The following is a 56,000-nucleotide window of genomic DNA, read 5'->3' as shown; positions in this document are numbered from 1 at the left end:
AAATCAAATGGCAGAAGACTTTTATCGGTTAGCTGCCTAGAATCTCCCAAGTGAAAGTCTCCTGCTAATTCAGCACACATCATGTTGACCTAAAACATTCCATGTTGCATTAGATTGTTGAAGTTTTCCGAGTAGCCAATCCCGTTGGGTATATCCCATTAAAGTACGTGCAGGGTTGGTTAAGTCCGCTTGGAATTTTGCAGCATTCAAACCATTTGCGGTCATATAATCTACATAATCTAATTGCTGATCACGCGCGATAATACGTGTATCCAACATAGTAAGCTGAACGAGATTACCAAAATCAAACTGTCGATAAATCTTGATATGCTGATCATCAATTGGACGAATCGGCATCCATTCAAAATAAGCTTGCAATGCTGCTAATTTTCTTTCAGAGAATTTACCTTCATTCTTTGCATTTGCTGTTTCTTCAGTATGATTTTCAGCACCTTCTCGCCATGCATCATTTGCTAATTCATGATCATCCCAAATCACAATAAAAGGATGGCGATGATGTAAAGCTTGTAAGTCTTTATCTTTACGATATAAGGCATAGCGTTTGCGATAGTCATCCAGTTTAATAATTTCTTTGTTGTTGTCAGCCGCCAGTGTTCTTCCTAATTTGACTGCCTCTTCTGTAGCGTAACCATCCGCACCATATTCATAAATATAATCGCCTAGATGAATCACGACATCTACATTCTGTTTTGCCATTTCCCGATAGACATAGAAATAACCTGCTGGATAATTAGAACACGAGCACACAGCAAAACTAACCTTTGATGTACTGGTCGGCAAGGTTTTAGTCTGACCTACTGGCGAAATTTTATCACCGAAAACAAAACGATAAAAATAGCTTTGATTTGGTTTTAATCCAATTGCATCTACCTTTACAGTAAAGTCCTGTGCAGCAGCGGTAGTGACTTTATCGGTTTTAATAATTTGCTTGAATTGCTGATCTAACGCAATTTCCCAAGTGACTTGCAACCGTGCACTGCTATCACTTGGTGTTAAGCGTGTCCACAAAATCACGCGATCCTGTAGTGGATCACCGCTGGCAACGCCATGTTCAAAATTAACTTGTAATGTCGCTGTTTCTTGATCTGAACTGTCATTACATCCTGTAAATCCCGCAGATAAAGACAATGCCCCAAATCCGAATAAACTTTTTTGAATGAGTTCCCGTCGTGAAATTTTTGCTGTCATTTGGATAGCTACCTTAATTTTATTACTTTAAATAATTAAAACTAAGTTGCTTAAATGAAAGTTTGATCTCAGTTTGATGAAATAATCATGAAAATTATATGACAATGCTTAATTTTTATCTGATAAACACATGAATTGATTGAAAAGAAAGCAATTAATACTTTTTACTCTTGCCAAGTTTTAAAGTCTCCTCTATTATTGCCCACATGCCCGAGTGGTGAAATCGGTAGACACAGGGGATTTAAAATCCCCCGCCCACAAAGCGTGCCAGTTCGAGTCTGGCCTCGGGCACCATTTTTCAACTAATGAACTATGGTGCAAATAAAAATCCAGCGTAAGCTGGTTTTTTTATGTCTAAAATTTAAGACAAGCATAAAAAAATGCCTTAATTAAAATTAAGGCATTTATACTTCTCAATCGAATAAATTTTATTCAACCCTAATAATCTTACCATTTTCATCATGATGCAGCGTGGTTACTTTTTGTTGGCGACCAGCTTGAATTTCTTGTTCAGGCAACTCAAAATAACGTGCATAATCAGGTAGTGCTTTTTCAATTGCATGTTTTTTATGTACGCATTTTGAAGGTAAAAGCCCCCATAATAATAATGCTACCGCACACATGAAAAGTGCTGTAATTCCGTGCTCAAGACCTTGACTGAATGCAGCCATTAAACGTTGTGCAAGATGCGTTTTTTGCAGTTCAATTAACACCCAAACCAAAATAAATGGTCGCCATAATAGCAGCCAACCTGCCCACATCATTGCTGTTGTGGTCGTAGAAAAATAACGCTTATGCCATGGGAGTTGGCGACGTACATCGATAATCAAACTATTTGCTTTCATTTCTAGTCTCAGCAAAATGAATCTTGCGACTCAACGAATTCCACGATCTGGGCTAATCCAACGGGCGCGTTTTTCATCACCACGCAACAGTACCTTTGGAAAGGCGACGATTGTAGCAGTAATCGTAATTAACCAAAACACAAATGGGTACCAAATCATCCAATAATAATTTTTCCCTAGGCTTGGCTCATAACGACTATCCATCCATTTGCTTAAAGCAAACTGAATTAAACAGGTCGCACCTAATAAAATTCCACTACCGTATGGTAAAAATGGTGAACTAACGATAGCAAGGGCTGGGATTGTAAATACAAAATGTAACAACCACATGACAGCCATAATCAACATCAAATATGACCATACTAATGTTAAGCAAAGCTCCAACATTAAAGGCCAGAGAAAATTAAGTTTTGGTTTAAAGAATACATCAATATTCTTAATCAGAACTTGTGCCCCACCCATCGCCCAACGCAAACGTTGCTTCCATAAACCATTAAAAGTCTCTGGCATCAAAATCCAAACCAAAGCATTTGGTTCAAAACGAACATCCCAACCTGCGCGTTGTAATTTCCAAGTGATATCAATATCTTCAGTCAACATATTTGGAGACCAATAATCAACTTGATGTACGGCACTTTTACGGAACGCTGTAATCACACCTGAGACTGTGAATAAACGGCCAAAAGTACGTTGTGCACGTTTAATCATGCCAACAATTGAAGAAAACTCACCGACCTGTATACGTCCCAATAAAGTTGAACGTGTACGAATACGTGGATTACCTGTGACTGCTGCAACTGTTGAGTCTTCTAGAAAATGACGCATCATCCATTTAGCAGCATGAGGATCTAGTAAGGCATCACCATCAATACCAATCAAGAACTCAGCATCAGTCATTAAACTGCCTGCTTGTAGTCCCATCGCTTTACCTTGGTTTTGAGCAAGATGTACCACACGTAATTTTTCATGCTGCATCGCGAGACGATCCAGCACTTCGCCCGTGTTATCAGAACTACCATCATTAATCGCAATCACTTCAAAGTTTGGATAATCTAATTGCAAAGCATGACTAATGGTTTCTTCTGCGTTATCCCCCTCGTTAAAACAAGGAACGAGTACAGCAACTTTAGGATATTCAGGCAAAGTTGCTGGCTGCTGATATGGAGGATCTTGGCGCTCTTTCCAATAAAAAATAATTGCCCCAACCATCCATAAATACGACATAAATAATGGATAATAGAAAACAAACTTAATGGCATAAGCCCATAATAAAGCAATTATACTCATCGACACATTACTCCGTTATGGTACTAATTGTGATGATTTTAAAGCAAATGCCTTACGCATCGTTTCCACATCTGGGTGTTCTTTAATCGGATCGTCTGGATAATATGCAATGTGCATCGCACCTTGTTGGTAAAGTGACTTAATTGTTGCTGCCATTTCTTCAGAAGGAATCTTCTGATCATTACGCCAGTTAATGGCTTGTAACTCCATCACTGTCTTTTTAATCCCGTTTGGATATTGTTTCACCCGATTCATAATATCCGTATAAAATTTTTCGGGATGATCCGATTGCTCCATATACGGCATTGCCATTATTGCAGTGAAATCATAACGTCTTAATGACTCTTCTAAAGACTGTGCATACCAATTTTCGGCGTACGGGTTAAGGGCAACTTGCGCATACAAATTACGTGCAGTCATCAAATAAGGCTGATATTGACGCACCTCACCTGCGAGCTCCATTGCAAAATCATCTAGGGTACGCGTTTTATAAGCAGTCCATTTCTGTAACTTGTCGTCATTATTTCGTATTTTAGCCAGATCCGTTGGCAAACCTTGTTTCGCATAGGCTGCTAGTGCTTGAGGGCTTGCATCTTCATAATCAGATAATGTCACATCATCATGAAATAACAGGCCATCAAATGGCGTTGATTTTGCAAGATCTTGATAAATCTCTTTAATGGTTTGTCTTGCTTTTGGTGAATATGGGCTTAAGCGGATATACCCCATATTCAAATGCTCGCCTGCTTTTGCTTGTTGCGTGACAACTAAATCCTTTGACACTGGGTCTGATTTAGGTAATTCCCATGCAAGTAAAGGCATCCAAGCATACAAACGCTGTACTGGCGTACGTGTTTGAATTTGCCAAGCTACTCGGTTAAATAAATCCGCACGCATTGGAATATGACGATTTGGGAAATACACCATATCAGCAGAACCATTTGCATCAGGATCAGAAAATGCTTGTAAATAAACAGTCTTGACTCCCATTGCATTGATACGATCTAACAGATTACCTAAATTGCGTTCCTGTTGTTGTGGGTCTGGATCATAGATATAATCTAAATCCACATGCATGATCTTTTGCGGACGATTATTATCATTCAAATTCAGTTCGCGGTTCTTAATTTCTTGTGCCAAGGCATTGGTTGACATATTTCCTTGAATTAAAATACGCCCCATATTTTGGATCGATTGTTTGGCATGATCAGCGCCATCATCCAAAGTAATGGTAATCGGCATACCCAATTGTTTAGAAATTTGAACTAATTGCATATTGTAGCGACCATAAGGCCAGACCATGACACGTGGTGAACGTAAACCATGTGCCTGCAATAATTCATTATTTTTCTTTAAATCTTGATAAACACGTGCTTGATAATTTGCATCGCTTTCATAGGTTTTCGTATTTGAATCATAGATTCGAGTAATCGCTGCTGGTTCTGAATTACCTTGAGGGTTTGCGTTTACTCCTCGATGCAAATGATAGCTATGACTTGCGATCTCAACTAAGCCACTATTTTGCATTTCTTTGAGTTCATTCCAACTCAAAATTTTATTGCGCGTAATCTCTTCCCCACCAAAGTCCACTTTTTGACTAGCTTTTGGCTCTAACCAAGAACCGACAACTGCTAATACAACTGGAATTTTTTTCGCACGTACAATTGGATAAGCATTTTGATAAAAAGATTGATAACCATCATCTACTGTCAATAACACAGGTTTAGTGGGTAAAGTATATTTGCCCTGATGTGCTTTAATCAGTTGATCGACATTGATAAAGTGATAGCCATTATTTTGTAACCAATCGATGTGCTCGCTGAATTGTTGTGCTGTTACTGCATAACTTGGGATGAGTGCATCTTTATGGTCGGTAATTTCATGATAACCAATGACGGTTAACGTTGTCGCATCAATTTTGGAATTTTCTGCAAAAGTTGCTGTATTCGCAACTAAACCAATCATTAGACCTAAAAATGTTTTTAAGGTCGGAGACACTAAACGTGTTGTCATAGAGATATCTTCTCAATATTCGAAAATGGCTGAGCGCGAATCATGCATGAATCATCTTACAATTTGTGGACAAATAAGATTTTTAGCGAGTCAGCTGGGAGCAAGGATTGTATTTATAATTTTAAAAACTGAAAATAATCTTAAAAAAATATTTTATAAATTTTATCGCAATATACATCAATATTTTAGCAATATGTAATTAGGTTCCTAACACGATACGTATTAAGAACCTAGTGAGCTAAATATGAAAGCTTAATATTGAATGAGCTGAAAATTTGGATGCTCAGAAAGTTGTTGTAAATAATAACGTTCTTTTTGATAAAAATATTTATATAAGCGATTTACCCATTCACCACGGCGGAATGTCTGAATCTTTTTATTCACGCCATCATATTGTAGCAAGAGGACATTCCCTTCTAATGGAGATAATAAGGTAATCTGATAGTCAGGATGTGAATGCTGATGTGAAGGACTCAGCTCTCGTATAATCTCGACCTTGTTCTCTCCATCCATCCAATAATGTTTATCAATCAATGCTTTTTCATTGACCCAAAAACCATTTTCAGCGCCATTATAAGTATTAATCAAGAAAAAATTATGTAATTCTTTTAATAGCTCAGAAGCGGTAATATCCAAATAATCATTCATAGCTGCCTCACTCACTCAATTTTTTGGTGCTCGTTAACACAAGCATAGATTTTTTATAATTTACCTCGCCATGTTTATGAATCTGCTGATCATGGATGGCAACATTAAAAGCAATTTTTCCAAAAGGTAAATTAACATCACATTTTTTGTAAAAACTTTGATTCAAAATGCATTGCTCTTTGTTTAAAAGATATACAGAACCTTCTATAGAATCAATAATTTTAAGCAGATTGTTAAAAACAGAAGATTTAAATAAAAATTTTTAAAATCAATATATTAAGATTAAATCATTTTTTTGATTTGTATTGTTTTTGTACTTTTTTTTTGCAAAGCATGAATGAAGCAATCAAATTAATGCCATCATGCTTTGCATCATTGAGACTAAATCACTCGTCGCGAGTTTTAACATCAAATAATTCAATTTCAAAAATCAGATTTGAATTTGCTGGAATAATTTTTCCCATTTTGCGTTCACCATAAGCTAAATGTGCAGGTACGATTAATTTACGCTTCCCACCAACGCGCATTCCCATGATACCTTGATCCCAACCTTTGATTACTCGCCCTGTACCAATCACAGTCTCAAAATAATTCCCGCGATCAATTGAAGAATCGAACTGAGTACCATCTTCCAACCACCCTGTATAGTGTGTTGTGATTAAAGCACCTTTAACAGCTTCTTTACCTTCACCTACTTTTAAATCAATAATTTGTAATTCAGCGCTCATTTTTTTCTCCCAACCTGATTTATTGCAATTGTAACCATTGAATATCGACTTGACCGTTATCGCTTAACAAAGTCCATTCTCCATCCATAATATTAAGCTGTAATTGCATCGTGCGTTCACATAAGCCTTCAAGTGCCTGTGTAGTCTGAGATGCTAATTGCCAAACTTCCACATTACTCAAAGTCTTAATCTTGGTATTTTTTTGCCACCAATCAGCAGCTTGTGAGCCGTAGGTAATCACAGCCACTTTTTTACAACGAGCACTGGCTTTTTTCACTTTATCTTCAGATGGACAACCGACTTCAATCCAGTTTTCTAAAAGCCCTGTTAAATCTTTTTGCCATAACGCAGGCTCATCCGTTTCAAACAAATCTTTGGTGAATTCTAATCGCTCATCGGCATAACGGGCGTAAGCAAGAATACGAACCATCAAACGTTCAATAGTCTCTGACGGATGTAAGGCAAGTGTTAGCTGATAATCTGCATAGATATGCTGATCCATATTGGCAATATTCAGATCTGCCTTATATATTGTTGCTTTTAGCGCCATAAAAAATACTCTTAAATACGGTGTACTCAAATTTGGCGCTAAGCATACTCTATTTTATTACAGAAAATATCGGCTTTCATCATTTTGAGCATCAGTTAGATCAAGGCGACAATTTAATAATTGTGTTTCAAACACCAACCAATCTTGTTCGGATTGGCAAATAATTTCAATTCGATTATCAATACTCTCTTCAGCAGACTTATAGTTAAATTGTTGAGGATTAAAGTTAAAACTTTTCCAACCTTGATCCGTATTAAATATCCCTTTGATACGGACCCAATTTCGTTGCGTACACAACAAATCTAACAGTTCAAAAAATTTAAATTGCCAGCGTTTAGGCAATTTCCAACCTGCAACGGTATAACCTTGGGCCGTTTCTTCATAATGATATGGAAGTTGTTTTATTTCTAACGGAGGCTCAATAGCCTGTGTTTGTTGTAACTTGAGTAAAGGTTGGATCTTACGTTGTACAGGTTGTTGCACAATATCAATCTGAGACAATTCAATTTTGCCACACTCAACTTCAATCCAATGCTGGACATAAGTGTCATATTCTTGTTTTAAAGCAGCATAGGCTTGATGATCTGCTACTGACATACAATCAATATGCGAGAGGACTACGATTTGGGCAGATTTCAGTTGATCGGTATATAAGTTCTGTTTAACCCAATCTTCATCATGTAGACGACTCCCATCTACAACAATCACCAAAGCACGCATTGCTAAACTACTTTGCCAATGTGGCTCGGTCAGTTGTTCCAATAATTGTGCAGGATGACCTAAACCCGTTGGTTCGATAAATAAACGATCAGGTTTACTTTCACTGAGTAAGCGAGCTAGTGCAATTTGCATAGGAAGTTGACTGCTACAACACAAGCATCCACCAAGTAGTTCTTTGACAGCATAGCCTTGTTGTTGGGTAATCAGTTGTTGATCAACACCTATTTGCCCAAACTCATTCATTAGAACAGCCCAAACTTCGCTTTCAGGCTTTTGAGTTAATAAATGCTGCAATAGCGTTGTTTTACCTGCACCTAAAAAACCAGAAATAATGTGAGTAGGAACAATTTTGGGAGCAATGAACTTCACGATTTACTCGCATTAAAAATTTATTTCATTCTAAAGAGAAAAATATGCGAAATGAAATAAAGAATGAAACTTATAAAACAATTCGATTAAAAATAAAAATAGAGTGAATTAAATCACAAAATTAATCTAAAAATACTATTTAAAACTAATATATAAATGTTTTATCCAATTATTAAACTATTTGCAAAAGAAAGCTCTTGTTTAAAACACGTAAAATCACAGATTATTTTTTAATCAAAAATACATATTTATATACATTTTATTGATAGGTTCAGGCATATAACTTTACAAGCGCCTCACAAAACCACGTTTTATGATGCTCTATTGTTAAGTTTTCCGTAAAAGATTGTTAAGAATATTGCTGTAAAAAACTTAGGCACTTAGCATAAATCTCATGCAGAAATTCAAGATTTGTTCTCACTCATCTCTCGAATTGAAGCTGTAATTTTTTAATTAAGTTTAAATATGGATGCCAAACATGAAACTCATTAAGACTTTAATTGCGACAACATTTGCTTTAACAGCGGCAACAACATTTGCAGCTTCGGCTCATGACAAATCACATAGCACCAAAACCACCGAAGAGAAAGTCGTGGTATCAAATCAAGAGCAACCTGAAACTCTAAATCCAGCTACGACAGACACCACAGCGAGTGATGCAGCAACATCGGCTGCTCCGACGGCTAGTAAATAATTTGATCTTCAGGTTCCTCCAGACCCTTTAGAACAACATTTGTAATGATTTGATTCATCTTTACAAATAAAAAAAGATCGAACCATGCTGCGGTTCGATCTTTTTTAGATCACTAGGAATGTGATGAATAAATCAACACTGGCTAGTTTTTTTGAAAATACTGCAAGAAGGTTGCTGTACTTCTTGTAAACGTAGGTCCTTACGCTGTTCTGCAGCTTCGAAACGACAACGCTTCCAATCCGTATCTAATTTTAATGTCGGAACAACTTTAGGTTTACGCTCCTCATCCACAGCAACCATGGTGAAATAGCAGGTATTGGTATGTCTGATTGTACGCTTTTGAATATTCTGTGCTTCTACACGAATACCGACTTCCATAGAAGTACGTCCTACATGATTAACACTCGCTAAAAATGTGACTAATTCACCAACGTAAATTGGCTCTTTAAAATTAACTTTATCAACAGACAATGTCACAACATAACTGCCTGAATAACGGCTTGCACAAGCATAAGCAACTTGGTCAAGCAGTTTTAAAATTGCTCCACCATGAACATTACCTGAAAAGTTTGCCATATCAGGTGTCATTAAAACTGACATTGTAAGCTCTGACTGATCATCAGGTGCTTGGTTCAATTGATCTAATGGATACATAGGAGAACTCATAGGAGAATACAACATGTGTATTATCGTTCATTCCTCAACGTAAAAATACGTATAAATGTATAAAACATCATCAACTATTTTTATGATAGATCGAAACATTATTTCAGTAGGATTACATATAGACCCTTTTTATTAGATTTTATCTAAAATTAACAATGTGTTATTAACAAGATAAATACTCATCATACAAAATTTTATATCTAATAATTTAATTTAAATTTGTAGCTTGAATGAGTCCCATCACGCCATTAACGATCATATCGACAGCAATTGTACCGATCAGTAAAGCAGATAAACGCCCCATAATGTCAAAGTAACGATCAATATACTTCGCATGCTTGTAGCGTAAATGATCGTGTCCGTATTTCATCGCGATAAGAATACTGCAAGTTAACGCCAATGTGAGGGCAATCACAGCAATTGCTCCTCCAAATGGAACACTCACGCCTGTGACAACCGCAGCACTAATTGTTCCTGGTCCGATCATAAAAGGCATAGCAATCGTACCTGCTAAATGCTCAGGAGCACCACGCATTTCACCGATTGTTTCTGCACCCTGGAACACATAACGATAACCAATTACAAGAAAAATTAGTCCACCAAATATTTGGAAAGATTCAAATCTTACATTTAGGTAGCGACTAAAAATATTCTCACCCCCCCATGCAAATAATGCAAAAACAGCAAAAGCAATTAAGCTCCCTTGAATCAATGCTTTATTAAATACTTTTACATCGGTATTCCGAATCATCCCGACCATGTAGACACTCATCAGGAACGGATTCAATAATGAAAAAAACAATGCAAATGCATGGATATAGGGTGAAAACATAAAACTTCCGTTATTACGATTAATACCTAAACTTCGTTCTAGTTAAAGTAAATGAGAATAGAATTTCAAAACGATTCCAACTGATTAATCAAACAAAGAATGCATATGCTGCGATTCAACACTTAAAAAACAGTATCATCGCTTGAACCCACGTATCTTAAATTAGTTAATTTAAAAAAAACTCATAAGTGATACAGGCAAAAATTGCGATCAAATAAACAGCGAAAAACTGATAAATAGTTTTTATGAACCGTAAAATCATAAAAATTAACCAGTTTGAATATGTTCGCATATTCATATTTCTTTAAATTTGTAGCGCTGTATATAACTAGTATTGAAAATGTAAAATAAGGATTTAATCAGTATATGAACTGTCTGATCAGCGTATTCTGGATCAGCAAATACAGGCACACGTACAAGCACTTGCGTCATCCCTACATGCCAATCAGCTTTCACATTTGCGTTATCGTGAAGGCAGTATCAGCTATCTGGATGTGATTGATTCGGACTGGAATCTTGCAGCAAGAGCAACTCGCTGCACAGCTTCATGGCAGTCGAATGATTGCTAGCGTAGATCTTATTCGGGCTTTAGGTGTTGGTTGGCATGAACCTAAGCTGCCGAGTCATATGCTATTGTTTTAATGAAGAGATTTAAATATATATTGCTTCTTTGAAGTTCCAATTTAACTAAACGTTAAAAAGCCAATTCTTAAAGACATGCAATTAATTTATAATTTCAATTAGATCGGTTTTTAATCACAAACCTCAAAGCCTGTAAATTTAGATTTAAATTTTCAATATTTATGCTATGATGCTCGTTCATATATGGGGATGTTATTGGCTTCGACGCTGGTGATGAAGCTCATAGATGCATGCCGAGAGCGCATTTTCTCTCGTAAATAAAATTTGCATTTTAATAGTCGCAAACGACGAAACTTACGCTCTAGCTGCCTAAGGGCAGCTTGTCCGCTTCACTGAATACTTGTGGTCAGTGAACCCGACCGAAGCGCACGCACACAAGTCCGTATAAAGTCAAGCCTCGGGGCTTTATACCAAACTTAGAGGATCGCACCTTGTACCCTGTTCGTCGGGTCGCTTGATGTTAAAACAATAGACGATATCTAAGCATGTAGTATTCTCGAGTGTAGTGCTGGCGGACGCGGGTTCAACTCCCGCCATCTCCACCAAATATCTAAATTTGTATGCTGTCACATGATGATATACAAAATTAAAAAGGCTTAAAACTGTAATGGTTTAAGCCTTTTTTATTGCAAACGAATAAGCATTTACTGCTTTTGAATTAAGTTCTGTGAATAGCTCATTAGATTAACTAGTTACTACGACAAAAGATGACGTATATTTAAAATTCATATTCTGATGTATAACTCAGTATAATTTATAATCATTTTGTTAAGTTTAGATTAGCTCCCGAAAGTCGGACACCCAATCGGATTGGCTTAACTACTTTATTGGGATGTGCGGGAGGCATGAATTGAAGCGTATTAGCGATAAGGGGAAAATACCTGAGTTTTTCAATAATAAAAGATATGACGAATATTATAAAAATTGTGGTGTGGTGAAATTAGCTCACGAAATCCAAGAACGACAAAATATCTCATTTCAAATCAACCAGATATTTGAGGATGATTACATTACTCCTATTACAGACGATGACCTTAAAGATGAGAAATTTATAACAATAAAACGCTTTAAAATTATTGATGGCAAACGCATTGAATATACCCCACCCCCAAGGACTATTGAGCAAATAATTGAAGATGACAAAAAGTTTTATTTGAGATTGATTGAGGGCTTTGCAGAGCAGACTTATGTTGAGTATCCAAAACTAGGGAAAATACCCAACAGCAAAAAACCTATGGAGATATTTCCGCGATTTTTATTTGATTGTAGACCATATATACAGCCACTAAAGGAAGCCACAGACGATATAGAAATTCGTGCTAAATATGCATTAAGGGAGAATGTGGATGATTATGATGAATACCCAGCTATTAGTATTAATTTAGATTTTTCCGATGATGCAATTATAGCGGACGTAAAAAAGCATTTAATACAATTGAGAAAGCAGCTAAAGCACAAGCCAAAACTTCTACCGCCTAAAGAGTTTATAAGAAAGTTTAAAAATTTTAGAACACTACAGGTCATTGACGTCCTTTTATGGCAGAAGCTAACAGAACAACATATTGAGTACGATACACTGGCAGAGTTTTTATTTCCTCAAGGACAATTTACTGGAAAGCAACTAAGAGAAACTATTATTCCATTTACAAAAAAACTTTTAGATTCAAAAAGTAATGAATCTGCATACATGTTTTATCTAGCAGATAAAAAGTAGTGAAAAGTAATCTAAATTCGTTTTCACAACTCTAATAATTATTAAAAAACATACTGCACCTACACAATATTTTGTCATGTAGGTGCATAAATGACTATCAAACCAATCCATATTCAATTTAAAACAGCTTGTGAACTACTGGACATAAAACAAGAAGCGTATGAAGAATTGAATCTATTCTACTTACAAGCAAAAATTCAGAAAGAAATTGGATCATTTCATGGTAAAGGCTTAAATAAGCATAAATATATAATGAAATATTTAAATCAAAAAATATCAAGATATGAAGAAGATCTACAACTAAAACTTTGGGAACATATCAATGAGCTAGATAGTAAAAACCCAAAGACGAAATAAACATTCATATCAGATTGAAATAAAAAAACTCGGATGAATAAGTCCGAGTTTTCTAAAGAAAATTTAATGATCTATCAAAATTAATGTGGCGCAGGTCCACCCGTAATTGCTTTAGGTTTTGGACTCATCCAAATCAAGGCACTGGCAAAGATAAATACAATAGCCAAAATCATAAACACATGATTAGCCGAAATCGTAATCGCTTCTTTATCAACTAAATTTGCAATCGTTGCGAGTGTTGCATCAGGTGAAAAACCATTTTGCAATAAGGTATTTTGGACTTCTTGTGGGTGCAAATTATTCACCATTTCACTACGAGCTACCTTCGTGTGATCATCCCAAATTGTCACTGCAATTGAAGCACCAATCGCCCCTGCCATTGTTCTCAAGAAATTCATTAAACCTGCGGCAGAAGCCATTTCTTGAGGTAAAACAGAGCCCATTGCAATATTCGACAGCGGAATAAAGAAAAACGGCACTGCAAAACCTTGCAAGATTTGTGGCCATGCTAATGACATAAAGTCTGCATCTGTAACCCAAAAAGCTCGCATGACCGTAACCACACCCAACAATGCTAGTCCAAAACTAGCCAATGCCCGTGGATCATATTTAGTTGATAACTTGGCAACAATTGGCGACATCGTCAAACTACCAAAACCCATAGTTGCAGTCAGATACCCTGCCCACGTGGCGGTATAACCCAAGTTAATTTGTAGCCATTGAGGAATAAGGACAATACTGCCAAAGAACGAACCAAAACCAAAAGCGAGTGCAAGCACAGAAACTGCAAAACCACGGTGTCGGAACACATACAGGTTAACCACAGGATGCTTTTCTGTGAGTTCCCAAATCATGAAAACAATAAAACCCACAACTGCCGTTAATGCCAATACAATAATACTGGTACTATTAAACCAATCTCGCTCATGCCCAAGGTCTAGCATCAATTGTAAAGCACCAATCCACAGCACTAACAAACCTAAACCGACTGCATCAATTCGTAATTTCTCAGTTTTAGTTTCTGCTACAGACAGCAAGCGAATGGCTGCCAATACACAGAAAATTCCAACAGGAATATTAATAAAGAAAATCCAATGCCAGGACAGATTATCACTAATCAGTCCGCCCAAAATCGGCCCCAAAATTGGTCCAACCACGGTGGTCATGGCCCACATTCCCATGGCTTGTGAGTGTTTTTCAGGTGGGAAAATTCGCATCAACAAGGTTTGGCTCAGTGGCATTAACGGACCACCACAAAGTCCTTGTCCAATACGGAAAAAAACCAGCATTTCCAGTGATGTCGCCAAACCACATAGGAATGAAAAGATGGTGAAACCAATTAACCCAAAGACAAAAACTCTGACTGTGCCAAAACGTCCAGCTAGCCAACCTGTAAGTGGAACACAGATGGCTTCAGCAACGGCGTAAGAGGTAATCACCCACGTTCCTTGTGAACTAGAAACAGCTAAGTTCCCTGTAATATGGGGGACTGAAACGTTGGCAATGGTGGTATCAAGCACCACCATAAAGTTGGAAAGTGCAATGACAAATGCGGCGAGCATTAACCGCCCACCGCTAAGTTCTGCAAAAGGATTCTGCGTTTTCATGGCTGATTACTTCGATGCGAGATCAATGTCCGCTTGCATCGACAACCCTACACGCAATGGATGTTCTGCAAGTTCTTTGGGATCAAGCGTAATACGTACAGGTAGACGCTGTACTACTTTAATCCAGTTTCCTGTCGCATTCTGTGCTGGAATCAAGGCAAATGCGGCACCTGTCCCACCAGAGAAGCCCTGAACTGTCCCGTGATAAACCACATCATCACCATATAGGTCTGAACGAAGCGTTACTTTCTGCCCTGCTTTCACTTTAGCAAGCTGACTTTCTTTATAGTTTGCGTCGACATAGAGCGCAGATACAGGCACCACTGACATCATCACAGTACCTGGTGCAACACGTTGCCCAATTTGAATATTCTTGCGTGTCACCACACCATCAACAGGCGCACGAATAACGGTACGCTCTAAATCAAGCGTTGCTTGCTCAACATGGGCTTTTGCAACTAAAACATCAGGTGTTGATGCTTCATTTACCCCTTGAATCAATGCTTCATTTGCAGCAAGTGTACTTTCTGCGGCTTTACGGCTTGAGGTTGCTTGGGCTAAACCCGCTTGAGCTAAATCTAAGCTTGCTTGTGCCGTCGATACTGCACTTTGCGCTTTGCTCAATTCCTCTTTAGAAATCGCTCCTGAAGCGGCAAGTTCATTACGACGCTTTAATTCTAAGTTCGCTTTATCAAAATCTGCTTGCGCTTTACTTACTTGTGCTTGTGCACTATTAATTTCATCATTGCGAACCACAACTTGAGAATTCAATGAGCTACTATTCGCTTGGCTTTGCTTGTATTGACGTTGCGCTTTTGCCAACTCAGCTTGTGCTTGTGCCAACTGGATTTTGGCATCACGCTCATCTACACGAACGAGAACATCCCCCTTTTTAACTTGTTGGGTATCTTTCACCAAAACTTCAGCGACTTGTCCACTGACCATTGAGGTGATTTGTGCCGTTTCTGCCCCAACATAGGCATTATCGGTACTGACAGCATGGTTAAAGAACAACGCCCAAATAGCATACAAAATTGCTGCAAGGATAAGAATAAGTGCGAAAAATCCTAAAAACTTTTTACGTTTTGCTTTCATTGCATCATCTGATGCCGAATTAGCAGCAATATCTTGTTGATTAGCTTGGGCGTCAGTCATATGTTATTCCTGAAAATTAAAGGGATTTTTAACTTTTGGTTTAATCAGCCGATTAGTCTAGTTTTTTTAACTTAACCAATTGTTAAAACCTAAGATCAAAATACAAACAAAAATTTAAATCGCATTTTAACGATAAAAAATCATATGGCGAGAATAAAAAAAATAACTGATGCGTTCAATTCTTATATTTTGATAATTTTTTATTTTACTTTCATGTAAACAATAAAAAAGCGTCAAAAGACGCTTTCATATTGAAAATCATCGTTAGAATGCGTAAGAAGCAATTGCCGTTGCAATTGGCTTAGCTTCATCATTGAGCATGGTCATACGCATGGTACAGCCTTTGCGTCCTAAGCGTAATGTTTCCGCACGCGCAGTAAAAAACTGACCACGACCCGGAGCAAGATAATCAACACGCATATCTACAGTTGCTAAACGCGATACTTTCTTAATCGTGTCAGGTAAATCTTCAGGGGTTGCACGGCGATAAAGTTGTTCCATTGCAACCACGCCACCAATACTATCCAGTAATGTCGCAGCAACACCACCATGCAAAATTTGGAAGGCTACATTACCGACCAAGTCAGGCTGCATCTCGATATAACCTTCAATTTGATCATCAACAACGCGCATGCTCATGCCACAATGCTTAAAAAATGGTGAAGAATTAAATGCTTTACAAAGCTGCTTTAATACCACGTCATGATCGGCTTTAGCACCTAACTGAATATTGCCTGTCCAGTTTTTCTTTACATCATTCATACGCTGTCTAAATCCAAAGGAACGATAAACATCCCATTATTTTGTACAAATCTAAAATTATGGGGCTACAATAGCGAGGATATTTAATTGAACTTAGCCGCTAAGCTCTCCCTAGCATGACTTAAATATTTCAATTATTCCTATAGTGTAATACTGAACATCGAGATTGTTATGACTTATACGTTCAATCGTCCCGCTTTTCCCGCGACTCGCATGCGCCGTATCCGTAAAAATGACCAACTTCGTGCCATGGTCAGTGAAACACAACTTACAGCTAATCATTTGATTTATCCAGTATTTGTATTACCGGGACAACAACAAACTCAAGATATTCCAAGCATGCCAAATGTGCAGCGTCTATCTGCTGATTTATTACTCAAAAAAGCAGAAACTTTGCTCGAACTCGGTGTTTCAAAGCTTGCTTTATTTCCAGTAACCCCACAAGAAGACAAAAGTTTAACGGCGGAAGCTGCATGGCATGAAGATGGTTTGGTTCAAGCCACTTGCCGCTTACTGAAAAAAGAATTACCAGAAATGGTATTGATTACCGATGGCGCACTTGATCCTTATACCACTCATGGTCAAGACGGTATTATTGATGAAACTGGCTATGTTTTAAATGATGAAACCGTTGAATGCCTAGTCAAACAAGCCCTCAGCCATGCACAAGCGGGTGCTGATGTCGTTGCACCAAGTGACATGATGGATGGACGTATTGGTGCGATTCGTCAAGCACTTGAACAAAATGGTTTTATCTATACCAATATCATGGCGTATTCAGCAAAATATGCCTCAAGCTTCTATGGCCCTTTCCGTGATGCAGTGGGTTCAGCAAGTAATTTAAAAGGTGCAAATAAATATAATTATCAAATGGATGTCGGCAATCGTGCCGAGGCATTGCATGAAATTGCACTTGATATTCAGGAAGGTGCAGATATGGTGATTGTAAAACCGGGTATGCCTTATCTGGATGTCGTTCGTGAAGTGAAAGATACCTTTGGTGTACCTACTTTTGTCTACCAAGTTAGTGGTGAATACGCCATGCTTGCAGGTGCGATTCAAAATGGCTGGTTATCTGAAAGCGTGATTTTAGAGTCATTGATGTGCTGTCGTCGTGCGGGTGCAGATGGTATTTGGACCTATTTTGCCGAAGATGCTGCACGTAAACTCAAAGAGATGAGATAGCAATCTCCCTTACTGAGCTAAAACACTCCTCACCTCTTTAATATCAAAGAGGTGAATTTTGAAATTGGTTTAATTTTTTATGCATATTGCCATTATTGGTGCGGGTATTAGCGGCTTGATGTCAGCGTTAGAACTTGCTGAACAAGGTTGCTCTGTTGATATTTTTGATCAACAACAAGCAGGTCAGGCTGCCTCATGGGCAGGCGGTGGAATTCTTTCCCCGATGTACCCGTGGCGTTATGCACCAGAAGTTAATCATCTTGCTCAATACGGTAAATCGCTGTATCAAATGTGGAATGAAAAACTTCTGCCTATCACGGAGATTGATTTTCAAATCCACAATACAGGCATGCTGATTTTCGATCAGGAAGACTTTGATATAGGACTGAATTATGCCAGTCAATATCAAGAACCCATGCAACAGTGCAATTTGTTAGAACGCAAACAACTTGAACAAATTAATCCGCATATTTCAGAAAAATTTCAACAAGCCATCCATTTTCCGCAACTGTCGAATGTACGTAATCCTCGTTTATTACAATCTCTCATCAGCTATCTTAAACAGCATCCTTTCGTTCGTTTTTTTGAGCACTGCTCAATTGATCAACTGATTGTTAAAAATAAAACGGTACACGGAATACAAACTTCAAATGGTCAAGTTTTTGATGCTGATCATGTTGTTCTGACCTCGGGCGCATGGAGTCAATATTGGGAAGAATACATACATCGACAAATTCCTGTACAGCCTATACAGGGGCAAATGCTGCTGTTCAAAACACCTGAAAACTGGTTACCTACCATGTGTATGAATCGGGTGATGTACCTGATTCCACGTCAGGATGGTCATATTGTCTGTGGTTCGAGTATGGCTGACTGTGGTTTTAGTACAGCTGTGGATGAGCAAACACAGCAGGATATTTTAACGGCGTGTCTGGAAATGGTGCCTGAGCTGCAACAGTTCCCGATTGTGCAACGCTGGGCTGGGTTACGTCCAAGTTCGCCACACGGTATTCCCTACATCGGTGCCATGCCTGAAATTGGAAACCTGTGGGCCAATTTTGGGCATTTCCGTAATGGGCTGTGTATGGGTGCGGGATCGGCACGTTTACTACGTCAGTTAATGCTGGGGCAAGAAACTCTTGTTGATCCAGTGGCCTATTCTCCAGAACGCTTAAAAAAACAGGATTTAATCTCTTCCTAGAATTTCAGTTAAGGCTGATTTCAGGTCGGGATACTGAAACTGGAAACCCTGATCCAGCAATGCTTTGGGTTTGACATACTGACCATTTAGAATCAACTGGGATTGTTCCCCCAAAGCCAGTTCAAAGACACATTTCGGCATTGGAATAAAAGGCTTACGTTTTAAAATCTGCCCTGCGACCTGTACAAATTCTTGCTGACTCAATTGTTCAGGCGCAACCAGATTATAAACCTTTTGCTTACTATTCGATTGCAGCAGAAAAACAATTGCATTAAGTACATCCTGAATATGAATCCAAACAACAGGTTGTTTGCCTGAGCCAATTTTAGCAATCATATTCAATCGAATCGGTAACAACATTTGCGGCAAGATTCCGCCATCACCAAAAACCACCCCTAAGCGAATAATTTTAGTATTTTGTTGAGTAAATTTAAGTGCTGTTTGTTCCCAAGCCTGACAAAGCTCTGACATAAAGATTACTTGTGGCGGTGTATTTTCGTCACAGATCGCCGTCCACATTTCTTCAGGATCAATCCCGTAATAGCCAATAGCTGAGCCAGAAATAATACATTGGGGGAAGATGCTTTTTTGCTGTAACCACTGATAAAGTTTCTCCGTCATGGCCAATCGGCTTTGTATCAGTTGTTTTTTTCTTTGATCAGTCCAGCGTTTTTGACCAATATTTTCACCAGCCAAATTGATGACATAGTCAATTTCAATGACTTTAATTTCATCTAAATCATTTACCCATGTTAAATCTGAATCATATGAAGCTTTATTTTTTTGTCGTGTCAGTGCAATCACTTGAAAATTATTTTTCAATAGAAAAGGTAAAAGATGAGAACCAATAAACCCACTTGCACCTGTCACCAATACCGTCATTTTTTTCATGGACTGATCTATCAAAAATGAATCGTATTAAAACTTTTAGCAGAATACAGGTGAATTACAAGTGAACTTTTTTATCCTAGTTAAACATCTTGTTTGCCATTCTTTGCGCCTGTGGACCATAGAACCAGTAGGTCATTAGAAATAGTGGAATGGCAAGCATCGCCCACATCCCTAACACCGTGATAAGGAACTGTGGCTGTTTTAGGTAGAGCAGAAAATTCTGCCAGATTTCAGGGTCTTTACGTGCAAAGATAAATAAACCAAGCAATAAACCACAAATGTTATATCCCCAAAAAATCAGGGTAAATCCCAAAGTCAGGCGTTTCTTTTCCTGCGCAGTTGGGGCACGGCGCTGTTGCTTTAAAAACCTGAATAAGACAAAAATAATCGCGATTAAATAAGGAACAGCAGTAAGCACACCACCAATACTATTAGGTAAAATTGCAGCGATGACTCCAGCGATTAGGCTAGAAATCAAGCACACAATAAAAAACCAAAGGTAGTACAAACGCAATGAAATCATGTAAATAAACCAAATCTAATCTACTTCAAAAATAATTATAAATTTTTTTCACTTTTTTTTCATTTTTTATGTCAACCAATCCTCAACTATCACCGTTATATAAGGTACAAGGTCGCAGCAACCGAATGTTCATTGCACGGCATCCGCAATATTTTTCGGTGACCTTTCATTATGACTCTCCATCTTTGACATTGGCTTTGTTAGTAGCCAAAGCCGTTGAAAAAGATTTTGACCGACGATTTATCATCACTCGAATCGTCGGTTTTTATTTTTTATAATGCTCAAAAATAAAAAATCAGAATATAAACCATGTCATATCTATTGAAATTCAATTTTCAAGTTCACAATGCGATGTACATCTGTGTTCAGTTAAGACGATTAGCAAAATAGAAAATCTTTCTATTGAATATTATCCTATTAAAACAAAAGTGTTCACGACAGCATATTGCAATGCCCGATGCCATACCATCCATTGGGTGCTGTAACTGTTGTTATTGGCAAAGCTATTTCCTGAATTTAGATCATCACGTCTTTGTTCGATATGAAATTGATGAGAATGCAAAATGACAATGCTATACTAAAATTTCATAAAATTAAGCAAGTTAAGCACTATAAAAATGAAATGTCCAAACTGTCAGGTTGACGTTGTAAATGAAAATATCAATATCCAAACGGATATGGGGAAATGCCAAGTTTGCAATCATATTTTTCGTATTTCTGAAAATTTTGATACGCCATCATATGCATTTGATATCAATCAACCCCCAAGCGGTACTTGGTATAAAAATAATATGCAAGAAATTAAACTAGGCGCAACACTGAGAAGCCCGATTGCTTTCTTTCTAGTGCCTTTTATGTTGATTTGGTCTGGTGGTTCGCTAGGCGGAATCTATGGAACTCAAATCGCAAAACAGCAATTTAGCCTCTTACAAAGTCTATTTGGTATCCCATTTCTGATTGGAACCATTATTTTTGGTTCGCTTACACTGATGATGCTATTTGGTAAAATTGAGCTCACCATTAATCAACAAGGTGGACGTGTATTTACGGGAATTGGCAGAATAGGAAAATCAAAATATTTTAATTGGAATGACGTTAGTCGAATTAGAGAAAACCGTTCAACTAACTCATCCAATAAACAACAAGCCCAAATTGTCATTGAGGCAAATCAGCCTATCACATTTGGTCTTGGACTCGCTCCAGAAAGACACCACTACTTATTTCATGCATTGAAAAGAATACAATCACAATATAAACCTGAAAGAAGGAAAATCTAAAGGACTCCGTCGATAAGCAAAATAAACTTCAGATGAACTCAAACCAACGCTTACTCACCTTTAAATTGAGGAAGACGTCTCTCAAGCATCGCACGTACACCTTCTTGAGCATCTTGCGATGCAAACAATGGCTTAAGATAACTGTCCATATTCTGAAATGCGAAAACCTCTCCCTGAGTAACCGCATCAGTTGCTGAAGCCAACAATGCTTGTAATGCAAGTGGTGCAGCAATACAGATTTCTTGGGCAATCTCGATAGCCCGATGAAGCTGTGTGCCCTTAGCAACAATCTCAGAAAGCAAATTTAGTTCATTGGCTTTTTGGGCATCAAAAGTTTTCCCTGTCAATAAATACGGCATGGCTTTTTGCCAACCTGCAGCCTGCACAAAACGCACTGTTGCTCCACCAAAAGGCATTATTCCGCGTAATACTTCAAGCTGACCAAAAATCGTGTCTTCGCTCGCGACGACAACATCTGCATTCAACATCAACTCTACCCCAGCGGTATAACAAATCCCTTGTACAGCTACAACAACAGGCTTGGTTCGATGCCGTCCTCCAACCCCCCAAGGGTTAATTTGCCCTTCTTCAAAACTAAAAATCCCTTGAGGAATTTTGGGTTGTAATTCCACCAAGTCCAGACCTGCCGTGAAATGGTCGCCATGTGCAAAAATCACGGCACAACGTAGTTTAGGATTATTTTCATATTCGGTTAAAGCCAGAGATAAATCCTCAATCATATGGCTATCAAAGGCATTTCGTTTTGCCACTCGGTCTAAGCCAATCAACATAATATGGTCCATGATTTCACGGCTTACTTTTCCTAAACTCATTCTTTTAATTCCTGTTTTTTAGTAATAATGTTGGTAACAAACTAGTTGATCATTTTCGAATGATCAAGACATATCTTGTCTATGTTATTCAACGCTACAAGGCTCTACTTTTTGGCTGAATCCGTGCTACCTTATTCAGGTTCATTTTATTTTTAGATTCATTTATGACCGTGCGTTTTTTTCATACGTCTGACTGGCATTTGGGGCAGTTTTTTTATAATCATTCCCGCCACTATGAACATGAACAATTTCTGGCATGGTTACTTGAGCAGATCAAAGCCAAACAGCCGCATGCATTACTCATTGCAGGTGATATTTTTGATGTGATTAATCCCAGCTCACAGGCACAAAAACAACTCTATCAATTCCTTGCCGATGCACATGAGCTTGCCCCACAGATGCAAACTTTGATGATTGCAGGCAATCACGACTCAGGTTATCGCATTGAACAGGTCGAGCCCTTATTAGCAAAATACAATGCTAAAACGGTTGGTGTGATTCGTTGGAATCAAGATAAAAGCCTCGATTTGGAACGTTTAATTTTGCCGATTTATGATCAACAAAGGCAGATTGTGGCATGGTGTATTGCCCTGCCATTTCTACGTTCAGCTGAAATCACAGGCTTTAATGAACACACCACCAACAGCCAAAATGCGATTGCTTATTTACACCAACAGTTAATCGAAGAAGCCAAACGCCGTAAAACCGATGATCAGGCCCTGATTCTGATGTCACATGCGCATATGCAAGGTGGTGAAACTTCGGATTCAGAGCGGCCGATTATCATTGGCAATGAAGAAGCCCTATCTACAGCTCTGTTCGACGATAGCATTGATTATGTAGCACTAGGGCATTTGCATAAACCGCAAAAAGTACAGCATCCACATATTCGTTATAGTGGTTCACCGATTCCTTTGTCATTTAGTGAAATCAACTATAAGCACCAAGTGGTTGAGGTCAGCATTGATCCTAAAAAAAATGAAGACGCGTTTAGCTTTGAAGCTCTGCCAATACCACGAAGTATTCAACTGCATAAAATTAAAGATGAACTCAGTGTAGTCATGCAACGTCTGCGCAATCTACCAAATGAACCGATCGAAAATCTCGAGCATCGTGAATATGTCGATATCGAATATCATACCTCGACACCACCACAGCCGAATCTACGACAACAATTTGAAGATGCCTTGCCCAAAGATCGTTATCGACTGGTGCGGATTTCCAGACAATATCTCTCCAATGAAAGCAATGCCGAGAGCAAGCAAACTATTAGCTTAGAACCACCGACACCCGAAAAACTATTTCAGCAAATTTGGGAGCAAAAGGGCTATCACGCCGATGACGAAGTTACCAAAGACTTTATGAGTTTGGTCGCAGAAGCGCAAAAGCAACTTGAAGATGATCAGACTGTTTAAGGACCTGCCATGAAAATTTTATCAATTCGACTGAAAAATTTGGCATCTCTGGCAGATGAGCATTTTATTGATTTTGAAACTGAGCCTTTGGCCAGTGCGGGACTGATCGCCATTGTCGGAAAAACGGGCGCGGGTAAATCCACGATTTTAGATGCCATGTGTCTGGCCTTATTTAATAAGATTCCCCGCCTCAAAGAAAGTGACGGCAAACTGTTAGATGTCGATGGTTCGGAACTACTCACCAACTCCCCTTTAACGGTTCTACGTCGCGGCACAGGACATGGTTTTGCCGAACTGTGTTTTGTAGCACAAGATCAGAAACATTATCTCGCACGTTGGGAAATTAAACGTGCCCGTGAAAATGCCAGTGGCAAACTGCAAAGTGTGCAACGCTCACTCAAATGCCTGACCGACGGTGTAGTGATTGCAGATAAAACCAAAGCGGTTGAAGCCCATATTCAACAGATTACCCAACTCAGTTTTGAGCAATTCACCCGTGCGGTACTGTTAGCGCAGTCTGAAGTCACCGCTTTTTTAAAGGCACGCGATAATGAGCGTGGTGAATTATTAGAATATCTGACCAACTCCAGTATTTTTGCCAGAATTGGACAACTGGCGTTTGAAAAAACCCGTGAAATCAGCAACCAGCGCAAACAACTGGAAAATGTTTTAGGTCATATTGAAATCCGTTCAGATGAAGAGATTGCTGAATTACAGACTCAATTTCAGCAGATACAACAACAGGTTCAACAGCTTGAAGCCGACAAAGTTCAGCTCAATCAACAGCAACAATGGTTTGAACAGCGACAGAAACTCGAAACTGAAATCACACTAAAACAGCAACAGTATGACATTCAAATTCAAGCACATCAGGCTTTAGCCGCAGATCGCAATCGACTCAGCCAACTCGAAACCTTCTCAGGTATTCGTCCTGTCGTGTTCCAACAGCAACAATTGGAAAAAGCACTGCAACAGCTTGAACCGCAGATTCAACACAAGCAGCAGCAATTTACCGCTGTAAGCACCCAATTTGAGCAAGAAAAAAAGGCTTATACGCAGGCTGAAACGGCCTTACAGCAATTTCAGAGTTTTGAACAAAAGCATCAGCATGAACTCACTCAAGTGCGTAAATATGTACAGGAACGTGAATACATTGCCGATGAATATAAAAAAACCAAAGTTCGCTTAAACCAAAACGAAGCGCAACAACAACCATTGCTTGAGCAACAGCAGCAGTTTGAACAAAGTCGCAACAACCTATCCATACAACAACAAAGCTGCTCTGAACAACTGCAACAGAGCGCACAATTCTCCACTTTAGATAAGGGCTTGAATGCACATCTTCAGCAGCTGCAGCAATTTATTCTGCAATACCAAAAAGTCGAACAAAATTTAGGTTCGATTCAACAGGCACAATCCAAACTTGAACAAGATCAGATCGTATTAAATGAGCTCATTCAAAAATTTGGTACACCACAACAGATTGAAAGCCAGCTTGAACAGAAACAAAAACTTAGAGAACAGCAACAAGCCCAACTGAATCAACTAGATCTGATTCAGCAAAAGTTACAGCATTATTTTGAACTTAACAAAGACCGTGAAGCACTAGCCCATCAACTCAGCAACACACAGCAACAACATCAGCAACTTGACCAACAACTGCAAACTAGCCAAGGCGCATTCCAATCTGCCAAAAATGAACGGGAAAAATTGCAGCAGATATTGCAACAACAACGTTTATTACATGCTGAAAATATTGAACATCTCCGTGCAGAACTCAAACACGGAGAAGCCTGTCTGGTCTGTGGTAGCACCGAACATCCCTATCGTGATGATGCAAGTCAGCTTTCCAAAGCCTTGTATGAGCTGCAACAACAGCAAGAACAACAGGCCATTCAACAAGAGCAACAATGCTTTCAACTTTGGCAAAACACACAGCAGCAATTTACCCAGATTCGTACCGAACTGACTCAATTGCAATCCGCAGTGCAACAAGCAGATGACAAATTCAAACTGCAACATCAGGAGTTAGTCAAACATGCCGCACAGTTCGAGATCCTCCTAGATTTAACTCAGTCGCATGCGAAAATCACTACCGTTCAACAGCAATACATCAATGAGGCAACCCAGTTCAAACAGCAGATTGAAATTGAGTTACAGCAACTGCATCAGGCCAATAAAGACCACTATCACCTGACTCAAACGATTCAAAATATCCGCTATCAACTCGAAAGCGTACAGCAGTTACAGCAACAGATTCAGCATGTTGTAGATTGCCTGACTAGCGATGAACAAAACTTATGGCAACAGCAAACGCTAAGCTCTGCTCAACAGCTAGCACAACGTTTACAGCAACGTGTTCAACAGATTGAACAAGCTGAAACACTCAGCAAGCAACAGCAGCTGCTTGAACAGCAACTGAATCTATTAAAGACCAATTTAACAAGCTTGAACACTCAACATGCGGAGTTTAGCCAGCAACTCAAAGATGTCGAGCTTAAAGGCAAACAAAATACAGAGTCAGCGCATCAACTAATTGTAGTGATGACAGGTTTAACCGAACTGAAAGCCAATGAATGGTTAAACCAACACGATCAACAGCGTCAGCAACTCCAAAATCAATATCAGCAGATCAAGCAGCGTTTTGAACAGACTCGTCAAATCTATGAACAGCAGAAAAATGAACTGGAACAGCTCAAGGCTCAACAACAACAGCAACACTCTACTCTTACTCAATCTAAAACTGAAATTCGAGCATGGTTAAGCCAGCATCCTGAGTTTGAAGAGCATCAATTAGCTGACTTACTTGCTATTCGTGCTGAGCAAGAACAGCACGTTCGAACATCGCTACAACATGCAGAACGCTTACTCAATGAGGCCGCCTCTGCATTGAAAACGCTGCAACAGCAATTACAGATACATCAGCAACAACAGCCACCCATCGAACACACCCAGTTGATTGAGTACATCCATCTCAATCATGAGAAGCTACAACAGCAAACCGAACAACGTGATAAGTTCAAACTGAAATTAGAAGTACATCAACAAAACCTTGCCAAGCAAAAACAATTTGCAGATCAAATCCAGCAGATTCAGCAGCAGGAACACCGTTGGAATAAGATTTCTAGTTTAATTGGCGATTCCAAAGGTAAAGATTTCCGTGACTTAGCTCAGCAATATAATCTGGATATTTTGCTGGAATATGCCAATCAACAATTAGCAATGCTATCGCAGCGTTATACCTTAAAACGTTTGGATAACTCCCTCAGCCTAGCCATCATTGACCATGATATGGATGGAGAAACCCGTTCAGTGGCTTCACTGTCTGGTGGTGAGTCTTTCCTGACTGCCCTTGCGATTTCCTTGGCAATTGCCAATATGGCTTCAGGTTCTATGAAAATCGAATCACTGTTTATTGATGAAGGTTTTGGCACACTGGATGCTTCATCCTTGCATATGGTGATGAATGCGCTAGATCAACTGCAAAGCCAAGGCCGTAAAGTGGTATTGATCTCGCATATTCAGGAAATGCATGAGCGTATTCCTGTACAGATTCAGGTACAGCCAATAGGTTCAGCTTCAAGTCGGATTGAGCTGGTGGGCTGATACAAGGCTTAACCAGTTACCCGAAACATAGTTTCTCGTCTCGCGCTTCGGGCAAATGAGAAACATAGCTTCGCAAGACATCGTGAAACGAGGTAGCTTTGCTTTTCCTCGCTCATCCTCTTGCACCAAACAATGCCGTTCCTACTCTGACCATAGTTGAACCTGCTGCAATCGCAGCTTCGAGATCGGCAGACATGCCCATACTTAATGTATCCCAGTCTTGCGGCTGTGCATGTTGAGCTTTCACTTGCTCAAATAGCACTTTAGCATCAGCAAATGCGGCATGATTTTCGGGTGCAGGAATCACCATCAGACCACGCAAACGTATGTGTGGAAGCTGACTGATTTGATGAACCAATTCTAAAACCTCATTTGGTTGGCAACCATCTTTAGAATTTTGCCCATCAATATTTACCTGAATACAGATATTTAACGGTTTTTGATTTTCTAAACGTTGCTTGGATAAACGTTCTGCAATAATGAAGCGATCGACTCCATGCACCCAATCAAATGTTTCTGCTAAATGCTTGGTTTTATTGCGTTGTACATGACCAATAAAATGCCATTCAATATCTAAATCTTGTAATTCATCAATTTTAGTCAAGGCTTCTTGCAAATAATTTTCACCAAAACAACGCTGACCAACAGTATACATTTCTCGTAAGGTTTGGCTCGGATGAGTCTTTGAAACAGCCAACAATTGTACGGTCGAAGGATCACGTTTCACCTGCTGGCAAGCTTGCTCTATTTGATTTAAAACAGATTGACGGAATTGCTCAGATTTATTCATTGACACAGTTCTCACTTACAAAATCTTTTTTCTCTCACATTCTATAATATGTTGGTAACACAGAGTGAAAGCCGTATATTATTCTATAAAAGAGTGAGGCATTTTGATTGTTTCGGGGAAATCATGGATATTACAGAATTACTAGCATTTGCAGTTAAAAACGGTGCTTCAGACTTACATCTTTCATCAGGCATGCCACCAATGATTCGTGTAGATGGTGAAGTCCGTCGTATTAATTTACCGGCACTAGAACATAAAGATGTACACCGCTTAGTGTATGACATCATGAATGATAAACAACGTCGTGATTATGAAGAAGATCTAGAAACTGACTTTTCATTTGAAGTGCCTAATATTGCACGTTTCCGTGTGAACGCATTTAACCAAAACCGTGGCGCTGGCGCGGTATTCCGTACCATTCCATCTAAAGTTTTAACCATGGAAGACCTTGGTTTAGGTTCAATTTTTAAAGAAATTTGTGATTATCCACGTGGTATCGTTTTGGTTACAGGACCTACGGGTTCTGGTAAATCAACGACGCTCGCTGCGATGATTGATTATATTAATGAAAACCGTTATGACCATATTTTAACAGTTGAAGATCCGATTGAATTTGTACACCAATCTAAAAAATGTTTGATTAACCAACGTGAAGTGCATCGTGATACTCATGGCTTTAACCAAGCACTTCGTTCTGCACTTCGTGAAGACCCTGACATTATTCTTGTCGGTGAGATGCGTGACTTAGAAACCATCCGACTTGCATTAACTGCGGCTGAAACGGGTCACTTGGTTTTTGGTACACTGCATACGACCTCTGCAGCGAAAACAATTGACCGTGTCATCGACGTATTCCCTGCCGAAGAAAAAGATATGGTTCGCGCCATGCTTTCTGAATCACTACAAGCCGTTATTTCACAAACATTATTGAAGAAAAATGGTGGTGGTCGTGTTGCAGCACATGAAATCATGATTGGAATTCCAGCAATTCGTAACCTTGTACGTGAAAATAAAGTAGCTCAGATGTATTCTGCTATCCAAACGGGTGCAAACTACGGTATGACTACACTTGACCAAAGTCTTAAGACCCTAGTTTCAAAAGGCGTTATTAGCCCTCAAGTTGCCCGTACTGCAGCAAAACAACCTGAGTCATTCCTATAATAATAAACGGATTAGAGAAATATCATGGACTTTAATGATTTACTCAATTTAATGATTCAACAAAGTGCATCTGATTTATTTGTGACTGCAGATGTTGAACCTTCAATGAAGATCAACGGTCAAATTGTGCCTGTTTCAAAGTCTAAACTCTCAGGTGAAGTCGTTGGTCAGTTACTTCATTCAATTATGTCAGATAAGCAGCGTAAAGAATTTGCTGAAACAAGAGAGTGTAATTTTGCGATCGTCAATCGTGAGAAAACAGCCCGTTTCCGTGTAAGTGCCTTTCAACAACGTGATATGCCTGGAATGGTTTTACGTCGTATTGAAACTGTCATTCCAACCATGGATGAACTCAAGCTCCCTAGTGTGCTAAAAGAACTCGCCATGACCAAACGCGGTATCATTATCTTTGTAGGCGCAACAGGTACAGGTAAATCAACCTCATTAGCTTCGATGATTGGTTACCGTAACCAAAATTCAAAGGGTCATATTATTACCATTGAAGACCCAATTGAATTCGTACATCAACATGCGGGTTGTATTGTCACTCAACGTGAAGTCGGGATTGATACAGATTCATTTGAAGTCGCATTAAAAAATACGCTTCGCCAAGCACCTGATGTGATCTTGATTGGTGAGATTCGTTCTCGAGAAACCATGGACTATGCGATTGCTTTTGCGGAAACAGGTCACTTAGTACTTGCAACACTACACGCAAATAATGCGAACCAAGCACTAGATCGCATTGTCCACTTCTTTGAAGCAGATCGCCATCCTCAATTGCATATGGATTTATCACTTAATCTCAAGGCGATGGTTGCTCAACAGTTGATTCCAACGCCAGATGGTAATTCACGTCGTGCAGCAATTGAGATTCTGATTAATACACCACTTTTGGCAGATTACATACGCAAAGGTGAAGTACACGAAATCAAAGATCTCATGAAGCGCTCTCGTGAGTTGGGTATGCAGACTTTTGACCAAGCATTATTTGATTTATATAAAGCAGGTGAAATTACGTATAAAGATGCTCTGAAGCATGCTGACTCGCCAAATGACTTACGTCTCACAATTAAACTTTCAGAAGAAGGCACAGATCAGTTATTGAGTGCGAGCCGAAATATTACCTTTGATGGTCAATAATTCAAATTAAGCCATTAAAAAAGGAAGGTTTTTTATAACCTTCCTTTTTATTTGTTTAATTTTAGTAAAGTACTAAGCTTTAACTAAATCAAACTCATTTTTTACGATAAGCATCTTGGCATTCAGAATCACTACAATAACCGTATAAGTTTAATGAATGACCTGTTAAGGCAAAATTATGCTGATCTGCAACAGCATGTTGCTCTTTCTCAATAATATCATTCGTAAATTCAACAACTTTGTTGCAATTTAAGCAAACAAGGTGATCATGATGATCTTCTTGCATGATTTCAAAAACTGAATGATTATTTTCAAAATGATGACGTTGGATAATGCCAGCCGCTTCAAATTGTGTTAACACTCGGTAAACAGTTGCTAAACCAACATCTTCACCTTGTTCAAGCAAAGTTTTATAAATATCTTCAGCACTTAAATGATGTTGTTTTGAATTTTCTAACAATTCCAAAATCTTAATACGAGGAAGGGTGACTTTAAGTCCAGCTTTGCGTAAGTCTTGATTGGAAATAGGCATTTAAAAAGGTCTCTCAACAAATCTTAAGTTGGAATAGGCAATAGAGTTTAGATGCAGTATGATCTATCCTTGAACCAAATGCATCATCATTTATCAGGATAGTGTAGCAAAATGCAAAAAATCATGCTGGCGTTATTCGTCACTTCAGTACTTAGCGGTTGTTCAGTCTTTGGTGTTTATAAAGTCGATATTCCACAGGGAACACCATTAACTAAAGCACAAGCATCACAAGTACAAGTCGGCATGAGCTTTCAGCAAGTCCGTTTCTTACTGGGTAGTCCAACTGTTACAGATCCATTAAATCCATTACGTTGGGACTATATCTACAACTACACACCAGGTACTTATGCTAAAAAAGCAAAAATACCGGCAGTGCGTGGTCAACACTTAAAAGTTTATTTCGATGCGAATGGTAATGTAGAACGTCTAGAAGGTTTAGATACGATTCCCGAATCACAACCTGGTTTACCAGCATCAAAAGAAGCGATTCTGACTGCGCCACCACTATAAATAGTTTCCCAAAAAAAGAAACCCCTCACCGAATCATTCGTGAGGGGTTTTATTTATGAACTTGATGGTCTGAAACGATTACCCTTAATAAAACGTCCAACGGGGTTCTTTGCGGCACGCTTGCGTCGAATATCTTTAGGATTAATCGTCAATGGACGATAAATCTCTACTCGATCACCCACTTGTAAAACAGTATCTACCTCAATCTTGCTACCAAATACACCAAGATTTAAAAGCTCTGGAAGTTTTACCTGTTCTGCTAAACCACTTGCATCAATCGCTTGTTGTGCAGTCATTCCTTCATTGAATGGAACGGCAATCATAAATTGCTGTTCAGGTGTCGCAAATGCAACCCAAACCTGTTTCTGTTCCATTATAAAACTTGCCCAATAATTGCGACAATCGCAATCAAAATTGAAAGCGGTAAAACTAAACGTACCGCAATACGCCATACGTTATAAAATAATTCGTTACTAAAGCCCATGGCCTTACGAAGATGGCTAATCTTCATAACCCAGCCTGCAAAAACGGCATAAATTAAACAAATCACTAATCCCCAAATCATCAATAGAGTATTAAAAATTTGGTCAACTTGTGGCACAGCCCAAACTGCAATTGCCGCGAGAATAATGCCCCATTGAATAATGATTGCAAGTTGGCGTTGTGCTAACTGCTCTTTAGCACATTGGATCAATAATGCAGCAGACATTATCGCAGCAAAAACCCACGCTAATGCTGGAAGTTGCGCTTGGGTAGAGAAGAAACCAAATGCAATGACAGCAATAAGCTGCGCGACCCAGATCGGAAAGACTGAACTTGTGACCGCTTGTTGTTTTTTCACTGTCGCTAAGCTACTTTGCCAATACAATCCTAGACCTAGACCACTTGCGACTAAAGCGAGCACTGTAGCATTGCCCCACTCTTTAAACTCAATACCTGTCCAGTTCCAAGTCGTTAACTGAGTGCCCATCACATTTGCACCAATAAAAGCAGCAATGACTCCAATTGTTGTAAGTCCAATTAAAAATTGGCGCGGTATAAAAGATAAACCAAGCGCTATAACGGCAAAAACTGCGAAAAAGATTTGAACAGGAAGATCTAATCCAAGCTGCTCAGTCACAATGTGAGCAGAGGTATTTATCATACTGCCTGCAAAGAAAGGAACAAAAACAACAGCGAACCAACCTACTAAACGCCATTTCGGGGAAGCATCAGCATCACGCGTTAAAGTAGAAAGTGCTTGTAACGCGGTCATCTGTGAACGTTTCGCTAAGGCAATTTCAAGAAAACCAATCGGTAGTGCTAATAAAAGCATGGTTCCAAGCCACAATAACCAAAAATCAAATTGACGATCAATTTGAATACCCACTGTTGGTGCTAATGTGCTAATCATGACAAAAGATAAGCAAAACGCCATCACTGGTGTAAGCCAGCGTGACAGAGTTGTGTCCTGCATACTGCATTCCTTAAAAAGCTTAGAACTCATTGTGCTTCTTTATGGAGCTTACAATGAAATATTCAATCTATTTTGCCTTTGTCACGTCTGAAAATCAAAACAAAAGATACCCAAAGAAAAAGGCAAATCACCATAGAGATGACCTGCCGCGCCTAATTATTATTATATTAAGTTGACCTCTTATTTTTTACTCATCTTCACCTTATTATTTTTCTACCATAAGAGGTCTTATTGTTATTATTTTATTGTTAAGCAAAGAACCGTGAAAACCAATTCTTGCCTTTTTTCTTTTCATTTTCTTTAATAATGCCAATCATATTTTCTCTTACTGCACCAACATAATCTGCATCATCATGGCGAATATGATTAATTAACCATTTAGAGAGAGCTTCATGCAATTCTTTATCAATTTCATGACCCAGTTCAAAGCGCTCACGATAAGCCTCTATTTTTTTAATAAATAAGTCATGCACACGCTTGTGAGGTACACGATACTTATAGTTTGCTTCTTCTTGTAAACTTTCTTCAAAGGTAAAATGTGATTGTGTATAGTCAATAATATTATCTAATACACTTTTCATTTTTACACGATCATGGGAATATTTTAAATCAGCGATTTCATTAATATAATCCAGAATACGTCGATGCTGATCATCGATTACTTCTATTCCTGTATTATATTCGGTAGACCATTTCATGCCCATATCGATTCCTAAAACCAATGTGATTTATTGAATAAGGACATAATATCGACTAAGTAATTAAATAAAAACACAGCATTTTTGTCAGATTTTAAATATTTTCAATAAAATAAATTAAATTATTGTTTTATATTTATTTAAATATTTTACCCAATCAAAACACTCAAGTATTTTTTAACCAATTTTAAAACCAAACTCAAAATGGAATTTAAATATAAAAAGTTAAGGAATTTATATTATAAAAAAGGTATATATCATGTATTAGTTTTGATTATACCTAATTAATATTGATCTGCTTTGGTGATTCGTTTTAACAGTGGATTGTCTGCTTCTCGAATTAAACGTTCAACACGTGTGAGTGCATATTTAATAGGTTTCCCATGCTGAAATAAAATCATTTCGCCTGGCTGATATGCAGTCCATGATTCATTATGTGTGAGCGGTTCAGTCGTGATAACAGCAACACGATCTTCAGGTGTCGTTACCTCGCTAAAATCTACTTTGACGTCTAAATCAATTAAATGCGCAGGTTGAAATGGATATTCTCTTACTAACCAATGCAGTTTAGTTGTCGCATAACTAAATAATGCTTGCCCATTGGATAGGCAAAAATTAAACGTGCCATGTTCAGCAATTTCAGGTGAAATCCGTTCTAACAGAGAAAAAACTTTCTCTATACACGGTTCTGTATATCCAAACGCTTCAACCATTTGATCTAATAAATAACAAAAAGCACGTTCGCTGTCTGTATTACCGACAGGTTCAAAGCGACCACTAAGCTGAGGATTAAAATCGTGTAGATCACCGTTATGCGCAAAAATCCAATGCCGCCCCCATAACTCACGTAAAAATGGATGTGAATTTTCTAGCGTAATTTTGCCTTGTGTTGCTTTTCGGATATGTGCAATCACATTACGAGATTTAATAGGATAATTACGAACTAAATCTGCAATTGGTGATTCAACTGCAGATTGATTATCAACAAATAACCGACATGCTTTGTCTTCAAAAAATGCGATACCAAAGCCATCACAATGATCAGACGTAACGCCAGCTCGTTGAGAAAATCCACGAAAGGAAAAAGTAATATCTGTTGGTGTAGCGCAATTCATTCCTAATAGCTGGCACATATCTTCTAACTATCTAACATCTAAGCCTATTGTGCATGAAGTTTAGATATCTTGTAAATCTCAATATGTGCTCAGTATTAGACTAACAATGATATAACTATCGCTGCACCATTTTATTCATGACAAAAGAAGTGGCAATTTTGTTAATTTCTAAGAAAACAAAATAATCTAAACATTTGAAATCTTCATCATAAAATGCTTGTTTAGAGAGCTTAGATTGCATACCTAGATATGTATCAAATAATTTTGGCATCCGTTCATCTTGTGGGAAGCTATATTCTGGTCTCTCAGGTTCGAATGCACGTTTTGAACGAATATCAATAATTTGGTGATCACCCAATTGCTGAATCTGACGATGAGTGTAATAGGCACGCGCTAAATTATCTTCAAGATGAATACTGACACATCCCATAAGGTACTTAGCACGCATTGACCACAACACCTTTGGCGCCAAATTTAACCAGAGCATTGATAAGGCTTTTCCAGAACGGAATTGTGGATGTACGCAGGTACGACCTATTTCTAGAATACTTGGCAAATGCGAAAGGTTAGGAACAACATCAAACTCTTTAGCGCTATAGCTTTGCCCAATCTCATGCCCCTGAAATAATTTAAGGCGTGTATAGGCAACAATTTCACCAGTCCATTTCTCACGTAATACAGCATGCTCACAACCAAAGTCATAGAGATCTTGATCGAGACCATCTTCAAAAGAGATACCAAATTGATGAGAGAATTGATTTGCTCTAAAACGTTGTACTTCTTGTAATTCTTTTAGATTGTCCACCCACCCAAACCGAAATTGATTTTGTGATGGTTTTTGGCGTAAAGGTGAAGTTAATGTCTGACGATAATGATTTAATTTTTCTAGCATAATGAAAGCTCCTTATGTCTAGAGTTACCTTAAATCGATTAAATGACATTGAAATGACTATAACGTGAACAGATCATGACGAAAAAAAGACCTTCATGAGGTCTTTTTTAATCGTTAGTGCTTCGCACGATTGGTAATCAGCGTTCCAACCCCGTGGTCAGTAAAAATCTCTAATAATGTTGCATGGGGTACTCGACCATCTACAATATGTGCACTCACGACCCCACCTTTGACCGCGTCTAATGCACAACCGACTTTAGGAATCATGCCACCGTAGATAACGCCTGTTTCAATTAAACGATCTACTTCTTGCGTACTTAATCCAGTTAATAAGTTTTTATTTTCATCTAATACGCCTGTGATATTGGTCAATAGAATCAGTTTTTCAGCACCCAATGCTTCTGCAACTTTTCCAGCGACAAGATCAGCATTGATATTATAAGTATTCCCTTCTTCATCCACACCTAATGGTGCGATCACAGGAATAAAATCACCTTGGGTAAACATTTCCAACACATCGGTTTTAACGCCTGTCACTTCACCGACCATACCCAAATCAATTTGAGAAATTGAGCCATCAGCTTCTTGTTTTTCCATAAGCAATTTACGGGCACGAAGTAAATTACCATCTTTACCTGTTAAACCAATTGCACGACCACCATGTTGGTTAATCAGATTAACAATCGATTTATTGACACTACCACCCAACACCATTTCTACCACTTCCATCGTGGCTTGGTCAGTGACACGCATCCCATCAATACGATCAGACTCTTGTCCTAAACGTTTTAATAAAGAGTCAACTTGCGGACCACCACCATGTACAACAATTGGATTTAAGCCCACTGTTTTTAATAGCACAATGTCACGCGCAAATGAGCTTTCAAGCTCTGGATCAGTCATTGCATTGCCACCATATTTTACAACCAACGTTTTACCTGCAAAACGTTGAATATACGGCAAAGCTTCAATCAAAATTTTTGCTTTATCAATGCCGATATGCTCATGTGGCATGCGTGTCTCCTTATTAAGCTTGTGCGAGTTCTTGTGCAATTTGCGGATATTGCTCTTGCATCATAGAAACAAATTCTTGGCGGATTTCACTTAATCGGCTTGGATTATCTGCATCAAAACGAACTGTGAAATACTCACCCGTATTAGATGCTCGAATAATGCCAAAACCATCATCAAAATCAAGTCTTACACCATCTATTTTACTTAAACGAGCGCCTAAACGATGACTTTGAATTTCAATATCATTTAAAACTTGTTTAGGGTTTATATCATGGGTACTGATATAGGTATCTTCAATACAATAACGTTCAGGGTAAATTGCTAATAATGCAGAAAGGTTTGCTTCGTCTGATTGAGTCAGGTATTCCATGACTCTTAACGCCGCATATAGACCATCGTCATAACCAAAACCACGGCCATCATTAAATACATAATGACCCGCATACTCTCCCCCAAATACGGCATTGCCTTTTGATTGAGATAAATATGCGCGCAAGAAACTACTTCCTGTACGAATCATTTTGGCTTGGCCATGAAGTTTTTGTACCGTCTCAGCCACCATTTGTGAACATTTCACATCAAATACGATTTCTTTTTGAGGATGCTGTTTTAAACAAATTTGTGCGAATAAAGACAATAAGCGGTCTGGACTAATAATATGGGCAAGCTCATCCACAATAACGACTCGATCACCATCACCATCCAAGGCAATACCAATATCTGCTTTTTCCGAAAGAATAGCCGCTTGCAACTGTTTTAAATGTTTTGCATGTGAGGGATCAGGTGCATGATCAGGAAAATTCCCATTGGCTTCACAACGTAAAGCGATAACCTGACAACCTAACTTTTCTAAAACCAACTTTGCACAACGACCTGCTGCACCATGTAAACCATCTAATGCAACTTTTAAAGGGCGTTTTAGCTGAATATCACTTAATAATGATTGTTGATATTTTAAACAAAATTCAGGAATAATATGATGCGATAATTCTTGTAGATCACTATTCTTTTCAATTGTTTCTAACGCAAATTGAGCTGCTAAACCGACCTGTTGAATAATCTCAGGGCTAGGTGGTTCTCCTTGTAAAATCCATTTAATTCCATTATCAGATTTAGGATTATGGCTTGCAGTTACCATAATTCCGTTCCCACCAAAATCACGCGCGATATAGTACATCATGGGCGATGAGCAACATCCAATGTTGGTGACTGTTAAACCCTGTGTTTGAAAAATCTTTTGAATAATATTGGCATAAGTCGGACTCGTTAGACGTGCGTCATACCCAATAACGACTTGATATTGTCCTGCATTTTTATATTGTTGTGCTAAAGCATAGCCAATTGAATGAATTACATGAGGTGTTAAATGATTTAATTTTCCGCGAATATCATAAGCACGAAAAATACTCAGAGGAAATGTATATTTTGTATTCACAGTGAACCCCTATTTTTATAATCATTAGCTGATTCAAAAAAACAGAACAATTAAGAAATTAGTTAACCCTTGTTTAAAAAAATTAAAATAATTTGTCAGCTGCTTTTTAATACAAATCCAAAGAACAATCAATATCAGAAATGCAATGCTTTTAAGCAAAGCATTGCATTTAAATTGATAATGAAAGCAGTATTAGTGTTGACCTGTATGTCCAAAACCACCTGTACCACGTTCAGTCGCAACAAATTCTTGCACTTGTTCAAATTCAGCTTGTACTACAGGAACTAAAACGTATTGAGCCAAACGTTCACCTGGTTCTAATCGGAATGTACTTTGCCCACGATTCCAAACAGAAATCATCAATTCACCTTGATAATCGGAATCAATCAAACCGACCAAGTTTCCTAATACAATACCATGTTTATGACCAAGACCTGAACGCGGTAAAATTAAACCTGCAAAGTTTGGATCTTCGATATAGATTGCTAAACCTGTTTTGACTAAGACCGTTTCACCAGCCGCAATATCAATTGCAGTATCTAAACAGGCACGTAAATCTAAACCTGCTGAACCCGTTGTGGCATAAGAAGGCAACGCCCATTCTTGACCTAAACGAGCATCTAATACTTTAACTTGAACTTTCATTACAACTTCCTACTTACTATTTCTTAACGTTTCAATAATGCTTTTAAATTTGCGAGATATTGCTGAGCTTGCTCTTTCGGATCAACATTCGGTGCGAGTTTCTTTTTACGACCATGCCACTCTAGATCATCTTGTGGTAATTCGTCTAAGAAACGGCTTGGGGTCATTTGACGCATTTGACCACCGTTTTTACGCTGCTCAGCAAGTGTCAAGGTAAGCCCTTGTCGAGCACGGGTAATGCCCACATACATTAAACGGCGTTCTTCTTCGATGGTTTCTGAAGCAATCGAGTTTTTATGTGGTAATAGCTCTTCTTCCAAGCCAATCATATACACATAAGGAAATTCCAATCCTTTTGCAGCATGTAACGTCAATAAGTTCACTTTATCCGTGTCCTCTTCTTCTTGCTGCTGCTCTAACATATCGAGCAATACCAGTTTACGAATCACACTTTCAATATTCTTTTCATCAACATCATCAGTACGATTAATCAGGTTTTGAATACTGGTATATAGACTCTCGATATTGTCAAGTTTGGTTTTTTCTTGAGCAGGTGTTGCTGCTTGCTCACGTACATAATCGATGTAACCCGCTTCGTTGATCATTTGACGAACTTTAGGGACAGGCTCATCATCGTCTAACAATTCACGGGTAAATGTTGCGATAAAATCAGCAAACTCATGTAATTGAGTGGCAGCTTTCTTAGGCAATATCATCGACAATCGCTGATCTGAAGAAGCTGTTAATAACGATAAGGTATTTTCTTGTGCAAATAGTCCCAGTTTCTCTAAGGTGACAGGCCCAATTGCACGCTTCGGTGTATTAATAATTCGTAAGAAAGCACTATCATCTTCAGGATTAATAATGAGACGTAAATAGCTCATCACATCTTTAATCTCAGCACGAGCAAAGAATGATTGCCCACCTGATAATTTATAAGGGATTTGCATTTGACGGAGCTGCGTTTCTAATACGCGTGCTTGGAAATTACCACGATATAAAATCGCATAGTCTTTCCAATTTTTACCATTCATCAATTTATGCGTGATGAGATCTTTAACAACACGTTCCGCCTCATCATCATCATTCAAACAAGTGATCACACGGATATTTTCACCATGTCCTTTATCACTCCACAATTTTTTATCAAAAATATGTGGATTGTTTTCAATTACGGCATTAGCCGCTTTTAGAATACGACTGGTTGATCGGTAATTTTGCTCAAGTTTAATGACTTTTAAATTATGAAAATCTTCTTTTAATAAAGCCATATTCTCAGGCTTTGCACCACGCCATGCATAAATAGATTGATCATCATCACCTACGGCAGTGAATTGCCCCATCACACCAACAAGAAGTTTTACAAGGGTATATTGTGCAGTATTGGTATCCTGATATTCATCTACCAGTAAATAGCGAACACGATTTTGCCATTTGTCTCTGACTTCAGCATTCTCTTGCAGCAAACGTGTTGGCATCACAATCAAATCATCAAAATCAACGGCATTATAAGCGCGCAGATTACGCTCATAGAGTTGATATAAATGTGCTAACTGTACATCATCAACTGTTTCACACGTTGAATGGGCTTGCTCTGGTAAAACTAAGTCATTTTTCCAATCAGAAATTTTCTTCATTGCTTTGGCGATGAGTTCTTTACTTTCTGCGCCCGACATATTATCGCGCTGCATTAAGTCCATCAGAATTCGTTTGCAGTCGTCTGCATCTAAAATCGAAAAATTGGCTTTAAGAGGTAAGTTTTTTAATTCTAAACGCAATAAATTTAAGCCAAAAGTATGGAAAGTCGAAACTGAGAGTCCTTTTGCTTCTTCACGTGACAATAACTTAGCGACACGCTCCTTCATCTCACGTGCGGCTTTATTGGTAAAGGTCATGGCAGTAATACGATGTGCTGGAATACCACATTGCTGTACTAAGAAAGCAACTTTTCGTGTAATCACTGAGGTTTTACCTGAACCCGCACCTGCGAGCACCAACAATGGCCCTTGAACATATTTCATCGCTTCAAGTTGCTTGTCATTGAGTTGACTGGCAGATGACATCTCGTAATACCTCTCACGTTTTCGAGCATGATTATAGACATCTCTGTTTTAGAATCCCAATAGTAAATCTTGGGATATGTATAAATTATGATGCCTTATACAAATAACACGCCATAGCTTGTCGCAAGCTATTCGACACAATAAAAAAACCACCCGAAGGTGGTTTTTTTAAATCAGTAATAATTACTGTTTTGCATAAATGCTAATTTCTACACGGCGGTTTTGTTCTTTACCAGCAGCAGTTGCATTTGAAGCGATTGGATTAGAAGAACCTAAACCTTGTGCATCAATACGGCTACTTGAAACACCTTGGCTTGCTAAATAGTTTTTAACTGATTGAGCACGTGCTTGAGACAATGGGATATTGATTGAATCATTACCGGTATTGTCTGTGTAGCCAGTAACTAAGATTGCGCTCTTGTTATCTTCAGCTAAAGTTTGCGCCACTTTGTTTAATGTACCGTAGAAGTTTGGTTTGATGTTTGATTTATTGGTATCAAACGTGATGCTACCCGGCATGATCAATTGAACAGAACCATCTGGATTACGACTTACATCAACACCTGTACCTGCCATTTGCTCACGTAATTTTTTCTCTTTGTTATCGAGATATAAACCACTTGCACCACCAAGAATCGCACCGATTGCAATTGCACGGTTGTTTTGGCTGCTGCTACCGTTATTAATACCTTTAGAAACACCGTAACCAGCCGCCGCACCAATTAATGTACCTAAAGCAGCTTTGTCGTATGAAACACCGCCGATATCATTACCTTGTCCGCTCATTGTTTGGCAACCAGAAAGTACCAATCCAGCCCCTACCAATGTTGAAATTACTAATGCACGCATTGCGTAGCTCCTGTCTATGTATTTTGTTGTCTGAACAAATAATGAATGAGAAAATCAAGCCAGACCATTGATATTTTGTTAATAACAAACAGTTTATTTATATTTTTGTAATATTTTGATGCACTTTTCTTGATCTTATACTCACATTCTCTCCACTGTTTATCATTTTGCATAAAAATACACTTATGAGAAATAAGTCACATTATTAAAAATTAAGTAATCATCTAAGTCTTCTATGGTAAAAATTTTAATTTCCCAGATTTTGTATCTATAAGTACTGGAATATATGAAAATTGTGAACATTTAAAAATATACAGTTGTATTTAAATATCAGTTGTTTATAGTTAAAAGGATTGTTTTATCGAAAATTAGCACCCAAGGTTTGATTTATGTCTACCACAAATAAAAAAGTATCGTTATTAGAAAGGGTAACTAAAGGACTTACTGTTGGTTCTGTAATCACAGGAAGTACTTTTTTACATGGTCCTCCTGTTCTTGCTCTTGGTTTTACAAAATTATTTAAAAAATCAAAAAAGGTAGATGAAACCAATATTCAGTTGGCGAATAGTTGGATTGGGGTAAATAATCAACTGATTGAAAAAGTCTTACCAAATCTTAAATGGGAAATTAGTATTGATGAAAAGCTCGATCTGAATTTACAAGGTCGTTATATGATGATTTGTAATCATCAAAGTTGGGTTGACACCACAGTAAATCAATATTTTGGTCTCACACGTATGCCACTCACCCGCTTCTTTACCAAGTGGGAACTCATCTTTATTCCTTTTGTTGGGCAAGCCTTTAAGATTTTGGGTTTCCCAATGATGAAACGTCACTCAAAGGAACAAGTGGCTAAAAACCCAGAACTGAAACATCGCGATATGTTAGAAGCACGTAAAGCCTGTGAACAATTATTAAGTCAGCCTTTTACACTACTCAATTATCTTGAAGGCACTCGCTTTACCGCAGAAAAACAAGCAAAACAGCAATCACCCTACCAAAACTTACTTAAGCCAAAAGCAGGTGGCTTGGCATTGGCTTTAAACATCTTAGGCGATAAGATTGATGCTTTGGTTGATATGACAATTGTCTATCCTGATGGTGCACCAGATTATGGTGATTTCTGGCTAGGCGATGTTTCACGTATTGCTGTGGATTTGCGTAAAATAGAAATTCCAGATTGGGTACTGGGTGGAAATTATGAAGATGATCCAATCTACCGCGAACGCTTCCAGCAATGGGTCGACCAAATTTGGACAGAGAAAGACCAACTGATTTCACAAATGAAATCTAAATATTATCAATAGTCTGATTAGGAATTGACTCACCACATGACTCAGCAGGACTCAAAACAAAACTCTAAATATAACCTTGTAAATCCAAACAGTAAGTTTTTTAAACTGTTTCTGGTTTATGACATTTTCATGGTGTTTATTATTGTTTTTAATTTGTTCTGCTTAGGCATGAACTTTTTTTTAATGAGTAATATTGGCGAATGGTTTTTTAATACGATCCATTTAGCCGGTGTACTTGAATTCTATCGTAGCTATCTGCACCCTTGGGTGATTATCACCGAAGCATGGTTTATTATTTTTTTAATCACTGAACTTGCCGTGCGATGGGCAATTGCGATTGTGAATAAACACCATGCTCGTTGGTGGTTTTTTCCATTTATTCATTGGTATGAAATCTTAGCGATTATTCCCCATTTACGTTTTCTACGTTTATTCCGCGCAGGTATCATTGCCTATCGTTTACATGAACTAGGTTATAAAGTCGTTCCAGATAATATTCGAATTAAGGCACTTTTTTATTACAGTGTCGTTATGGAAGAATTGTCAGATCGTGTGGTGATTACAGTTATAGATGGCGTCCGACAGGAGCTAGAAACCAGTTCAAGTCATAAAGATATTATTCATGAGTTAGTAGATCATCATCGTCAATTATTTACCGTTGCCCTTTCTTCTATATTGCAAGAATCTTTAGCAAAAACGTTACAAGCACAACAACCGATCATTACGCAAAAAGTAGGGATTATTGTTAATCAAGCCATTGAAGATACGCCTGAGCTAACTCAATTATTACGTCTAATCCCAATCGTAGGTGGTCGAATTGAACAGCAAATTCAAAGTATAGGGCAACGTTTGGGTGAAAATATCAGTGCAGGTTTAATTGAGCCGTTTACTAACGGATCTGTAAATCAACCCAATGAGAATTATTTATTTATTGCAGAAAAAGTCAGTGAATTGAATATTGATAATAAATACTTAGAAGAATTGGTCGAATCAGTAGTATTTGAAAGTCTTGCAGCCATACGAAAACAAGTCAAAGTCAAACAATGGCAGCAAACTTTACGTGAATATGATCAATTGGATAAAAAAGTAGAATGATTACAAGAAAATTTACCAATCTAGCTAGAGAATTCCTGTAATTTGTTCTAGCATTTGCTTTTATTTACAACATGCTTTAACACAATAGAGTGCTTAAAAAAGCCCTTAAGGATAAATTATGGCTGATATACGGATTACGGGCAGAATGGTGAATTTTAGTCGATTAACATTCGACACAAATGACCATAATGCGATCCGCCAGCAACTTACAAGCACCCTCAATGAAGGTTCTTATCTTGGAACATTAGTCATTATTGACAGTACCGTTGAACAAGAGCTGATTGCCTTAATTCAATTGCTGATTGATCTTGGGTTACAGCCAATGGCGGTAATTGATGGAATTTTAGGTGATGAAGCTCGGGCGATTCAATTTCCTGTACTGCCTGCTGATCAACCTTTACAGCGTATCAAAGCATCAAAAGAGCAAGTCGTTGTTCAAGCACCTGAAAAAAATACTGAAACTCAAGAAATACAAACACCACAAAAACAAACACCGACTACGCATATCACCTCGTATCATGATGAGATTTTGCGTACTGGACAATGTTTGGTACAGGAGCAAGGTGATATTATCTTGAATGCGGGTATGAATAGTGGCTCTGAAGTCATTGCGTCTGGAAATATTCACATTTATGGCAATGCTCGTGGTAGAGTCATTGCAGGCGCAGGTGGGTACACTTCAGCTCGAATTTTTTGTCATTCACTAGAAGCAGAGTTAATCTCGATCGCAGGGACATATTGTGTGGCAGATGATATTCCTAAAGATATGATCAAAAAACCCGTACATATTTATTTAAATAACAAGCAAGAGCTTGAATTTGAAGCCTTACAGTTTTAATTTTAACTTGTTAAACACCCAAAAAGCCCTTTTAGGGCCGTATGACCATAAATAGGAGTGGATTCGGTGGCCAAAATTGTTGTCGTAACGTCAGGCAAAGGTGGTGTAGGTAAAACTACAACAAGCGCATCTTTTGCAACAGGTTTAGCCCTACGTGGTCATAAAACTGTTGTAATTGATTTCGATGTAGGTTTACGTAATCTCGATTTGATCATGGGCTGTGAACGCCGTGTCGTTTATGACTTTGTCAATGTCATCAATAATGAAGCTCGCTTACAACAAGCCCTGATTCGTGATAAAGAAATCGAAAACCTATACATTCTTCCAGCATCTCAAACACGTGATAAAGACGCTTTGAGCGATGAAGGTGTTGCACGTGTCATTGATGAACTATCTCAAGAGTTTGATTACATCATCTGTGACTCACCTGCGGGTATTGAGCGTGGCGCGATCTTGGCAATGTATCATGCTGATGAAGCAATCATTGTGACAAACCCAGAAATTTCATCAGTACGTGACTCTGATCGTATTATTGGTATGCTTGATAGTAAAACTAAAAAAGTTGAACACAACGAAGGCCGTATCCGTAAACATCTCTGTATCACACGTTTCAACCCTGAACGTGCTGACAAACAAGAAATGTTAACGATTGATGATATTTCAAAAGATATTTTACGTGTTCCGACTTTGGGTGTTATTCCTGAGTGTCCAAGCGTACTTCAAGCATCGAACGAAGGTAAGCCCGTAATTCTTTATGATGGAACTAAAGCTGGGCAAGCCTATGATGATTTAGTCGCTCGTTTCCTAGGCGAAGATCGTCCTTATCGACACATTACAGTACAGCCAAAAGGTTGGTTAGCTAGACTATTTGGAGCGTAATTATGGCTGGATTCTGGAGTAAACTTTTTAGCAGTGATGAAAAACCATCAAGTGCACAAACTGCCAAAGATCGTTTGAAAGTTATTGTTGCATCTGAACAAGGTTTAGGTCGTCGCTTAAGCCAAGACAAAATTGACCAAATGAAAAAAGAAATCATGCAAGTGGTCAGTCGTTACGTTCGTGGTGTAGATGAACAACACATTCAAATGCAAGTTCGTTCAGAAGCAAATATCGAAATGTTAGAAATGAATATCAATTTACCTGAAGATCGATAGAAGTTTTTTCATTAGCGATTTTTCGCAAATAAAGGCAAAATACATCGCGACTGAACAAGGCCATGCTTTGTTAATTATTCAGTCCCGTATTTTGCCTTTATTATTTTAAGACTGAGGAGATTGTCATGGCATTATCACAGCCAGCAACTTTCAATGAAGAATGGTCAGATGAGCGTGTTTTTGCCTACCTCAACCAACTTCCACCAGCAGATGTCAATGCTGACTTCCATGTGCTCTATCATGCTTTCAAACATATGCGTCCTTTCGACTATGAGCGCTTGATCACCAAATTTTTAGCTGATGGTCGTGATTTAAATGCGACTAATCCTGAAGGACAGCGTATTCATGACGTGATCGCTCAATTTCCACGTCAAAAAGACGGCTTCTTAGAAGTATTAGCAAAATTTGCTTAAGATAAAAAAGCCTGCTTAAAGCAGGCTTTTTTATCTCTTTATTTTATCGACTACCAATCAAATAAACGCCCAGTAAGGTAAAAATCCCACCAGAAATACCATCAATCCATTTTGCAAAATTTTGATATGCTGTTCTGAATGTAGGCAATGAGAATACAAACGCTACCACTAAGAACCACAGCAAGGTCTCTATCGCAATAATAATAAAAAGCAAAGAGTGATGCTGATCAAATAAAGGATTGGCTAAGAATAATGAAAATACACTGCCAAAATAAATCACTGCTTTAGGATTCGATAAGTTAGTGAGTAAACCTTTCATAAAAAATAAATAAGGCGACTGAGGTAATACTATCTGTTTGATACTTTGCTCACCTTTTGAAAAAGCTGAACGAAGCATTTGGTATCCCAACCAACATAAATATAAACCACCAGCGACTAAAAGGCCTTGTTTTAGCCAAGCCATCTTTTCAAAAATAATATTCAGTCCCATCAATGCTAAAAGTGACCAAACCATTGCCCCCAAGCAAATACCAAATGCAACCAATACCGCATCCTTACGAGAACGGCTGACAGCAGTTTGAGAGACTAAGAAGAAATCAGGTCCTGGAGTGATAAGCGCACAAAAATGAATAAAAATGAGTGTACATAATGCAACAAACATGGCTCACCCTTTAGCTTGTATTTTTAAACAATAAGCTTAAATAAAAAACGTGATTATTACTATATAAAATTGATAAACCTATAACAATAAAGCCCCTAAAGAGGGGCTTTATTAGTGGAATATTCTTATTAAACGAGAATATCACGTTTGCCGTTAGCTCCCATTGAACTTACGATCCCGTTCTCTTCCATTTGATCAATAATTCGTGCAGCTCGGTTATACCCCAAACTAAATTTACGTTGTAACGATGATGTTGAAGCCTTGCGCGTTTCAAGTACAAAAGAAACACACTGATCATAAAGTGCATCACGATTAGGATCACCATCACCATCTTCAAAACCACGTGAGGTTGGTTCTTCATCAAATGGGGTTAAGATTTCATCAACATAATCAGGCTCACCACGTTCACGCCAAGCGTCACAGATGCGGTTCACCTCATCATCACTAATAAACGCACCATGCACACGCTCAGGTTCGATTTTACCTGGTCCTAAGAATAGCATGTCACCGTGCCCTAATAGATCTTCTGCCCCACCTGCATCAAGGATTGTTCGAGAGTCAATTTTACTATTTACACGTAATGCAACACGTGTTGGGATATTCGCTTTAATCAAACCTGTGATGACGTCAACTGAGGGACGTTGTGTTGCAAGTAGTAAATGAATACCTGCTGCACGAGATTTCTGTGCAAGCCGAGTAATCATCTCCTCAGCTTTTTTACCAACCTGCATAATCATGTCGGCGAATTCATCTGCAACAATCACAATCGATGGTAAAGGAGCTAATCGCGGTGCACGCTCCCCTACAACTGAATCACTAGCTTTCCAAGTTGGATCAATCAAATCTTCACCATTGGCAATCGCTTCTTCCACTTTGCGGTTATAGTCAGCCAATTTACGAATTTTTAGAAAAGACATTAGTTTATAACGACGCTCCATTTCATTTACACACCAATTCAATGCGCTTACAGCATCTTTCATATCAGTAACAACAGGTGTTAATAAATGTGGAATATCATTGTAGTTAGCTAATTCAAGCTGTTTTGGGTCAATTAGAATTAAACGCAATTGATCAGGCGTGTATTTTAACAACATTGATAAAATCATTGAGTTAACAGCTACTGACTTACCTGAACCAGTTGTTCCCGCAACTAACATATGTGGCGCTTTGCCCAAATCAGTAATCACAGGATTACCTGAAATGTCTTTACCCATCGCCATCGAAAGTAAACCCGCTGGGTCTTCAAATGCAGGTGTCTTTAACAACTCAATCAGTCGAACCATTTCGCGGCTGCTATTTGGGACTTCAATGCCGATATAAGGTTTTCCAGCAATCACCTCAACCACACGAACAGATGCCATTGACATTGAACGTGCTAAGTCACGCGAAATATTGGTCACTTTAGATGCTTTTACACCTGGTGCAAGATCTAGTTCAAAACGTGTCACGACAGGCCCAGGTTGAGCCTCCACCACTTGAGCTTTGACGTTAAACTCTTGCAATTTAATTTCTAGCAGTTCAGACAAACGAGCTAATTGTTCAGCTGTAAAGTTCACCTTTTTATTCGGATCTACTTCGTCCAATAATTCTAAACCTGGCAAAGTTGGTAAATCACGACGTTTTTGAGCCACTTGCATCGCACGAGACATCGGACGACCAAATGAGTCTGTTAACGGCGCGTCTAAATCAAAATCATCTTCGATATCAAAATTTTCTTCAACTTTACCCGCAGTTTCTTGCCATGCTTCAATAAATGCTTCTTTTGATAAACTCTCTTTAGGTGTTTCAATCTCAATAGGTGCTTTTACAAAAGCCGAAGACTGCGCATAGCTCGGAGTTTGCAATACAGATTGCTGTTGTTTGTCTTCAATGAACAAATCTTCAAATTCATCAAAGCCTTCATCCAAAATACTTTGCTTATCGTCAGCGATCATGTTTTTGATCGTATGATGCGACTGAACTACCGTTGCTTGCGGTACAGATTGAACGTCTATTGAATCTAACTCAATATCAAAGTCAATTTCATCACTTTCATTTTTTGCCGTTGATCGCGTTTCTTGAATAAATGGCTTATGTACATCCGTAGCCGTTTTACTATTGGGAACAGCAGCCAATAATTCATCGAATATTTGGTCATCATTCCAATCGACTGGACTCTGATGAGGACGTTGCTCTACAGAAGAAACTTCCGTTGCTGCGTGTACATATTGAGATGAAGGATTTATAGCATCATCTGCCGCTCGCAAAAGTGCATCAATTTCTTGTTTATGGCTCGCATCATCATGTTGTAATGCACGCCATACTTCACCTGTTTGAATTAAACGCTGACTATCGGCTGCAAGTTGATGTGCTTGTTTTAAAGTTTGCTCAAAATCTTCTGTTGATAATACTTCTTGTGACTGAACACTTTGCTGCTCTTTGGCAACAACATCAGCAAATAGTTTTTCGGCTAATAATTGATGATGTGCATTGTCTGTCGATGCTGTTTTAGCTGCAATGCTGTGCTGTGTACTTTGGGCTGTATCATTCGCCTCTACAATATTTGAATCAGCAGCTTGGACTGGAGCTTTTTGCTTTATAGTTGGTGTTTCTGTTGAGGCTAATTGTTCAGTCAAATCATAAGCAGATTCGTGTTGAGGTATATTTTTATAGAACAAATCTTGTAAATATGCTGGCGTATTTTTTAATGTCGCCCAAGTTTTATTCCATTGAATACCAAAAGCTAAAGTGAATAATAAAATACTAAAAGCAAATAAAAAAAATGTTGCACCATAAATGGTTAAAAGCTGAGAAAGGCTCTGACCCAACTCATAACCAATAATGCCACCTGTTGCATTTTCTAAAGTATCTGCTGGAACATTCCAATGTAGATACAACAAACTAGAAATGGACAGAATCAAGAAGAACTGTGCTGCATAACGGAATGGGCGATTTAAAAAACTTCTAGGCCACCATACTTGAATTGCTTCGATAAATAGAAATAAAGGAATGAACAAACTTGCCCATCCTAAAAAACCGAATAACAAGTCTGCAATCCAAGCACCTGCAACACCACTTGCATTTGAGACCTGTTGCGTATCACTGGAAATATGCATCCAACCTGGATCAAAAGGTGTGTAGGTTACTGTGGCAAGAAATAGATAAATGCCAAAAGAAATCAAAAATAATGTCATTAAAAAGCGTTGTGCATAAACACTTGACACCGCAGCCATATACAGTCCTGTAACCCAATTTGTTATTTGTAGGTATCGATTAAGGTCTAACTGACCTTGATCAATAAGTTTTATATTATGCACTCGTTCTTACAAAAAAGATGCACGATTGTTTACTGTTGTTGTTAACATCCATTGTTGTTGCAAACATTGATGAAATATCAGTAAATGCTCTCCATGATATAGCTCAATTCGATTAAGTATATCAATATTATCCAACCCACTCCCCTGTGGATTCACGTATAATTTTAAAAGTTTCAATATAAAAAGGATGTTCTTTAATGAGCGCTCGTCACTCACGGTTAATTATTTTGGGTTCTGGTCCTGCAGGTTATAGCGCGGCAGTTTATGCAGCGCGTGCCAACCTTAAACCGACACTGATTGCAGGCTTGCAATTAGGTGGTCAATTAACAACGACCACTGAAGTTGATAACTGGCCTGGTGACCCTGAAGGATTAACTGGTCCTGTGTTAATGGAGCGTATGCAAGCTCATGCAGAACGTTTCGGTACAGAAATTGTCTATGATCACATCAACGAAGTAGACCTTAAAACGCGTCCATTTGTGTTAAAAGGTGATATGGAAGAGTACACTTGCGATGCTCTTATTATTGCTACAGGCGCAACAGCACAATATTTAGGTCTTGAATCTGAAGCTGCATTTATGGGTCAAGGTGTAAGTGCTTGTGCGACTTGTGATGGTTTCTTCTATAAAAACCAAAATGTGATGGTTGTAGGCGGTGGTAATACGGCTGTTGAGGAAGCGCTTTATTTATCGAATATCGCTGCTCACGTTACTTTGGTTCATCGCCGCGATAGCTTGCGTTCTGAAAAAATCTTACAAGATCATCTCTTTGCAAAAGAGAAAGAAGGTAAGATCAGTATTATTTGGAATCATCAAGTAAATGAAGTTCTAGGTGATAAAACAGGTGTAACTTCTGTTCGCATTCAGTCTACACAAGATGAAACAACACAAGATATTCAAGTACAAGGTCTCTTTGTTGCAATTGGACATAAACCGAATACAGGAATGTTTGATGGTCAATTAAACCTACGTGATGGTTATATTCAAGTTCAAAGTGGTACTTCAGGCAATGCAACAGCCGCTTCTATTGAAGGCGTATTTGCCGCAGGTGATGTAGCAGATAGTATCTACCGCCAAGCAATCACTTCAGCAGGTTCAGGCTGTATGGCTGCTTTGGATGCTGAAAAATATCTCGACAATTTGAAGTAATCTCTATATTCCCTTGCGTTGACAATTTAGAATAGATTGTCAACGCGCTCTAGTTGCGTTAATTTAGAATCATTCTTATTCACTTTAGCAACTATGCAAGCGCTGCCTTTATCAAAATATATTTTCCCAGATCCTATTGAAGCCGATCCAGAAGGACATGGCTTTATTTGTATTGGCGCAGACTTATCACCTGCTACATTATTTGAGGCCTATACACATGGTCTCTTCCCTTGGTTTAACGAAGATGAACCAATTTGTTGGTGGAGTCCTGAGCCACGCTGCATTATTGAGCCACATGCATATAAACCCAGTAAATCATTAATTCGAAATATGAAAAAACATGATTATCGGATTACAGTGAATCATGCTTTTGAAGATGTAATACGCTCATGTTCACTCCCCCGTAGCTATGCAAATGAAACATGGATTAGTGAAGATATAATCGAAGGCTATTGTTCTCTATTTAAGGCGGGTTATGCCTACAGCATTGAGGTCTGGCAACAAGAAAAATTAGTTGGTGGACTCTATGGCGTAACGATAGGTAAAGGCTGTTTTGGTGAATCGATGTTTAGTACAGAAACAGATGTCTCTAAAATGGCTTTCTATACACTCATGTTGATCGGTCAAGAAAATCAGCTTCCTTGGATTGATTGCCAACTGGTCAATGATCATCTTTTAAGCTTAGGTGCGCGTACACTTTCTCGCCAAGTCTACCTAAAATCGTTACAAGATGTAATTATTGCCCCCTCTATCAATTGGAAAAGTTATCAAGAACGTGTATTTTCAAGTAAAACAATAGCAGTTTTTGCAAAATTAGACGGTTAATGGATTAACACCTTGGAGGGAGATTAATGAAATCATACCAACCCAAGTCCCTTTTAAATGACTTACAGTACTATATAACACCGCCACACGACTGCAGTTATCTCGATAACAAATCAGCTCGAATGGTATTTTTAGATCCAATTCACCGTATTGATGTGGTGACATTGTCTGAACTTTCGCGTGTCGGTTTTCGACGTAGTGGTGATTTTGTCTATCGACCAGAATGCCATTTATGTCGCCAATGTTTGTCTTGTCGCGTTCCAATTCAAGAATTTAAAATGAATAGTAGCCAGAAGAAGGCATGGAAACGTAATCAAGATTTAAAAATGAGTATTTTGCCAACTTCGCAAGCCACTCAACAGCATTATGATTTATATGAGCGTTATATTAACGAGCGTCATGCAGATGGCGATATGTATCCAGCAACATTAGATCAGTTTGAAAAATTCCTCGTTCACAGTTGTACAGAAAGTTTTTTCATTGAACTTTGGGATGATCAGAAACTTATTGCCGTTTCTACTTGTGACTTAATGGATGATGGTCTCTCTGCTGTATATACTTTTTTTGATCCTCAAGAACAACGTCGTTCACTTGGTGTTTTTGCGATTCTTAAACAAATTGAATATGTCAGCACTTTAAATTTAGATTACTTATATTTAGGCTATTGGGTGCCTCACTCAGCTAAAATGAACTATAAATCACAATATACGCCACTGGAATTATTATTAGATGGACAATGGCGTCGCCTTAACCGCCCACTCTCAGAAAAAGAGATTCATCAACTTGGAAATTCATTAATGACGACACTACCATCGGAGTGGGATAACTTAATTATTAAATAAAGCAGCAAAATCATCAGTGCATGTTTTGACCATAATCACAGCATGCTCTTTTGTACCATCTAAATTTGGATAATAATTTTTGCGTAAGTCTATTTGATGAAAATCCGTTTTTTCATACAAACGAATTGCAGCAAGATTGCTTTCACGTACTTCTAAAAAAATTTGAATCGGATTATTTTTTAAAAGTTGAATTGAATAATCTAACAACTCGTATCCAAGACCTTTGCCCTGTTGGCTTGGATGAATCGCCATCAGTAATAAATTGGCCTCATCTAGAACAGGCTGTAAAATACAGAACCCAACAACCTGATTCGACTGCTCATAGACCGTGCACTGATAGGAAGCTAAAGATTCTTGAAATTGTTGTTTCGACCAAGGATGTGTTTGTACTAAGCGCTCAATTGCAACAACACTGTCTAAATCGCTCTCTTGCATCAATCGAATCACGATCTATCACTCTATAAAATATTGATGCAGATTATCAGCAATTTGATTGTAAATTTGAATAAAAAAATGGGCAATTTTAATTGCCCATTTTAGTTAACTTAGATTAAAGCCTAATTCAGCGCGCCATTTATTCAATAATGCTGTTGTATCATCATCATTCGGATGGAATTTTGGTCTTAAAAATGCCAGTAACGTTGGAATTTGACGTGTCATAAAACCTTTATAGCCATACATGAACTTGAACATATATTTGGTATCTCGCCATGTAAGTCTGCCATCAGTTTGTAAAAGAGTCGCAGTGAAATATGATTGGGTAATAAAAATTAAACCCATTGCAATCACTAAAGCTAATGAACGCATAAAATATGCTTTAAATCCTTGCCCATACATCGCTTCATAAACGTCAAATGCCACCGCTTTATGCTCATTTTCTTCAACTGCATGCCACATCCATAAATGGTACATAGTCTCATCCATAAACATGGATTGAATATCTGGGTTAGACAATAGTTCTTCAGCAATCGTTGATGTAAAATGCTCCAAGGCACAAGTACCCGTTAAACCAATCATCTCTTTTGTAAAACCAAATGGTTTTAATAATTTAGTACTTATAGCAACGCCATACTGAATCACTTTACCTGTTTGTGCCTCCAATTTGCGCACATCATAACCATAAGCTTGAGCAGCTGCATTAAAAGCCAAGTGTTCCTTTGAATGCATTGCTTCTTGTCCAATAAAAGCACTAATTTCTTTTTGTAATCGAGGATCAGCAAGTTTTGGATCATTTCTAACTGCACGGGTACTATTCACAAAAAATTGTTCACCCTCTGGAAACAGTGCTGAAAGTGCAGTCATAAAATGAGTTAAAGCAGCATCTCCATTTGCCCAATACCGTGGAACTTCGCCAAACTCAAAATCCATTCGGCGTACTGGAAAACTTGCACCTGCACGATTTGAAATATTTGCTTTAGCATTCATGCTGTTGACTCCTTTTAAATGGAAAATTTCCATTTAGTACTTTTGTTCATTTTCTTGTGTTTTATATTACGGTTTTATTGCGATGAATTAAGTGCAGTTTAGGACAGCAAGGTATCAGTTTAGGACACAATTAAGGATAGATTGTCGAACAATACACATAAAAAAACACCCCAAAGGGGTGTTTTTTTATCACTCTAAGCGATTATGCAGTTACTTTAGCAACAACACCAGCGCCTACAGTACGACCACCTTCACGGATCGCAAAACGTAGACCTGGGTCCATTGCGATCGGGTGGATTAACTCTACTGACATCTCAACGTTGTCACCAGGCATAACCATTTCTACGCCTTCTTGTAACTTGATTGCGCCAGTTACGTCAGTTGTACGGAAGTAGAACTGTGGACGGTAACCGTTAAGGAATGGAGTATGACGACCACCTTCTTCTTTAGAAAGTACATATACTTCCGCATCGAATTTAGTGTGTGGCTTGATTGTACCTGGTTTAGCAAGTACTTGACCACGTTGTACGTCTTCACGCTTAGTACCACGTAGAAGAACACCACAGTTCTCGCCCGCACGACCTTCGTCAAGAAGTTTACGGAACATTTCTACACCAGTTACAGTCGTTACAACTGTGTCACGGATACCAACGATTTCAACTGATTCGCCAACTTTAACGATACCAGATTCAACACGACCAGTTACCACCGTACCACGACCAGAGATAGAGAATACATCTTCGATTGGCATTAAGAATGCTTTATCGATTGCACGCTCTGGTTCTGGGATGTAAGAGTCAAGCGCTTCAACAAGTGCAAGAACTGATTTCTCACCATATTCACCATCATTGCCGTTCAATGCTTGAAGCGCTGAACCACGGATGATTGGAGTGTCATCACCTGGGAAGTCATAAGTAGAAAGAAGTTCACGAACTTCCATTTCTACTAATTCAAGTAATTCTTCATCATCAACAAG

The 56,000-nt window shown here is 38.4% G+C and carries 52 protein-coding genes, 1 tRNA gene, 1 other RNA gene and 2 pseudogenes; 23 read left to right on the top strand and 33 right to left on the bottom strand.

Annotation, left to right across the window (positions count from 1 at the left end):
- Positions 1–84: 84 nt before the first annotated feature.
- Positions 85–1,209, bottom strand: a pseudogene (locus tag M5121_RS11795) (alkaline phosphatase D family protein); the annotation flags it as partial.
- A 208-nt stretch (positions 1,210–1,417) separates the two neighbouring features.
- On the opposite strand from M5121_RS11795, the gene M5121_RS11790 reads away from it, so the two are divergent.
- A tRNA-Leu gene (locus M5121_RS11790) sits at positions 1,418–1,503 on the top strand.
- A gap of 134 nt (positions 1,504–1,637) precedes the next feature.
- Here M5121_RS11790 and pgaD read toward each other — a convergent pair.
- From pgaD to M5121_RS11755, 7 genes are all read right to left on the bottom strand, one after another.
- Entirely contained in the window at positions 1,638–2,054 is a 417-nt protein-coding gene (gene pgaD / locus M5121_RS11785; protein ID WP_249571286.1) for a poly-beta-1,6-N-acetyl-D-glucosamine biosynthesis protein PgaD, read from the bottom strand.
- Between the two features lie 30 nt (positions 2,055–2,084).
- The gene (gene pgaC, locus M5121_RS11780; RefSeq protein WP_005158135.1) at positions 2,085–3,341 is read right to left on the bottom strand and encodes a poly-beta-1,6-N-acetyl-D-glucosamine synthase; all 1,257 of its coding nucleotides are present in this window, start codon (positions 3,339–3,341) and stop codon (positions 2,085–2,087) included.
- 15 nt (positions 3,342–3,356) lie between these two features.
- Positions 3,357–5,354: a poly-beta-1,6-N-acetyl-D-glucosamine N-deacetylase PgaB gene (gene pgaB, locus M5121_RS11775; RefSeq protein ID WP_249571285.1), complete on the bottom strand. Its 1,998-nt coding sequence runs from the start codon at positions 5,352–5,354 to the stop codon at positions 3,357–3,359.
- A 252-nt stretch (positions 5,355–5,606) separates the two neighbouring features.
- Entirely contained in the window at positions 5,607–6,002 is a 396-nt protein-coding gene (locus M5121_RS11770; protein WP_249571284.1) for a hypothetical protein, read from the bottom strand.
- Between the two features lie 386 nt (positions 6,003–6,388).
- A complete protein-coding gene (locus M5121_RS11765; RefSeq protein ID WP_005158141.1) occupies positions 6,389–6,730 on the bottom strand; it encodes an FKBP-type peptidyl-prolyl cis-trans isomerase in 342 nt (113 codons plus the stop codon).
- Positions 6,731–6,749: 19 nt separating this feature from the next.
- On the bottom strand, positions 6,750–7,280 hold the full coding sequence (locus M5121_RS11760; RefSeq protein ID WP_005158142.1) for a YaeQ family protein: 531 nt from the start codon (positions 7,278–7,280) through the stop codon (positions 6,750–6,752).
- A 57-nt stretch (positions 7,281–7,337) separates the two neighbouring features.
- Entirely contained in the window at positions 7,338–8,369 is a 1,032-nt protein-coding gene (locus M5121_RS11755) for a CobW family GTP-binding protein (RefSeq protein WP_249571283.1), read from the bottom strand.
- Between the two features lie 478 nt (positions 8,370–8,847).
- Between M5121_RS11755 and M5121_RS11750 the strand changes: the two genes are divergently transcribed.
- Positions 8,848–9,063, top strand: a complete 216-nt coding sequence (locus M5121_RS11750; RefSeq protein WP_087537190.1) for a hypothetical protein — start codon at positions 8,848–8,850, stop codon at positions 9,061–9,063.
- A gap of 132 nt (positions 9,064–9,195) precedes the next feature.
- Here M5121_RS11750 and M5121_RS11745 read toward each other — a convergent pair whose 3' ends face one another.
- Together M5121_RS11745 and M5121_RS11740 are read right to left on the bottom strand one after the other, a co-directional pair.
- Complete coding sequence (locus M5121_RS11745) at positions 9,196–9,717, bottom strand: acyl-CoA thioesterase (RefSeq protein WP_005158145.1); 522 nt, start codon at positions 9,715–9,717, stop codon at positions 9,196–9,198.
- 220 nt (positions 9,718–9,937) lie between these two features.
- Positions 9,938–10,561, bottom strand: a complete 624-nt coding sequence (locus M5121_RS11740) for a MarC family protein (RefSeq protein ID WP_005158146.1) — start codon at positions 10,559–10,561, stop codon at positions 9,938–9,940.
- A gap of 371 nt (positions 10,562–10,932) precedes the next feature.
- On the opposite strand from M5121_RS11740, the pseudogene M5121_RS11735 reads away from it, so the two are divergent.
- The 4 genes and pseudogenes from M5121_RS11735 to M5121_RS11720 all read left to right on the top strand — a co-directional run.
- A pseudogene (locus M5121_RS11735) lies at positions 10,933–11,203 on the top strand (hypothetical protein); the annotation flags it as partial.
- 185 nt (positions 11,204–11,388) lie between these two features.
- Positions 11,389–11,748: a transfer-messenger RNA gene (gene ssrA, locus M5121_RS11730) on the top strand.
- Between the two features lie 305 nt (positions 11,749–12,053).
- Positions 12,054–12,917 (top strand): DUF6387 family protein, encoded by an 864-nt coding sequence (locus tag M5121_RS11725; protein WP_249571282.1) that lies wholly within the window; start codon positions 12,054–12,056, stop codon positions 12,915–12,917.
- 90 nt (positions 12,918–13,007) lie between these two features.
- Positions 13,008–13,274, top strand: coding sequence for a hypothetical protein (locus M5121_RS11720; RefSeq protein ID WP_227519064.1), 267 nt, complete (start codon positions 13,008–13,010; stop codon positions 13,272–13,274).
- 80 nt (positions 13,275–13,354) lie between these two features.
- Here M5121_RS11720 and M5121_RS11715 read toward each other — a convergent pair whose 3' ends face one another.
- The 3 genes from M5121_RS11715 to M5121_RS11705 all read right to left on the bottom strand — a co-directional run bounded on the left by M5121_RS11715 (position 13,355) and on the right by M5121_RS11705 (position 16,798).
- Positions 13,355–14,881, bottom strand: a complete 1,527-nt coding sequence (locus M5121_RS11715; RefSeq protein ID WP_249571281.1) for a DHA2 family efflux MFS transporter permease subunit — start codon at positions 14,879–14,881, stop codon at positions 13,355–13,357.
- 6 nt (positions 14,882–14,887) lie between these two features.
- A complete protein-coding gene (locus M5121_RS11710; RefSeq protein ID WP_249571280.1) occupies positions 14,888–16,036 on the bottom strand; it encodes an HlyD family secretion protein in 1,149 nt (382 codons plus the stop codon).
- 264 nt (positions 16,037–16,300) lie between these two features.
- The gene (locus M5121_RS11705) at positions 16,301–16,798 is read right to left on the bottom strand and encodes a thioesterase family protein (protein WP_087544948.1); all 498 of its coding nucleotides are present in this window, start codon (positions 16,796–16,798) and stop codon (positions 16,301–16,303) included.
- 171 nt (positions 16,799–16,969) lie between these two features.
- Here M5121_RS11705 and hemB point away from each other — a divergent pair, with 171 nt between their 5' ends.
- Both hemB and thiO read left to right on the top strand, forming a co-directional pair.
- Entirely contained in the window at positions 16,970–17,983 is a 1,014-nt protein-coding gene (gene hemB / locus M5121_RS11700) for a porphobilinogen synthase (protein ID WP_005158198.1), read from the top strand.
- A 79-nt stretch (positions 17,984–18,062) separates the two neighbouring features.
- Entirely contained in the window at positions 18,063–19,184 is a 1,122-nt protein-coding gene (thiO, locus tag M5121_RS11695; RefSeq protein ID WP_249571279.1) for a glycine oxidase ThiO, read from the top strand.
- Here thiO and M5121_RS11690 read toward each other — a convergent pair.
- Both M5121_RS11690 and M5121_RS11685 read right to left on the bottom strand, forming a co-directional pair.
- Complete coding sequence (locus M5121_RS11690) at positions 19,170–20,075, bottom strand: TIGR01777 family oxidoreductase (protein WP_249571278.1); 906 nt, start codon at positions 20,073–20,075, stop codon at positions 19,170–19,172. The two genes, thiO and M5121_RS11690, sit on opposite strands and share 15 nt — an antisense overlap.
- 76 nt (positions 20,076–20,151) lie before the next feature.
- A complete protein-coding gene (locus M5121_RS11685) occupies positions 20,152–20,598 on the bottom strand; it encodes an ABZJ_00895 family protein (RefSeq protein ID WP_249571277.1) in 447 nt (148 codons plus the stop codon).
- A gap of 617 nt (positions 20,599–21,215) precedes the next feature.
- Here M5121_RS11685 and M5121_RS11680 point away from each other — a divergent pair.
- Positions 21,216–21,875 (top strand): hypothetical protein, encoded by a 660-nt coding sequence (locus tag M5121_RS11680; protein ID WP_249571276.1) that lies wholly within the window; start codon positions 21,216–21,218, stop codon positions 21,873–21,875.
- A gap of 50 nt (positions 21,876–21,925) precedes the next feature.
- Here the strand turns inward: M5121_RS11680 and M5121_RS11675 are convergent, their stop codons facing one another.
- Complete coding sequence (locus M5121_RS11675; protein ID WP_249571275.1) at positions 21,926–22,708, bottom strand: crotonase/enoyl-CoA hydratase family protein; 783 nt, start codon at positions 22,706–22,708, stop codon at positions 21,926–21,928.
- A gap of 164 nt (positions 22,709–22,872) precedes the next feature.
- Here M5121_RS11675 and M5121_RS11670 point away from each other — a divergent pair, with 164 nt between their 5' ends.
- Both M5121_RS11670 and M5121_RS11665 read left to right on the top strand, forming a co-directional pair.
- Positions 22,873–24,123 carry an exonuclease SbcCD subunit D gene (locus tag M5121_RS11670; RefSeq protein ID WP_249571274.1) on the top strand — a complete coding sequence of 417 codons (1,251 nt, stop codon included), beginning with the start codon at positions 22,873–22,875 and terminating at the stop codon, positions 24,121–24,123.
- 9 nt (positions 24,124–24,132) lie between these two features.
- Positions 24,133–27,729: an AAA family ATPase gene (locus M5121_RS11665; RefSeq protein ID WP_249571273.1), complete on the top strand. Its 3,597-nt coding sequence runs from the start codon at positions 24,133–24,135 to the stop codon at positions 27,727–27,729.
- Between the two features lie 112 nt (positions 27,730–27,841).
- Here M5121_RS11665 and M5121_RS11660 read toward each other — a convergent pair whose 3' ends face one another.
- Entirely contained in the window at positions 27,842–28,519 is a 678-nt protein-coding gene (locus M5121_RS11660; RefSeq protein ID WP_249571272.1) for a YggS family pyridoxal phosphate-dependent enzyme, read from the bottom strand.
- Between the two features lie 123 nt (positions 28,520–28,642).
- Between M5121_RS11660 and M5121_RS11655 the strand changes: the two genes are divergently transcribed.
- A complete protein-coding gene (locus tag M5121_RS11655; RefSeq protein WP_034601609.1) occupies positions 28,643–29,680 on the top strand; it encodes a type IV pilus twitching motility protein PilT in 1,038 nt (345 codons plus the stop codon).
- A 24-nt stretch (positions 29,681–29,704) separates the two neighbouring features.
- Positions 29,705–30,823 carry a PilT/PilU family type 4a pilus ATPase gene (locus tag M5121_RS11650; protein WP_005158228.1) on the top strand — a complete coding sequence of 373 codons (1,119 nt, stop codon included), beginning with the start codon at positions 29,705–29,707 and terminating at the stop codon, positions 30,821–30,823.
- Positions 30,824–30,917: 94 nt separating this feature from the next.
- Here M5121_RS11650 and fur read toward each other — a convergent pair whose 3' ends face one another.
- Entirely contained in the window at positions 30,918–31,355 is a 438-nt protein-coding gene (gene fur / locus M5121_RS11645; protein ID WP_004663428.1) for a ferric iron uptake transcriptional regulator, read from the bottom strand.
- Between the two features lie 111 nt (positions 31,356–31,466).
- On the opposite strand from fur, the gene M5121_RS11640 reads away from it, so the two are divergent.
- Positions 31,467–31,865, top strand: a complete 399-nt coding sequence (locus M5121_RS11640) for an outer membrane protein assembly factor BamE (protein ID WP_004663429.1) — start codon at positions 31,467–31,469, stop codon at positions 31,863–31,865.
- Positions 31,866–31,918: 53 nt separating this feature from the next.
- Here the strand turns inward: M5121_RS11640 and M5121_RS11635 are convergent, their stop codons facing one another.
- The 10 genes from M5121_RS11635 to M5121_RS11590 form a co-directional block, all read right to left on the bottom strand.
- The gene (locus M5121_RS11635) at positions 31,919–32,239 is read right to left on the bottom strand and encodes an RnfH family protein (protein ID WP_005158232.1); all 321 of its coding nucleotides are present in this window, start codon (positions 32,237–32,239) and stop codon (positions 31,919–31,921) included.
- On the bottom strand, positions 32,239–33,321 hold the full coding sequence (locus M5121_RS11630) for a hypothetical protein (protein ID WP_249571271.1): 1,083 nt from the start codon (positions 33,319–33,321) through the stop codon (positions 32,239–32,241). Before M5121_RS11630 ends, M5121_RS11635 begins: the two co-directional genes overlap by 1 nt.
- A gap of 248 nt (positions 33,322–33,569) precedes the next feature.
- On the bottom strand, positions 33,570–34,025 hold the full coding sequence (locus M5121_RS11625; RefSeq protein WP_004663432.1) for a bacteriohemerythrin: 456 nt from the start codon (positions 34,023–34,025) through the stop codon (positions 33,570–33,572).
- A 278-nt stretch (positions 34,026–34,303) separates the two neighbouring features.
- Complete coding sequence (locus M5121_RS11620; RefSeq protein ID WP_046739533.1) at positions 34,304–35,152, bottom strand: class II glutamine amidotransferase; 849 nt, start codon at positions 35,150–35,152, stop codon at positions 34,304–34,306.
- A gap of 97 nt (positions 35,153–35,249) precedes the next feature.
- A complete protein-coding gene (locus M5121_RS11615; protein WP_249571270.1) occupies positions 35,250–36,026 on the bottom strand; it encodes a GNAT family N-acetyltransferase in 777 nt (258 codons plus the stop codon).
- Between the two features lie 114 nt (positions 36,027–36,140).
- Positions 36,141–37,040, bottom strand: coding sequence for an acetylglutamate kinase (gene argB / locus M5121_RS11610; protein WP_004663435.1), 900 nt, complete (start codon positions 37,038–37,040; stop codon positions 36,141–36,143).
- 13 nt (positions 37,041–37,053) lie between these two features.
- Positions 37,054–38,475: a phosphomannomutase/phosphoglucomutase gene (locus M5121_RS11605; protein WP_249571269.1), complete on the bottom strand. Its 1,422-nt coding sequence runs from the start codon at positions 38,473–38,475 to the stop codon at positions 37,054–37,056.
- 192 nt (positions 38,476–38,667) lie between these two features.
- Positions 38,668–39,120 carry a dUTP diphosphatase gene (gene dut, locus M5121_RS11600; RefSeq protein WP_087537162.1) on the bottom strand — a complete coding sequence of 151 codons (453 nt, stop codon included), beginning with the start codon at positions 39,118–39,120 and terminating at the stop codon, positions 38,668–38,670.
- A gap of 23 nt (positions 39,121–39,143) precedes the next feature.
- Complete coding sequence (gene rep / locus M5121_RS11595) at positions 39,144–41,183, bottom strand: DNA helicase Rep (protein ID WP_249571268.1); 2,040 nt, start codon at positions 41,181–41,183, stop codon at positions 39,144–39,146.
- A 183-nt stretch (positions 41,184–41,366) separates the two neighbouring features.
- Positions 41,367–42,032, bottom strand: a complete 666-nt coding sequence (locus M5121_RS11590; protein ID WP_042891288.1) for a YiaD family glycine zipper/OmpA-like lipoprotein — start codon at positions 42,030–42,032, stop codon at positions 41,367–41,369.
- A 389-nt stretch (positions 42,033–42,421) separates the two neighbouring features.
- On the opposite strand from M5121_RS11590, the gene yihG reads away from it, so the two are divergent.
- The 6 genes from yihG (at position 42,422) to M5121_RS11560 (ending at position 46,827) form a co-directional block, all read left to right on the top strand.
- A complete protein-coding gene (yihG, locus tag M5121_RS11585; protein ID WP_208727740.1) occupies positions 42,422–43,339 on the top strand; it encodes a 1-acylglycerol-3-phosphate O-acyltransferase, YihG family in 918 nt (305 codons plus the stop codon).
- A gap of 24 nt (positions 43,340–43,363) precedes the next feature.
- Entirely contained in the window at positions 43,364–44,422 is a 1,059-nt protein-coding gene (locus tag M5121_RS11580) for a preprotein translocase subunit SecA (RefSeq protein WP_249571267.1), read from the top strand.
- Between the two features lie 118 nt (positions 44,423–44,540).
- Positions 44,541–45,260, top strand: a complete 720-nt coding sequence (minC, locus tag M5121_RS11575) for a septum site-determining protein MinC (protein ID WP_178883214.1) — start codon at positions 44,541–44,543, stop codon at positions 45,258–45,260.
- A 66-nt stretch (positions 45,261–45,326) separates the two neighbouring features.
- Positions 45,327–46,139, top strand: a complete 813-nt coding sequence (minD, locus tag M5121_RS11570; RefSeq protein WP_249571266.1) for a septum site-determining protein MinD — start codon at positions 45,327–45,329, stop codon at positions 46,137–46,139.
- 2 nt (positions 46,140–46,141) lie between these two features.
- On the top strand, positions 46,142–46,414 hold the full coding sequence (gene minE / locus M5121_RS11565) for a cell division topological specificity factor MinE (RefSeq protein WP_004663449.1): 273 nt from the start codon (positions 46,142–46,144) through the stop codon (positions 46,412–46,414).
- Between the two features lie 125 nt (positions 46,415–46,539).
- Positions 46,540–46,827: a PA4642 family protein gene (locus tag M5121_RS11560; protein WP_005158274.1), complete on the top strand. Its 288-nt coding sequence runs from the start codon at positions 46,540–46,542 to the stop codon at positions 46,825–46,827.
- 43 nt (positions 46,828–46,870) lie between these two features.
- Here the strand turns inward: M5121_RS11560 and rhtC are convergent, their stop codons facing one another.
- Both rhtC and M5121_RS11550 read right to left on the bottom strand, forming a co-directional pair.
- Positions 46,871–47,488 (bottom strand): threonine export protein RhtC, encoded by a 618-nt coding sequence (gene rhtC / locus M5121_RS11555; protein WP_004663452.1) that lies wholly within the window; start codon positions 47,486–47,488, stop codon positions 46,871–46,873.
- A 128-nt stretch (positions 47,489–47,616) separates the two neighbouring features.
- Positions 47,617–50,700 carry a DNA translocase FtsK gene (locus M5121_RS11550; protein WP_249571265.1) on the bottom strand — a complete coding sequence of 1,028 codons (3,084 nt, stop codon included), beginning with the start codon at positions 50,698–50,700 and terminating at the stop codon, positions 47,617–47,619.
- A gap of 281 nt (positions 50,701–50,981) precedes the next feature.
- Here M5121_RS11550 and trxB point away from each other — a divergent pair, with 281 nt between their 5' ends.
- The 3 genes from trxB (at position 50,982) to M5121_RS11535 (ending at position 53,599) form a co-directional block, all read left to right on the top strand.
- Positions 50,982–51,932, top strand: coding sequence for a thioredoxin-disulfide reductase (gene trxB / locus M5121_RS11545; protein WP_178883213.1), 951 nt, complete (start codon positions 50,982–50,984; stop codon positions 51,930–51,932).
- 93 nt (positions 51,933–52,025) lie between these two features.
- Complete coding sequence (gene aat / locus M5121_RS11540) at positions 52,026–52,757, top strand: leucyl/phenylalanyl-tRNA--protein transferase (protein WP_178883223.1); 732 nt, start codon at positions 52,026–52,028, stop codon at positions 52,755–52,757.
- 26 nt (positions 52,758–52,783) lie between these two features.
- Positions 52,784–53,599: an arginyltransferase gene (locus M5121_RS11535; RefSeq protein ID WP_087537153.1), complete on the top strand. Its 816-nt coding sequence runs from the start codon at positions 52,784–52,786 to the stop codon at positions 53,597–53,599.
- Here the strand turns inward: M5121_RS11535 and rimI are convergent.
- From rimI to M5121_RS11520, 3 genes are all read right to left on the bottom strand, one after another.
- Positions 53,585–54,046 carry a ribosomal protein S18-alanine N-acetyltransferase gene (gene rimI / locus M5121_RS11530; RefSeq protein WP_171287510.1) on the bottom strand — a complete coding sequence of 154 codons (462 nt, stop codon included), beginning with the start codon at positions 54,044–54,046 and terminating at the stop codon, positions 53,585–53,587. The two genes, M5121_RS11535 and rimI, sit on opposite strands and share 15 nt — an antisense overlap.
- A gap of 93 nt (positions 54,047–54,139) precedes the next feature.
- Complete coding sequence (locus M5121_RS11525; RefSeq protein WP_249571264.1) at positions 54,140–55,024, bottom strand: metal-dependent hydrolase; 885 nt, start codon at positions 55,022–55,024, stop codon at positions 54,140–54,142.
- Positions 55,025–55,226: 202 nt separating this feature from the next.
- Positions 55,227–56,000, bottom strand: a 774-nt coding sequence (locus tag M5121_RS11520) for an elongation factor Tu (RefSeq protein WP_249571263.1), incomplete at its 5' end; no start/stop codon positions are given.

It is taken from the genome of Acinetobacter sp. ANC5681, from assembly GCF_023488045.1.
In the GTDB taxonomy this organism is placed as follows: domain Bacteria; phylum Pseudomonadota; class Gammaproteobacteria; order Pseudomonadales; family Moraxellaceae; genus Acinetobacter.
Note: the sequence above shows the minus strand (reverse complement) of the source record. Positions and strands in the feature narration are given on the sequence as shown.

Excerpts from the sequence above, each read along its gene's own strand:
- pgaD (WP_249571286.1), bottom strand. The coding sequence starts at position 2,054 with ATGAAAGCAAATAGTTTGATTATCGATGTACGTCGCCAACTCCCATGG.
- pgaC (WP_005158135.1), bottom strand. The coding sequence starts at position 3,341 with ATGAGTATAATTGCTTTATTATGGGCTTATGCCATTAAGTTTGTTTTC.
- pgaB (WP_249571285.1), bottom strand. The coding sequence starts at position 5,354 with ATGACAACACGTTTAGTGTCTCCGACCTTAAAAACATTTTTAGGTCTA.
- M5121_RS11770 (WP_249571284.1), bottom strand. The coding sequence starts at position 6,002 with ATGAATGATTATTTGGATATTACCGCTTCTGAGCTATTAAAAGAATTA.
- M5121_RS11765 (WP_005158141.1), bottom strand. The coding sequence starts at position 6,730 with ATGAGCGCTGAATTACAAATTATTGATTTAAAAGTAGGTGAAGGTAAA.
- M5121_RS11760 (WP_005158142.1), bottom strand. The coding sequence starts at position 7,280 with ATGGCGCTAAAAGCAACAATATATAAGGCAGATCTGAATATTGCCAAT.
- M5121_RS11750 (WP_087537190.1), top strand. The coding sequence starts at position 8,848 with ATGAAACTCATTAAGACTTTAATTGCGACAACATTTGCTTTAACAGCG.
- M5121_RS11745 (WP_005158145.1), bottom strand. The coding sequence starts at position 9,717 with ATGTATCCATTAGATCAATTGAACCAAGCACCTGATGATCAGTCAGAG.
- M5121_RS11740 (WP_005158146.1), bottom strand. The coding sequence starts at position 10,561 with ATGTTTTCACCCTATATCCATGCATTTGCATTGTTTTTTTCATTATTG.
- M5121_RS11720 (WP_227519064.1), top strand. The coding sequence starts at position 13,008 with ATGACTATCAAACCAATCCATATTCAATTTAAAACAGCTTGTGAACTA.
- M5121_RS11715 (WP_249571281.1), bottom strand. The coding sequence starts at position 14,881 with ATGAAAACGCAGAATCCTTTTGCAGAACTTAGCGGTGGGCGGTTAATG.
- M5121_RS11710 (WP_249571280.1), bottom strand. The coding sequence starts at position 16,036 with ATGACTGACGCCCAAGCTAATCAACAAGATATTGCTGCTAATTCGGCA.
- M5121_RS11705 (WP_087544948.1), bottom strand. The coding sequence starts at position 16,798 with ATGAATGATGTAAAGAAAAACTGGACAGGCAATATTCAGTTAGGTGCT.
- hemB (WP_005158198.1), top strand. The coding sequence starts at position 16,970 with ATGACTTATACGTTCAATCGTCCCGCTTTTCCCGCGACTCGCATGCGC.
- thiO (WP_249571279.1), top strand. The coding sequence starts at position 18,063 with ATGCATATTGCCATTATTGGTGCGGGTATTAGCGGCTTGATGTCAGCG.
- M5121_RS11690 (WP_249571278.1), bottom strand. The coding sequence starts at position 20,075 with ATGAAAAAAATGACGGTATTGGTGACAGGTGCAAGTGGGTTTATTGGT.
- M5121_RS11685 (WP_249571277.1), bottom strand. The coding sequence starts at position 20,598 with ATGATTTCATTGCGTTTGTACTACCTTTGGTTTTTTATTGTGTGCTTG.
- M5121_RS11680 (WP_249571276.1), top strand. The coding sequence starts at position 21,216 with ATGAAATGTCCAAACTGTCAGGTTGACGTTGTAAATGAAAATATCAAT.
- M5121_RS11675 (WP_249571275.1), bottom strand. The coding sequence starts at position 22,708 with ATGAGTTTAGGAAAAGTAAGCCGTGAAATCATGGACCATATTATGTTG.
- M5121_RS11670 (WP_249571274.1), top strand. The coding sequence starts at position 22,873 with ATGACCGTGCGTTTTTTTCATACGTCTGACTGGCATTTGGGGCAGTTT.
- M5121_RS11665 (WP_249571273.1), top strand. The coding sequence starts at position 24,133 with ATGAAAATTTTATCAATTCGACTGAAAAATTTGGCATCTCTGGCAGAT.
- M5121_RS11660 (WP_249571272.1), bottom strand. The coding sequence starts at position 28,519 with ATGAATAAATCTGAGCAATTCCGTCAATCTGTTTTAAATCAAATAGAG.
- M5121_RS11655 (WP_034601609.1), top strand. The coding sequence starts at position 28,643 with ATGGATATTACAGAATTACTAGCATTTGCAGTTAAAAACGGTGCTTCA.
- M5121_RS11650 (WP_005158228.1), top strand. The coding sequence starts at position 29,705 with ATGGACTTTAATGATTTACTCAATTTAATGATTCAACAAAGTGCATCT.
- fur (WP_004663428.1), bottom strand. The coding sequence starts at position 31,355 with ATGCCTATTTCCAATCAAGACTTACGCAAAGCTGGACTTAAAGTCACC.
- M5121_RS11640 (WP_004663429.1), top strand. The coding sequence starts at position 31,467 with ATGCAAAAAATCATGCTGGCGTTATTCGTCACTTCAGTACTTAGCGGT.
- M5121_RS11635 (WP_005158232.1), bottom strand. The coding sequence starts at position 32,239 with ATGGAACAGAAACAGGTTTGGGTTGCATTTGCGACACCTGAACAGCAA.
- M5121_RS11630 (WP_249571271.1), bottom strand. The coding sequence starts at position 33,321 with ATGCAGGACACAACTCTGTCACGCTGGCTTACACCAGTGATGGCGTTT.
- M5121_RS11625 (WP_004663432.1), bottom strand. The coding sequence starts at position 34,025 with ATGGGCATGAAATGGTCTACCGAATATAATACAGGAATAGAAGTAATC.
- M5121_RS11620 (WP_046739533.1), bottom strand. The coding sequence starts at position 35,152 with ATGTGCCAGCTATTAGGAATGAATTGCGCTACACCAACAGATATTACT.
- M5121_RS11615 (WP_249571270.1), bottom strand. The coding sequence starts at position 36,026 with ATGCTAGAAAAATTAAATCATTATCGTCAGACATTAACTTCACCTTTA.
- argB (WP_004663435.1), bottom strand. The coding sequence starts at position 37,040 with ATGCCACATGAGCATATCGGCATTGATAAAGCAAAAATTTTGATTGAA.
- dut (WP_087537162.1), bottom strand. The coding sequence starts at position 39,120 with ATGAAAGTTCAAGTTAAAGTATTAGATGCTCGTTTAGGTCAAGAATGG.
- rep (WP_249571268.1), bottom strand. The coding sequence starts at position 41,183 with ATGTCATCTGCCAGTCAACTCAATGACAAGCAACTTGAAGCGATGAAA.
- M5121_RS11590 (WP_042891288.1), bottom strand. The coding sequence starts at position 42,032 with ATGCGTGCATTAGTAATTTCAACATTGGTAGGGGCTGGATTGGTACTT.
- yihG (WP_208727740.1), top strand. The coding sequence starts at position 42,422 with ATGTCTACCACAAATAAAAAAGTATCGTTATTAGAAAGGGTAACTAAA.
- M5121_RS11580 (WP_249571267.1), top strand. The coding sequence starts at position 43,364 with ATGACTCAGCAGGACTCAAAACAAAACTCTAAATATAACCTTGTAAAT.
- minC (WP_178883214.1), top strand. The coding sequence starts at position 44,541 with ATGGCTGATATACGGATTACGGGCAGAATGGTGAATTTTAGTCGATTA.
- minE (WP_004663449.1), top strand. The coding sequence starts at position 46,142 with ATGGCTGGATTCTGGAGTAAACTTTTTAGCAGTGATGAAAAACCATCA.
- M5121_RS11560 (WP_005158274.1), top strand. The coding sequence starts at position 46,540 with ATGGCATTATCACAGCCAGCAACTTTCAATGAAGAATGGTCAGATGAG.
- rhtC (WP_004663452.1), bottom strand. The coding sequence starts at position 47,488 with ATGTTTGTTGCATTATGTACACTCATTTTTATTCATTTTTGTGCGCTT.
- M5121_RS11550 (WP_249571265.1), bottom strand. The coding sequence starts at position 50,700 with ATGGCTGCGGTGTCAAGTGTTTATGCACAACGCTTTTTAATGACATTA.
- trxB (WP_178883213.1), top strand. The coding sequence starts at position 50,982 with ATGAGCGCTCGTCACTCACGGTTAATTATTTTGGGTTCTGGTCCTGCA.
- aat (WP_178883223.1), top strand. The coding sequence starts at position 52,026 with ATGCAAGCGCTGCCTTTATCAAAATATATTTTCCCAGATCCTATTGAA.
- M5121_RS11535 (WP_087537153.1), top strand. The coding sequence starts at position 52,784 with ATGAAATCATACCAACCCAAGTCCCTTTTAAATGACTTACAGTACTAT.
- M5121_RS11525 (WP_249571264.1), bottom strand. The coding sequence starts at position 55,024 with ATGAATGCTAAAGCAAATATTTCAAATCGTGCAGGTGCAAGTTTTCCA.